This is a genomic window from Dryocola sp. LX212 (assembly GCA_041504365.1).
Classification (GTDB): Bacteria; Pseudomonadota; Gammaproteobacteria; order Enterobacterales; family Enterobacteriaceae; genus Dryocola.
This window is the reverse complement of sequence record CP167917.1, coordinates 2,478,047-2,534,613: the sequence shown is the minus strand read 5'-3', so window position 1 is coordinate 2,534,613 and position 56,567 is coordinate 2,478,047. Positions and strand designations below refer to the sequence as shown.

At 56.3% G+C, this 56,567-nt stretch carries 54 protein-coding genes and 2 tRNA genes (1 of these 56 cut by a window edge); 20 read left to right on the top strand and 36 right to left on the bottom strand.

Annotated elements, in window-relative coordinates; all coding sequences use genetic code 11:
- Positions 1 to 46: 46 nt before the first annotated feature.
- Positions 47 to 1,546: an MFS transporter gene (locus ACA108_12095; GenBank protein XEX94155.1), complete on the bottom strand. Its 1,500-nt coding sequence runs from the start codon at positions 1,544 to 1,546 to the stop codon at positions 47 to 49.
- Positions 1,547 to 1,773: 227 nt separating this feature from the next.
- Here ACA108_12095 and ACA108_12090 point away from each other — a divergent pair, with 227 nt between their 5' ends.
- Complete coding sequence (locus tag ACA108_12090; GenBank protein ID XEX94154.1) at positions 1,774 to 2,586, top strand: PhnD/SsuA/transferrin family substrate-binding protein; 813 nt, start codon at positions 1,774 to 1,776, stop codon at positions 2,584 to 2,586.
- A 17-nt stretch (positions 2,587 to 2,603) separates the two neighbouring features.
- Here the strand turns inward: ACA108_12090 and ACA108_12085 are convergent, their stop codons facing one another.
- Positions 2,604 to 3,485, bottom strand: coding sequence for a LysR family transcriptional regulator (locus ACA108_12085; GenBank protein XEX94153.1), 882 nt, complete (start codon positions 3,483 to 3,485; stop codon positions 2,604 to 2,606).
- Positions 3,486 to 3,596: 111 nt separating this feature from the next.
- On the opposite strand from ACA108_12085, the gene ACA108_12080 reads away from it, so the two are divergent.
- Entirely contained in the window at positions 3,597 to 4,838 is a 1,242-nt protein-coding gene (locus tag ACA108_12080; protein XEX94152.1) for an MFS transporter, read from the top strand.
- On the opposite strand, the gene ACA108_12075 is transcribed toward ACA108_12080, so the two are convergent.
- A complete protein-coding gene (locus ACA108_12075; protein ID XEX94151.1) occupies positions 4,765 to 5,292 on the bottom strand; it encodes an SRPBCC domain-containing protein in 528 nt (175 codons plus the stop codon). The genes ACA108_12080 and ACA108_12075 overlap by 74 nt on opposite strands.
- A gap of 114 nt (positions 5,293 to 5,406) precedes the next feature.
- Positions 5,407 to 6,303, bottom strand: a complete 897-nt coding sequence (locus ACA108_12070) for a LysR family transcriptional regulator (protein ID XEX94150.1) — start codon at positions 6,301 to 6,303, stop codon at positions 5,407 to 5,409.
- Between the two features lie 136 nt (positions 6,304 to 6,439).
- Here ACA108_12070 and treZ point away from each other — a divergent pair, with 136 nt between their 5' ends.
- The 3 genes from treZ to glgX are packed head-to-tail and all read left to right on the top strand — an operon-like array spanning position 6,440 to position 12,879.
- Positions 6,440 to 8,230 carry a malto-oligosyltrehalose trehalohydrolase gene (treZ, locus tag ACA108_12065; GenBank protein XEX94149.1) on the top strand — a complete coding sequence of 597 codons (1,791 nt, stop codon included), beginning with the start codon at positions 6,440 to 6,442 and terminating at the stop codon, positions 8,228 to 8,230.
- The gene (gene treY, locus ACA108_12060) at positions 8,227 to 10,758 is read left to right on the top strand and encodes a malto-oligosyltrehalose synthase (GenBank protein XEX94148.1); all 2,532 of its coding nucleotides are present in this window, start codon (positions 8,227 to 8,229) and stop codon (positions 10,756 to 10,758) included. The genes treZ and treY overlap by 4 nt, the downstream gene beginning before the upstream one ends.
- A gap of 45 nt (positions 10,759 to 10,803) precedes the next feature.
- The gene (gene glgX, locus ACA108_12055; protein ID XEX94147.1) at positions 10,804 to 12,879 is read left to right on the top strand and encodes a glycogen debranching protein GlgX; all 2,076 of its coding nucleotides are present in this window, start codon (positions 10,804 to 10,806) and stop codon (positions 12,877 to 12,879) included.
- 69 nt (positions 12,880 to 12,948) lie between these two features.
- On the opposite strand, the gene ACA108_12050 is transcribed toward glgX, so the two are convergent.
- The 4 genes from ACA108_12050 to mdtK all read right to left on the bottom strand — a co-directional run bounded on the left by ACA108_12050 (position 12,949) and on the right by mdtK (position 15,947).
- A complete protein-coding gene (locus ACA108_12050; protein ID XEX94146.1) occupies positions 12,949 to 13,902 on the bottom strand; it encodes a hypothetical protein in 954 nt (317 codons plus the stop codon).
- A 198-nt stretch (positions 13,903 to 14,100) separates the two neighbouring features.
- A tRNA-Val gene (locus ACA108_12045) sits at positions 14,101 to 14,177 on the bottom strand.
- An 18-nt stretch (positions 14,178 to 14,195) separates the two neighbouring features.
- A tRNA-Val gene (locus tag ACA108_12040) sits at positions 14,196 to 14,272 on the bottom strand.
- Between the two features lie 301 nt (positions 14,273 to 14,573).
- The gene (mdtK, locus tag ACA108_12035) at positions 14,574 to 15,947 is read right to left on the bottom strand and encodes an MdtK family multidrug efflux MATE transporter (protein ID XEX94145.1); all 1,374 of its coding nucleotides are present in this window, start codon (positions 15,945 to 15,947) and stop codon (positions 14,574 to 14,576) included.
- A gap of 246 nt (positions 15,948 to 16,193) precedes the next feature.
- Between mdtK and ACA108_12030 the strand changes: the two genes are divergently transcribed.
- Entirely contained in the window at positions 16,194 to 16,835 is a 642-nt protein-coding gene (locus ACA108_12030) for a riboflavin synthase subunit alpha (protein ID XEX94144.1), read from the top strand.
- Between the two features lie 34 nt (positions 16,836 to 16,869).
- Here ACA108_12030 and ACA108_12025 read toward each other — a convergent pair whose 3' ends face one another.
- The 5 genes from ACA108_12025 to punC all read right to left on the bottom strand — a co-directional run bounded on the left by ACA108_12025 (position 16,870) and on the right by punC (position 23,462).
- Positions 16,870 to 17,793, bottom strand: a complete 924-nt coding sequence (locus ACA108_12025) for a LacI family DNA-binding transcriptional regulator (protein ID XEX94143.1) — start codon at positions 17,791 to 17,793, stop codon at positions 16,870 to 16,872.
- 50 nt (positions 17,794 to 17,843) lie between these two features.
- Complete coding sequence (locus ACA108_12020) at positions 17,844 to 19,235, bottom strand: glycoside hydrolase family 1 protein (protein XEX94142.1); 1,392 nt, start codon at positions 19,233 to 19,235, stop codon at positions 17,844 to 17,846.
- A gap of 49 nt (positions 19,236 to 19,284) precedes the next feature.
- Complete coding sequence (locus ACA108_12015; protein ID XEX94141.1) at positions 19,285 to 20,604, bottom strand: PTS sugar transporter subunit IIC; 1,320 nt, start codon at positions 20,602 to 20,604, stop codon at positions 19,285 to 19,287.
- A 207-nt stretch (positions 20,605 to 20,811) separates the two neighbouring features.
- The gene (gene cfa, locus ACA108_12010; protein ID XEX94140.1) at positions 20,812 to 21,960 is read right to left on the bottom strand and encodes a cyclopropane fatty acyl phospholipid synthase; all 1,149 of its coding nucleotides are present in this window, start codon (positions 21,958 to 21,960) and stop codon (positions 20,812 to 20,814) included.
- 305 nt (positions 21,961 to 22,265) lie between these two features.
- Entirely contained in the window at positions 22,266 to 23,462 is a 1,197-nt protein-coding gene (punC, locus tag ACA108_12005; GenBank protein ID XEX94139.1) for a purine nucleoside transporter PunC, read from the bottom strand.
- A gap of 115 nt (positions 23,463 to 23,577) precedes the next feature.
- Between punC and punR the strand changes: the two genes are divergently transcribed.
- A complete protein-coding gene (punR, locus tag ACA108_12000) occupies positions 23,578 to 24,516 on the top strand; it encodes a DNA-binding transcriptional activator PunR (protein ID XEX94138.1) in 939 nt (312 codons plus the stop codon).
- Here punR and purR read toward each other — a convergent pair.
- Complete coding sequence (gene purR, locus ACA108_11995; GenBank protein XEX94137.1) at positions 24,513 to 25,538, bottom strand: HTH-type transcriptional repressor PurR; 1,026 nt, start codon at positions 25,536 to 25,538, stop codon at positions 24,513 to 24,515. The genes punR and purR overlap by 4 nt on opposite strands.
- 296 nt (positions 25,539 to 25,834) lie before the next feature.
- On the opposite strand from purR, the gene ACA108_11990 reads away from it, so the two are divergent.
- The gene (locus tag ACA108_11990) at positions 25,835 to 25,924 is read left to right on the top strand and encodes a YnhF family membrane protein (GenBank protein ID XEX94136.1); all 90 of its coding nucleotides are present in this window, start codon (positions 25,835 to 25,837) and stop codon (positions 25,922 to 25,924) included.
- Between the two features lie 121 nt (positions 25,925 to 26,045).
- On the opposite strand, the gene sodB is transcribed toward ACA108_11990, so the two are convergent.
- Both sodB and ACA108_11980 read right to left on the bottom strand, forming a co-directional pair.
- Positions 26,046 to 26,624 carry a superoxide dismutase [Fe] gene (gene sodB, locus ACA108_11985; GenBank protein ID XEX94135.1) on the bottom strand — a complete coding sequence of 193 codons (579 nt, stop codon included), beginning with the start codon at positions 26,622 to 26,624 and terminating at the stop codon, positions 26,046 to 26,048.
- 121 nt (positions 26,625 to 26,745) lie between these two features.
- Positions 26,746 to 27,576, bottom strand: a complete 831-nt coding sequence (locus tag ACA108_11980; protein XEX94134.1) for a C40 family peptidase — start codon at positions 27,574 to 27,576, stop codon at positions 26,746 to 26,748.
- A gap of 358 nt (positions 27,577 to 27,934) precedes the next feature.
- Between ACA108_11980 and grxD the strand changes: the two genes are divergently transcribed.
- The 3 genes from grxD (at position 27,935) to ACA108_11965 (ending at position 30,737) form a co-directional block, all read left to right on the top strand.
- Positions 27,935 to 28,279: a monothiol glutaredoxin 4 gene (gene grxD / locus ACA108_11975; GenBank protein ID XEX94133.1), complete on the top strand. Its 345-nt coding sequence runs from the start codon at positions 27,935 to 27,937 to the stop codon at positions 28,277 to 28,279.
- A gap of 159 nt (positions 28,280 to 28,438) precedes the next feature.
- Positions 28,439 to 29,821, top strand: coding sequence for a phenylalanine transporter (gene pheP / locus ACA108_11970; GenBank protein XEX98091.1), 1,383 nt, complete (start codon positions 28,439 to 28,441; stop codon positions 29,819 to 29,821).
- Between the two features lie 16 nt (positions 29,822 to 29,837).
- Complete coding sequence (locus tag ACA108_11965; GenBank protein XEX94132.1) at positions 29,838 to 30,737, top strand: EamA family transporter; 900 nt, start codon at positions 29,838 to 29,840, stop codon at positions 30,735 to 30,737.
- A 101-nt stretch (positions 30,738 to 30,838) separates the two neighbouring features.
- Here the strand turns inward: ACA108_11965 and rnt are convergent, their stop codons facing one another.
- From rnt to eptA, 5 genes are all read right to left on the bottom strand, one after another.
- Positions 30,839 to 31,498 carry a ribonuclease T gene (gene rnt, locus ACA108_11960; protein XEX94131.1) on the bottom strand — a complete coding sequence of 220 codons (660 nt, stop codon included), beginning with the start codon at positions 31,496 to 31,498 and terminating at the stop codon, positions 30,839 to 30,841.
- Positions 31,499 to 31,594: 96 nt separating this feature from the next.
- A complete protein-coding gene (gene gloA, locus ACA108_11955; GenBank protein XEX94130.1) occupies positions 31,595 to 32,002 on the bottom strand; it encodes a lactoylglutathione lyase in 408 nt (135 codons plus the stop codon).
- Between the two features lie 94 nt (positions 32,003 to 32,096).
- On the bottom strand, positions 32,097 to 33,194 hold the full coding sequence (locus tag ACA108_11950) for an alkene reductase (protein XEX94129.1): 1,098 nt from the start codon (positions 33,192 to 33,194) through the stop codon (positions 32,097 to 32,099).
- A 55-nt stretch (positions 33,195 to 33,249) separates the two neighbouring features.
- The gene (locus ACA108_11945) at positions 33,250 to 33,849 is read right to left on the bottom strand and encodes a TetR/AcrR family transcriptional regulator (protein ID XEX94128.1); all 600 of its coding nucleotides are present in this window, start codon (positions 33,847 to 33,849) and stop codon (positions 33,250 to 33,252) included.
- Positions 33,850 to 33,920: 71 nt separating this feature from the next.
- Positions 33,921 to 35,549: a phosphoethanolamine transferase EptA gene (gene eptA, locus ACA108_11940; GenBank protein ID XEX98090.1), complete on the bottom strand. Its 1,629-nt coding sequence runs from the start codon at positions 35,547 to 35,549 to the stop codon at positions 33,921 to 33,923.
- Positions 35,550 to 35,733: 184 nt separating this feature from the next.
- Between eptA and ACA108_11935 the strand changes: the two genes are divergently transcribed.
- From ACA108_11935 to sodC, 3 genes are all read left to right on the top strand, one after another.
- Positions 35,734 to 35,973 (top strand): DUF1289 domain-containing protein, encoded by a 240-nt coding sequence (locus ACA108_11935; GenBank protein ID XEX98089.1) that lies wholly within the window; start codon positions 35,734 to 35,736, stop codon positions 35,971 to 35,973.
- A 57-nt stretch (positions 35,974 to 36,030) separates the two neighbouring features.
- The gene (locus ACA108_11930) at positions 36,031 to 36,927 is read left to right on the top strand and encodes an aldo/keto reductase family oxidoreductase (protein XEX94127.1); all 897 of its coding nucleotides are present in this window, start codon (positions 36,031 to 36,033) and stop codon (positions 36,925 to 36,927) included.
- A gap of 70 nt (positions 36,928 to 36,997) precedes the next feature.
- Positions 36,998 to 37,519 (top strand): superoxide dismutase [Cu-Zn] SodC, encoded by a 522-nt coding sequence (gene sodC, locus ACA108_11925; GenBank protein XEX98088.1) that lies wholly within the window; start codon positions 36,998 to 37,000, stop codon positions 37,517 to 37,519.
- 1 nt (position 37,520) lies between these two features.
- Here the strand turns inward: sodC and ACA108_11920 are convergent, their stop codons facing one another.
- From ACA108_11920 to ACA108_11910, 3 genes are read right to left on the bottom strand one after another with little or no spacing between them, the layout of a single operon-like run.
- On the bottom strand, positions 37,521 to 39,542 hold the full coding sequence (locus ACA108_11920) for an FUSC family protein (protein ID XEX94126.1): 2,022 nt from the start codon (positions 39,540 to 39,542) through the stop codon (positions 37,521 to 37,523).
- 7 nt (positions 39,543 to 39,549) lie between these two features.
- Positions 39,550 to 40,407, bottom strand: a complete 858-nt coding sequence (locus ACA108_11915) for an efflux RND transporter periplasmic adaptor subunit (protein ID XEX94125.1) — start codon at positions 40,405 to 40,407, stop codon at positions 39,550 to 39,552.
- Positions 40,408 to 40,411: 4 nt separating this feature from the next.
- The gene (locus tag ACA108_11910; GenBank protein ID XEX94124.1) at positions 40,412 to 40,648 is read right to left on the bottom strand and encodes a DUF1656 domain-containing protein; all 237 of its coding nucleotides are present in this window, start codon (positions 40,646 to 40,648) and stop codon (positions 40,412 to 40,414) included.
- A 175-nt stretch (positions 40,649 to 40,823) separates the two neighbouring features.
- On the opposite strand from ACA108_11910, the gene slyA reads away from it, so the two are divergent.
- Positions 40,824 to 41,264, top strand: a complete 441-nt coding sequence (gene slyA, locus ACA108_11905; protein XEX94123.1) for a transcriptional regulator SlyA — start codon at positions 40,824 to 40,826, stop codon at positions 41,262 to 41,264.
- A gap of 61 nt (positions 41,265 to 41,325) precedes the next feature.
- Here the strand turns inward: slyA and slyB are convergent, their stop codons facing one another.
- On the bottom strand, positions 41,326 to 41,793 hold the full coding sequence (gene slyB / locus ACA108_11900) for an outer membrane lipoprotein SlyB (GenBank protein XEX94122.1): 468 nt from the start codon (positions 41,791 to 41,793) through the stop codon (positions 41,326 to 41,328).
- Positions 41,794 to 42,074: 281 nt separating this feature from the next.
- Between slyB and anmK the strand changes: the two genes are divergently transcribed.
- From anmK to tyrS, 4 genes are all read left to right on the top strand, one after another.
- Positions 42,075 to 43,199, top strand: a complete 1,125-nt coding sequence (anmK, locus tag ACA108_11895; protein XEX94121.1) for an anhydro-N-acetylmuramic acid kinase — start codon at positions 42,075 to 42,077, stop codon at positions 43,197 to 43,199.
- Between the two features lie 93 nt (positions 43,200 to 43,292).
- Positions 43,293 to 43,616, top strand: a complete 324-nt coding sequence (gene mliC / locus ACA108_11890; GenBank protein ID XEX94120.1) for a C-type lysozyme inhibitor — start codon at positions 43,293 to 43,295, stop codon at positions 43,614 to 43,616.
- A 57-nt stretch (positions 43,617 to 43,673) separates the two neighbouring features.
- Positions 43,674 to 44,330 (top strand): pyridoxamine 5'-phosphate oxidase, encoded by a 657-nt coding sequence (pdxH, locus tag ACA108_11885; protein XEX94119.1) that lies wholly within the window; start codon positions 43,674 to 43,676, stop codon positions 44,328 to 44,330.
- A 141-nt stretch (positions 44,331 to 44,471) separates the two neighbouring features.
- Entirely contained in the window at positions 44,472 to 45,746 is a 1,275-nt protein-coding gene (gene tyrS, locus ACA108_11880; GenBank protein XEX94118.1) for a tyrosine--tRNA ligase, read from the top strand.
- Between the two features lie 76 nt (positions 45,747 to 45,822).
- Here the strand turns inward: tyrS and gstA are convergent, their stop codons facing one another.
- The 11 genes from gstA to ydgT all read right to left on the bottom strand — a co-directional run bounded on the left by gstA (position 45,823) and on the right by ydgT (position 55,716).
- Positions 45,823 to 46,425, bottom strand: a complete 603-nt coding sequence (gene gstA / locus ACA108_11875) for a glutathione transferase GstA (protein XEX94117.1) — start codon at positions 46,423 to 46,425, stop codon at positions 45,823 to 45,825.
- A 109-nt stretch (positions 46,426 to 46,534) separates the two neighbouring features.
- On the bottom strand, positions 46,535 to 48,037 hold the full coding sequence (gene dtpA / locus ACA108_11870) for a dipeptide/tripeptide permease DtpA (GenBank protein XEX94116.1): 1,503 nt from the start codon (positions 48,035 to 48,037) through the stop codon (positions 46,535 to 46,537).
- A 613-nt stretch (positions 48,038 to 48,650) separates the two neighbouring features.
- Positions 48,651 to 49,286 carry an endonuclease III gene (gene nth, locus ACA108_11865; protein XEX94115.1) on the bottom strand — a complete coding sequence of 212 codons (636 nt, stop codon included), beginning with the start codon at positions 49,284 to 49,286 and terminating at the stop codon, positions 48,651 to 48,653.
- Positions 49,286 to 49,972 (bottom strand): electron transport complex subunit E, encoded by a 687-nt coding sequence (locus tag ACA108_11860; GenBank protein XEX94114.1) that lies wholly within the window; start codon positions 49,970 to 49,972, stop codon positions 49,286 to 49,288. The genes nth and ACA108_11860 overlap by 1 nt, the downstream gene beginning before the upstream one ends.
- Positions 49,969 to 50,595 (bottom strand): electron transport complex subunit RsxG, encoded by a 627-nt coding sequence (gene rsxG, locus ACA108_11855; protein XEX94113.1) that lies wholly within the window; start codon positions 50,593 to 50,595, stop codon positions 49,969 to 49,971. Before rsxG ends, ACA108_11860 begins: the two co-directional genes overlap by 4 nt.
- 9 nt (positions 50,596 to 50,604) lie before the next feature.
- Entirely contained in the window at positions 50,605 to 51,657 is a 1,053-nt protein-coding gene (gene rsxD, locus ACA108_11850) for an electron transport complex subunit RsxD (protein ID XEX94112.1), read from the bottom strand.
- Positions 51,658 to 53,730 carry an electron transport complex subunit RsxC gene (gene rsxC / locus ACA108_11845; protein XEX94111.1) on the bottom strand — a complete coding sequence of 691 codons (2,073 nt, stop codon included), beginning with the start codon at positions 53,728 to 53,730 and terminating at the stop codon, positions 51,658 to 51,660.
- Complete coding sequence (rsxB, locus tag ACA108_11840; protein XEX94110.1) at positions 53,723 to 54,301, bottom strand: electron transport complex subunit RsxB; 579 nt, start codon at positions 54,299 to 54,301, stop codon at positions 53,723 to 53,725. Before rsxB ends, rsxC begins: the two co-directional genes overlap by 8 nt.
- Positions 54,301 to 54,882: an electron transport complex subunit RsxA gene (gene rsxA, locus ACA108_11835; GenBank protein ID XEX94109.1), complete on the bottom strand. Its 582-nt coding sequence runs from the start codon at positions 54,880 to 54,882 to the stop codon at positions 54,301 to 54,303. Before rsxA ends, rsxB begins: the two co-directional genes overlap by 1 nt.
- A gap of 77 nt (positions 54,883 to 54,959) precedes the next feature.
- On the bottom strand, positions 54,960 to 55,400 hold the full coding sequence (locus tag ACA108_11830; protein ID XEX94108.1) for a DUF2569 domain-containing protein: 441 nt from the start codon (positions 55,398 to 55,400) through the stop codon (positions 54,960 to 54,962).
- A gap of 100 nt (positions 55,401 to 55,500) precedes the next feature.
- Positions 55,501 to 55,716: a transcription modulator YdgT gene (gene ydgT, locus ACA108_11825; protein XEX94107.1), complete on the bottom strand. Its 216-nt coding sequence runs from the start codon at positions 55,714 to 55,716 to the stop codon at positions 55,501 to 55,503.
- A 707-nt stretch (positions 55,717 to 56,423) separates the two neighbouring features.
- On the opposite strand from ydgT, the gene ACA108_11820 reads away from it, so the two are divergent.
- On the top strand, positions 56,424 to 56,567 hold the start of the coding sequence (locus ACA108_11820) for an oxidoreductase (GenBank protein ID XEX94106.1). 900 nt of this gene lie beyond the right edge of the window; the window shows 144 of its 1,044 coding nt (coding positions 1–144); its start codon is at positions 56,424 to 56,426; its stop codon lies beyond the right edge, outside the window.

The window sequence follows — 56,567 nt, the reverse complement described above, 5'->3', positions numbered from 1 at the left end:
CCAATTACCCGCGCCCGCCGTTGGCGGCGGCGACCGTTTGGTCGCCTTACTGGTGCCTGAGCATTCCCCGCAGGCCCTTGCCGGACAACAGCTTTACCAGCACAAATCCCGCCGCCATGAATGCCGCTGCGCAAACCATCACCACGAAATACGCGTGTTCAAACGCCCCACGAGCAAGTTCAGCCAGCTGTGCTGCTTTCGGCTGGCTAAGATTTGCGGCAATGCGCAAGGCTTCATCAAGGCTGTCGTAGGCTGTACTGTCGCTCACCAGCCCGACGGGCAGGGTCAGCGACGCGCTGTAGACCGCGGTCATGATGCCACCGAGCAGCGTTACGCCCAGCACGCCGCCCATCTCCCAGGCGACATCCTCAATGGCGGCAACCATGCCTGCCTTTCCTTCAGGTGCATTGAGCATGATGGAGGTGGAGGCTGCGGTGACGGTCGCGCCCAGGCCAAAGCCGATAATAAACAATGCGATAAGCTGTACGGCATACCCGTTCTCAGCCAGCAGAATCAGACTCAGCATCCCTGCCGCCGTGAGCAATAATCCGCCCCGCATCAGGGCTGAGCCGCCGGTACGGGGCAGCAGCAGACCGGCCAGCGGAGAGGCCAGGGCGCTGGCAATGGAGATCGGCAAAATCGTCAGGCCCGCCATCAGCGGCGTCAGGCCAAGCACCAGCTGCAACCGCTGGGTCAGCACCAGCTCAACGCCGGTCAGAGCGATCATCGAGACGACGGCCACGCACACGCCGCTGGTAAACTGGCGATTGCGGAACAGCGAAAAATCAATCATCGGCTGGGCAGACCGTTGCTGTCGCCGGACAAACAGCCCAAGGAATATCACGCCCGCAATGGCGGAGCCTGCCATGGTCGGCAGGGAAGCATCGAGCTTGCTCAGCTCTTTCAGCGCGTAAATTACGCCAACCAGCCCGGCCATGATAAGTAGCGAGCCCACAACGTCCAGCGGGCGTTCTGCGTTTCCCCTGCTGCGGGGAATGAGTAGCCAGGCAAATGGCATGACCGTCAGAACGATGGGAACGTTGATAAGAAATACAGATCCCCACCAGAAATACTCAAGCAGAACGCCGCCAATGACGGGGCCGAGCGCCGCGGCTGCGGAGGCAACCGCCGCCCAGATACCGATGGCCAGCGCTCTCTCACGCTCATCAGTAAAGACCTGGCGCACAATCGCCAGCGTGGCGGGCATCATCATGGTTGCCCCAAGAGCCAGAAAGACCCGCGAGGCGATCAGCAGTTCTGCCGTCGGGGACCAGGCGGCGCAAAGCGATGCCAGCGCGAATACGGGCAGACCGGACATAAACATCCGCTTATGGCCGAAGCGGTCGCTCAGCATACCCGCTCCCGGCAGCAGCCCGGCAACGACCAGCGGATAGGCATTCACGATCCACAGTTTTTCAGACGAGGTGGCGTCCAGCGCCTGGGTGAGGCGCGGCAGAGCCGTATACAGGACGGTCATGTCGATGATGATCAAAAAAAGCGTGCTGGTAACGATCGCCAGGATTAGCCAGCGATTTTGGACGAACATAAAAAAGCCTCGGTAAGCAAAAGGGGAAATTATTGTTTGAGCAACCGCTCAAGTCTGGCAGGGTACTTGAGCGGTTGCTCAAAATCAAGATCGGTAAGGGCGGCCTTTTACGCAGCGGATAGCTAATTTTCGGCAATGGTTAGCCGATCTTATTCGTTGTCTCCGCGGCATTTATCTCACATCTTCAACAACATAAAGCGTTTGGAAAGCGGCGGAGAAACAGAATTATGGGCGGACATAAGGCAGCCTGGCTGGACGGGCAGCAGAGGGAGGTCGTACATACGCTTGCATGCGGCTGGCTATGGCGCAGCGAACTGCCGACCTGGCTGTTAATCGCCACGGTTTACGGCGGCTGGTTCCTGACGCTGGCGAACTGGCAGGCGCTCGGGCTGCTGCCGGCAACGCTGCTGCCGGCAACGCTGCTGCTGATCTGGTTTACGACCTGGTACTTGTCCGTGCAGCATGAGCTCATTCACGGGCACCCGACGCGCTGGCCTGCGGTTAACCATCTGTTGGGGTGCGATGAATACCGCTACAGCAGCTTCATGGTGGCCCGGCTTGAAGATGCGCAAAACACGCTCGAAGATTTCTTGGGCCGCCGAGCCGTCTGCAACTCTGCTGACTCCCAGTCCGGGTTCAACGCCCTGCAAAACACGGTTGCACCTCTTGCACGCCGGGGCCGTTTCTTTTCAGACGTTATCCTCAGCGGCAGCCACCGACAGTCGCTGGTGGCGTTGCAGCAGGATTCAGTGGATCTCGCCGCTATCGACTGCGTCAGCTGGGCACTGTTCATGCGTCATGAGCCCGATGAGCTGGAAAATCTTATCGTCATTGGGCAAACGCCGCTGACGCCGGGACTGCCGTTAATCACCTCTTCCCGAACGACGCCAGAAGTTCTTGCTGCCCTGAGAAGTGCGCTGCACAGGCTGGTTACGGACCCGGCCTGTCAGGCGGTGCGCGAGGCGTTATTTATCGCAGGCTTCAGCCAGCCTGAACGCAGGGAGTATGCGGAGGTTGTGGCGCGACAGCCTGCACCCTGAGCGGCTGTTTTCCCGGCTTATTTACCTTTATATCTGACCGCCTCAACAAACGCCGCAAAGGCCGGGGTGGTATTACGCCTGTTGGGGTAATAAAGATGAAATCCATCAAAGTAGGGGCTCCAGTCGGCCAGCACCTCTACCAGCCTTCCGTCTTCGATATACGGCTGCGCCATAAAGTCCGGGAGGTAAGCCAGCCCGATCCCGTCCAGCGCGCCGTTAAGAATAGGGATATTGCTGTTGGCGGTTAGCTGCCCGCTGACCCGCACGTTGACCTTGCGTCCTTTCTTTTCAAACTCCCACACGTAAACGCCGCCGTTGATTGAGTGGCGGATATTGATGCAGTTATGGTCCGTTGATTCTCGCGGATCCACGGGTATCGGGCGGCTCGCGAAATAAGCGGGAGAACCGACTACGCAAAGGCGCCAGTCTGGCCCCAGCCGCACGGCAATCATATCCTGGCTGACCGACTCCCCCAGCCGGATCCCCGCGTCAAAACGCTCCTGCACGATATTGGTAAAACCGTAGTCGATACAGATTTCAACGTTGATGTCGGGATAGGTTTTAAAGAAATCCGCAAGGACGGGACGCAGGTGCTGCTCTGCTGCGTCGTCGGAGCAGGTGATCCTGATGGTGCCAGCCGGCTTATCCCGCAGCTCGCCAATCTTCTCTATTTCGCTGGCAATCTGCTCGAAAAGAGGGCCAACCGAGCGCATCAGCTGCTCGCCCGCTTCGGTTGGCGCCACGTTCCTGGTCGTGCGGGTCAGCAAACGTATCCCCAGGCGTGCCTCAAGGTTGCGCAGCGTATGGCTCAGCGCCGAAGGGCTGACGCCCAGCTGGGCCGCGGCTTTGGTAAAGCTCTGGGCCCGGGCCACGGCCAGGAAGGCCAGGATATCGTTCATAGCGCCTCTTTATTGCTGAAATAAATTCACAAGTACATCCAAATTACCTCGGCTAATCAAAATACTCCAGCTGCTTTAGGATACTTCCTCGCTTCGGCACAGGAAATAACAATGAATGCAGTAAAAACTTCAGCTTTGAAAGTTCGCGACGGGCAGCCGCTATGGGGGGCCGTTTTCTCAATGGCGCTGGGCGTAGTGGTGCTGATTGCCTCCGAATTTATGCCCGTCAGCCTGCTTACCCCCGTCGCGCAGGATCTTGGCATCAGCCAGGGCCATGCCGGGCAGGCGATCTCCGTTTCCGGGCTGTTTGCCGTGATTACCAGCCTGCTCAACGCGCCCCTGACGGGCCGGCTGGACCGCAAGAAAGTGCTGTTGGGGTTTACGCTGCTACTCACCTTTTCAGGGCTGATGGTGACCTTTGCCGCCAACGGAACGATGTTCATGGGCGGGCGGGCGCTGCTGGGCGTAGCTATCGGCGGATTCTGGTCGATGTCTACCGCCACGGTGATGCGGCTGGTGCCGTCCAGTGCGGTAGCGAAAGGGCTGGCGCTGATTAATGGCGGCAACGCGCTCGCGGCGACGGTGGCAGCGCCGCTCGGCAGCTATCTCGGGCAGTATATCGGCTGGCGCGGCGCGTTTTTCGTGGTCGTGCCGCTGGCGGTCATCGCCTTTGTCTGGCAGTGGCGCAGCATTCCCTCTCTGTGCTCTGACGGAGTCAGGCGCGCTACAGCTAATCCTTTTGGCCTGCTGCGCATTCCCCAGGTTGCGCTGGGCATGACGGGGATTCTGTTTTTGTTTATGGGGCAGTTTGCGGTTTTCACCTACCTGCGCCCGTTTCTGGAGGAGATGACCCGTCTTAGCGTCACGCAGCTGTCAATGGTTTTGCTGCTGCTGGGCGCCGCCGGGCTGGTGGGAACCTGGCTTATCGGCCATTTATTACAGCGCAGGCTCTATGCTTACCTGATTGCCATTCCGCTGCTGATGGCCGCCATCGCCGGGCTGCTGATTGAGTGGGGGACCGCACCCCTGGCTGCGGGCGCGCTGCTGGCTATCTGGGGGCTGGTTGCTACTCCGGCCCCGGTGGCGTGGGGGCTGTGGCTCAGCAAAGCGCTGCCCGACGACGCGGAGGCGGGCGGCGGCCTGATGGTGGCGACAATCCAGCTGGCTATTACGCTTGGCGCGGGCCTCGGCGGTTTGCTGTTCGACGCCGCTGGCTGGTGGAGCCCCTTTGCCCTCGGGCTGGGGCTGCTTGTCTGCTCGGCGTTTGCCGCCTGGGCCGCTATGCGCAAAAGCGAGGATCTTTTTTTATCGCCGCTTCGACCAGGCCATCAAGCCACTCCTGATGGCCGTTGAGCATTGGGTCAGGGCGCGTCGCCGCCAGCTCACGTGCCGGAGCACCGTTCTGGGTTTCCTGCGTCAGGATGCGAACGCGACCGCCGGGAAGATCCTCCAGCAGCCAGGCGTGGTGCACGTCCAGCCGTGAAGCCGTGTTTTCCTCGCCGGACCAGCCGTGCCACGCCAGACGGGCAGGCTGGTCCTTTGCAGGCGGCACAAACTCCACCACCCGGGATTCAACCGGGAAGCCAAAGGTGGTGAAGTAAAACCGCACGCCGTCCACAAGCTCCGGCCCTTTGTGGTCGTAAAAGCGCACGTCGGCAGAGTTTCGGTAATACTCTGGCCACAGCAACGGGTGGCTTAGCAAAGGCCAGACATCGTTGACGCTCAGGCCGGAAATAATCATTTCGTTCGAGACAAAGTTATCGGTAAAACCCGGAACAAAGCCCTCAGGCCAGCTAATAGCGTTCATTTTTTTCTCCCGTTTTTAAAAGGCGTTAAGGGTAACGCGGCGGGAGTCATTCTCGGGGTTCGCCAGTTATAAGGCGAATCGCCATTATTTATAATGTGGATAAGTTAACTTATATCAGCCGCAGATTTCGACGCACAGCGCCCGGATCCAGCGGTGGGCGGGATCAAGATGGGTGCGCTCATGCCAGGCCATACTTTTCGTAAAGCCCGGCACGCGGAGCGGTAAGGCGAGTTTCACAAGGCTATCGTCAGCCGGGACCATGCGCCCGGGTACCACGGCAAGCATATCGGTAACGCGCAGCACGTCGGGCACCACCAGGAAGCTGTTCACGGCCATACCAACCCGCCGGGACAGCCCCACAGCGGCCAGGGCCTCGTCCGTCACGCCCGTGAAGCGGCCTTCGGAAGAGACCAGCACATGCTCCTGCTGGCAAAACTGCTCAAGGCTTATTTTGCCTGCCTCTGCCAGCGGGTGACCTCTGCGTGCGACGCAAACATACTCTTCCTCGTAAAGCGCTCTGCCGTGTAAATCCTCTGGCGTTGTTTGCGGCGTGAGCAGCGCAAGATCGACGTCGCCTCTGGACAGCTGCTCAGACAGTCGCTCGCTGTCAACGGCGCGTACGGCAATTCTGACAAGCGGCGCGCGCCGTTTCAGCGACTGCATCAGCGGCACGATGACGGCCCTCAGCGCATAGTCGGTTGTGGCCAGGGTGTATGTCAGCTCCGCCTTCTGCGGGTCGAACGTTGACGGCTTAAGCAGAATGGCGATATCGGTGAGAATTTGCTTTACCGGCGCGGCCAGCGCGTTGGCCCGCAGCGTTGGCACCATGCCGTGGCTGGTGCGAACAAAAAGCGGATCGCCAAAGTAGTCCCGCAGGCGGGTCAGCATGCCGCTGACGGCGGGCTGCGTCAGGGAGAGGCGACCCGCTGCCCGGGTGACGCTGCGCTCGTCCAGCAGCGCGTCCAGGGCCTTCAGCAGGTTGAGGTCCAGCGACCTGATATCATTTTTCACTATGAGTTTCGCACTAAGCCATAAATATAATGATTAAGGCTAACCCTCCGCTGCGGACAAGTCTACTCTGCAGTCCTCAGGTCGACTCTGAGAAAAAATGTGCCAGGCTTTATAGCGATAAAAGCGAGGCACACACATGGACTCTGGAAAATTTCTCAGAAGCTGGGGCAGTGAATATTCAGACGACGGTAAAGTACGCTTTCGCCTGTGGGCGCCCGGACAGGAGAGCATTACGCTAAGGCTTGCGGGAGAAGAGCGGGTAATGAATGACGACGGTGGGGGCTGGTTTGAACTGGAGGCTACCGGCGTATCGCCGGGGGCCGGCTACCAGTTCGTGCTCGCAGACGGAATGGCGGTGCCGGACCCCGCCTCACGCGCACAAAAAGAAGGCGTTAACGGGCCTTCTCTGGTTGTCGATCCCGAAGGCTTCGCGTGGAAAAACGTTCATTGGCAGGGGCGTCCCTGGGAGGAAACCGTCGTTTATGAAATGCATTTCGGGACATTCACCCCCGAAGGCACTTTCCGCGCGGCCATGGCAAAACTGCCTTATCTTGCCGGGCTGGGTATCACTATGCTTGAGGTGATGCCCGTTTCGCAGTTTGGCGGCAGCCGGGGCTGGGGCTACGACGGCGTGCTGCTCTACGCGCCGCATTCCGCCTATGGCACGCCGGATGATTTCAAAGCGTTTATCGATGCTGCCCACGGCCATGGGCTGTCGGTGGTGCTGGACATCGTGCTTAACCACTTCGGCCCCGAAGGTAACTATTTGCCTCTGCTCGCTCCGGCATTTTTCCATAAAGACCGCATGACGCCCTGGGGGCCGGGCATCGCCTATGAGGTTGATGCCGTTCGCCGCTACATCATCGAAGCGCCGCTCTACTGGCTGACGGAATACCGGCTCGACGGCCTGCGGTTTGACGCGATTGACCAGATTAATGACCCGTCCGCCAGGCACGTGCTGACGGAGATAGCCGAACGTATCCGCACCGAAATTCAGCACCGGCCCGTCCATCTGACCACCGAGGACAGCCGCAATGTGATCTTCCTGCATCCCCGTGAAGAAGACGGCTCCGCTCCTTTGTTTACCGCCGAATGGAACGATGACTTCCACAATGCGGTTCACGTTTTTGCTACCGGTGAGAAGCACGCCTATTACGAAGATTTTGCCGACCGCCCGGAGCGCCACGTCGCCCGGACGCTGGCGGAAGGTTTCGCCTATCAGGGCGAGCTGTCGAAGCATGCGGGCGAACCGCGAGGCGTAAAAAGTACCGCTCAGCCCCCGGTGGCCTTCGTCGATTTTATTCAGAATCACGATCAGACCGGCAACCGCGCCCATGGCGAAAGGCTGATTGAGCTGGCCGGAGCCGACCGCACCCGGGTGCTGCTTGCCGCGCTGCTGTGTTCGCCGCATATCCCGCTGCTGTTTATGGGCGAAGAGTATGGCGAAACCAATCCGTTCCTGTTCTTTACCGATTTCCATGGCGAGCTGGCTAAAGCCGTGCGCGAAGGGCGCAGGAAGGAATTTGCTGGGCACCATGGTCATGATGGCGAAGATATCCCCGATCCGAACGACGAAAAAACTTTTGCCGCCTCGAAGCTCGACTGGAGCAAATCGCAAAGCGAGCAGGGCAAACGCTGGCTGGCTCTGACCCAGCAGCTGCTGGCCCTGCGGCAAAAACATATCGTGCCCCTGCTGGCGACGGCGGGGGGCGAAGCGGGAAGGGTTCTGAAGACCGTTGAGGGGTTTATCGTGGTCAGCTGGACATTCCCCGACGGCACGCTGTCGCTGGCCCTGAATATTGGTGATACCCCGCAGCCGCTGCCTGATATGCCCGGCGAGACGCTCTTCGCCTGGCCCCGGGCGTCTGACGATCTTCCGCAAAATTCTTTCGTTGTCCGTCTTGCTCAGGGAGTGACAAAACGATGATCCCCACCGCTACCTACCGGCTTCAGTTTCGCAACGGCATGACCTTCTGGCGGGCCGCGGCGCTGGTTCCCTACCTGAAACGGCTCGGCATCAGCCATCTTTACGCCTCGCCGATCTTTACCGCCACTGCCGGGTCAACCCACGGCTACGACGTGACCGACGTCAATGAGATTGAGCCGTCCATCGGCGGGCGCGAAGGCTTTGACCGTCTGGCGAAAACCCTCAAAGAGGCCGGAATTGGCCTGATCCTCGATATCGTGCCGAACCATATGGCCTCCTCGCTGGAAAACACCTGGTGGCGCGAGGTGGTTGAGCTTGGCGAAAGCAGCCGCTACGCGCGCCACTTTGACATCGACTGGACGCAGCGTTTAACGCTGCCGTTCCTGGGTGACACGTTCGAAGCGGTGCTGCAGAACGGCGAGCTGACCGTCCGGCCCGATCCGAAAACCGGCAAGCCCGCCTTCTGCTACTTCGAAAACTACTTCCCGCTGACGCCCGCGAGCTGGCAAGGCCGCGAGTCGGAAATTTTAACGCTGACGGACAGGGCGGCCATCACCGAACTGCACGCGCGGCAGCCTTACCGCCTGATGTCCTGGCGTGACGCACCCCGTGAACTGTCGTATCGCCGCTTCTTTGAAGTCACCGGGCTGGTGGGGATGCGCGTGGAGGATAAAACGGTGTTCGACGATAGCCACCGGCTGATCCTCGACCTGGTTCATTCCGGGGTGGTAGACGGGCTGAGGGTGGACCACGTGGACGGGCTGGCCGACCCGAAAGGGTATCTGGAGAGGCTGCGTCAGGAGGCGGGCCCGGACTGTTATATCACCGTGGAAAAAATTCTCGGCAAGGGCGAGCACCTGCCGCCGAATTGGCCTGTTTCCGGCACCACGGGCTATGAATTTATCGCCTCACTGTCCGAAGTGCTGGTCGATAACGAACAGATCGACGGGCTGCGCAAAGTCTATGAAACGGTGGTAGGGCAGCCGGTGGATATGCGGGACGAGCTGAGGGATGCCAAACTGCTGATGGTGGAGCGTAACTTTGAAGGCGAGTTCACCCGGCTGCTGAATCTGGCGCAGGGTATGGCGCAAACTGAAGGCGTTGCGCTGGATGAGCCAGCCTTGCGGGATGCGCTGCGTGAGCTGCTCATCGCGTTCCCCGTTTATCGAACCTATGGCACCTCGCGGGGGCTGCCGGGGGAAGATTTGAAGCTGTTAATCAGCATCGTTAACAAAGTGCAGGCTAGCGAACATGCCGTCGAGCGTGGGGCCCTTGCGTTCCTGGCCCGTATTCTGACGGGCGAGGCCGCAAACGCTGGGGAGTTTGTGACCCGCTTCCAGCAGCTGACCGGCCCGCTGATGGCGAAATCTGTTGAGGACACGCTGTTTTTCCGCCAGCACCTGGATCTGGCGCTTAACGAGGTGGGGGCAGAGCCGCTGAAGCATGCCTTCTCCCTCGACCGCTTTCACAAAGAGATGCAAACCCGGCTCGAAAGGCAGCCGGATGCGATCACCAGCACCTCCACGCACGACACAAAACGCGGGGAAGATGCCCGCGCCCGCCTGTATACGCTGACCGAAGCGCCAGAACAGTGGGCCGAATGCGTGGACCGCTGGCGTCAGCTGAACCAGACCAAAGTCGTCTTTCTAAATGACGGCACAGCACCGCGCGGCGTGGTGACCTGGATGCTGTACCAGGCGCTGGCGGGCGTCTGGCCGACGACCCTCGATGTTCAGGACGAAGCGGCCCTCGGAGCTCTTGAAGCGCGCTTTGTGGGGTTTGTCGAAAAAGCGCTGCGGGAGGCGAAGCTGCGTACCGACTGGGTCGACAGTAACGAAGCCTATGAGAACGCCGTGCTGGACTATGCCCGTTATCTACTCAGCCCCGCTAACCGAGCTTTTTTACAGGCGTTCAGCGAAGGGCTGCAGCCGTTTATTCGTGCGGGACTGATAAACAGCCTCACCCAGGCAGTGATTAAGCTGGCGGCGCCGGGCGTACCCGATATCTATCAGGGCAGCGAGGGACTGAACTTCAGCCTGGTCGACCCTGACAACCGGCTTGAACCCAACTTCGCCACGCTGGAGCGTATGCTTGACGACGATCCCCTGCCGGATTTCAGCTGCGAAGAAAAATGGCTGAGCGGTGAGGTAAAACTGCGGGTCACCGCCCGCCTGCTGCACCTGCGCCAGCAAAAGCCCGCGCTGTTCCGCCGGGGTGATTATCTGCCGCTCCCGGCTGGCGGCAAACGGGCGGATAACGTCATTGCTTTTGCACGGGCAGACGGCAGCGATGCGCTTATTGTCGTTGCGCCCCGGTTGGCGTTTACCCTGGTCGGCAACGGTCAGCCGTTACCTCCGCCGCAGTTCTGGGCAGAGACGCAAATCCCGCTGCCTGCATCGCTGGCTAACCGCCGCTACCGTGACGTTCTTAGCGGAAAAGAAACCACACTAGCCGATCGCATCAACCTTAACGCTATTCATGGCGGTTCGCCTTTGCTGCTGCAGCTGGTTGAACCTTCAGAAAGTTGATAACAGTCACCACATAAAATGTTTTTTTTTTGATAGGGAAGACTCATGTCAAAAGGTAAACCGTTTGAAATTCTCACGGGGGATAGCTCTCGGCTCGGGGCAAACTTCGATGGTGAGGGCGTTAACTTTGCGCTTTTTTCGGCGCACGCGGAGCGGGTAGAGCTCTGTCTGTACGATCAGGATGGCAGGACAGAGATCGTAAGGCTTGAACTGCCGGAATTTACCCATCAGGTCTGGCATGGCTATGTCCCTGGCCTCAGGCCGGGGGCGCTGTACGGCTATCGCGTCTATGGCCCCTACGATCCGCAAAACGGCCACCGGTTTAATCCAAATAAACTGCTGATCGACCCGTACGCGCGGGATCTGGTGGGCAAGCTCGAATGGAATGACGCCCATTTCGGCTACGAGCTGGGTCACGGCGATAAAGATTTATCCTACGACAGCCGCGACAGCGCGCCTTTTACCCCTAAGTGTCGGGTTATCGATCCCGACGAATTTATCTGGCACGACGAAAATCGCCCGGTTGTGCCCTGGCCGAAAACCATTATTTACGAAACCCACGTCAAAGGCTTTACCCAGCTTAATTCAGCGCTGCCTGAAGCCCTGCGCGGCACCTACGACGGCATGAGTCACAAAGCCACCGTGCAGTACATCAAGAGCCTGGGGGTGACCTCCGTAGAGCTGCTGCCGGTTCACTGGTTCCCGGACGATCAGCATCTGCTGGAGAGGGGGCTGAAGAATTTCTGGGGCTACAATTCCCTCGCTTTCTTTGCGCCCGCCTCGCGCTACTTTGGGCCGCGGGGTATCCAGGGCTTCCGCGATATGGTGCGAGCGTTCCACGACGAGGGCATTGAGGTGATCCTGGACGTGGTCTACAACCACACGGCGGAGGGCAATGAGCTTGGTCCGACGCTGTCGTTTAAAGGCATCGACAATTATTCCTACTACCGCACCATGCCCGAGCAGCACCGCTATTACATTAACGATACCGGCACCGGCAACACGGTGAACACTTCCCATCCGCGGGTGCTGCAGATGGTGATGGATTCCCTGCGCTACTGGCGGGATGCGATGCACATCGACGGCTTCCGCTTCGACCTGGGCACTATTCTTGGCCGCGAGCCGGAGGGCTTTGACCAGCGCGGCGGGTTCTTCGATGCCATCATGCAGGATCCGGCGTTATCCCGTATGAAACTGATCGGCGAGCCCTGGGATATCGGTCCCGGCGGCTATCAGGTAGGCGGTTTCCCACCCGGCTGGGCAGAGTGGAACGATCAGTACCGTGACACGGTGCGCGAGTACTGGAAGGGGGACAATGTTTCTAATGATTTTGCCGCCCGCCTGTTGGGATCAGGGGATCTGTACGACCAGCGCGGGCGACGCCCCTGGGCCAGCGTTAACTTTATAACCGCCCATGACGGCTTTACCCTGAACGACCTGGTGTCCTGGAACGGGAAGCATAATGAGGCCAACGGCGAAGAGAATGCCGATGGCCACAACGACAACCGCTCCTGCAACTATGGAGGCGAAGGGCCAACGGACGACGAGGCCATCAACAAAGTGCGCGAACGCCAGCAGCGCAACTTCCTCGCCACCTTGTTGTTCTCCCACGGCACGCCGATGCTGCTGGCGGGGGATGAATTTGGACGCAGCCAAAAGGGCAACAATAACGGCTACTGTCAGGACAGCGAAATCTCCTGGGTTCACTGGGATAATCTGCCGCCGTCCAGCGAGGCGCTGCGGGAGTTCACGCGTCGTCTCATCAGGCTGCGCAACGAGCAGCCGCTGCTGCGCCGCGACAGCTGGCGCGATGGCTTAATCATCAGATGGTTTAACGCAGGCGGCGGGTTGCAGCAGCCGGAACAGTGGGATGAAGGCTCCACGCTGGGGGTGTACATAGGCCGCAAAGATCTGATAGCGGAAAAAGGCATCTGGCACGACGTGCTGATGCTGTTCAACCCGTATGCTGGAAATGTGCCGTTCCGCATCCCGCAGTTCGGGGAGGGTGGCTGGGTGCTGGAAATCAGCACGTCTGCGCTGGCTGAGCCGGGCATCGTCATAACCCAGGAGAAAGATTTTGAGCTGGAGGGGCGCAGCATGGTGCTGTTCCGGAGGCCTTAATAAACCTTTCTTCCCTTTTGGGTAAGTTCACGCGGCACGGCGTAAGCCCCGCCTTAAGGTATGAACTGGCTAAAAGCTCATTGCCAGGCCGATGCCGTAGCCGCTGGTATCATCACCAAACATATAGCGCGCCACCAGCCGCGTTCTGGTGATAAAAACAGGATACTTACTGCTGTCTATCTCCAGACCTAATCCCACCGAACTCAGGCTGTTAAATCCTAGTGCGCCGCGCTGCTGACCAAGGTACTCGGTATGCGCCCCTTCAATAACGTAGCGCAGGGGGCTTTTTAACAGCGTCCAGTCAGAGACCGGCGCTCTGCGGCGCAGGTATAATCCCAGATTTTCTGCCTCCGCATGCCCCTCAACGGCGCGGGAGGTATTGGCAAAGGTTTGCAGCTGCATGCCGGAGTAACGCAGCTCGATATCGATATCCTGCGGTTTTGAGAAAAGCTCGTAATCGAGCATCAGCGAGCCGCCCAGGCCATAGGCGTTCAGCCTGCCGCCGTCCAGAAAATCATAGTCTGCATTGCTTCGGCGTTCTATTACCCATGAGCCAATCCGGACATCGCTGGCCATCGTGCCCAGCATCACATTAGCGATAGGGCGCAGGACCAGGTTCCCTCCCCAGCGGTCACGGTAGAGAGGAAAATCCCAGCCAATGCCACCCGTCGCGGAAAGACTGTTCCACTTAGTGGGGATGCGCCGTGTTTCTGCCCCATTACTGACAACAAACTGGGGGTCGTAGCGGCTATAGCCTAGCGCACCCTCAAGGTAAAGCGGGAAGGACTCGCTCAGGGTGGCCCCGCCGCCAAACTGAGTAATAGTGAGCTCGTTAGTTTCGCCGGTGCCGGTACCGATATTCAGATCGCTGGCGGTAATATCCGGAAAAACCATGTAGCTCATCAGCGTCAGCACGGCATCGGCCCGGTGTTTTATCCGCTCGCCGTCTGCCGCAAAGCTCGGCGGGCTCAGGGCAAGTGCCGCCACCAACAGCATGAAAGATAATGGAAAGGCTGCAATCATAGATTGTCACTGCTCCTGCAAAGGCAGTTTGTGTATTAACTATAGGGGAGGATGCGAATAGAGCATGATTTCGCAGGAAAAGTGACATAACGAACAGCAAAAGGGTGAAAACACGCGAACACGGACTTAGTGCATGAAAGGGGCATCGCAATGATTCAGGGGATTAATAGAAAATGCGGGAAGGATAATTGTTCATCATGGTGCGTCCGAGTGGACTCGAACCACCGACCCCCACCATGTCAAGGTGGTGCTCTAACCAACTGAGCTACGGACGCACTGTATGAAATTTTAAATGGTGCGTCCGAGTGGACTCGAACCACCGACCCCCACCATGTCAAGGTGGTGCTCTAACCAACTGAGCTACGGACGCATCATGTTGTCTGGCGACAACGGGGACGAATATTAGCGGCAGCCCCCGCTGCATGCAAGCTGAAATCCTTCATTTTCTGCAAGATTACATCCGATTGCTGAGCAACTGCGCAGTCCGTCGAAAAAATAGCCGCCCGGCGACTTGTATCCGGGGGATGAGTATAAACATCATCCATCGTTCTCGCCTGCTGTGTCGGATGACGCTGCGCTTATCCGACCTACGAATACCAGAATGTAGGGTGGAGTAGCGTTAGCGCCAGCCACCCTAATTCAAAAGCTACAACAAAGCTGGCTGATGGGCTTTATCGCGCCGCGCGCTGCAAAATTGTGATGGACGGCTGACGTTGTAGCCAGCGCATGCGCAGCATCATCATGATTGCCGCCGAGGTCAGGCCGATAATAAAGCCCATCCAGAAGCCTGCAGGCCCCATTCTGTCCACCACCAGGTCGGTCAGCCCCAGAATATAGCCGCTCGGCAGCCCCAGCACCCAGTAGGCAATAAAGGTGATGAAGAAGATCGAGCGGGTGTCTTTGTAGCCGCGCAACACGCCGCTGCCGACGACCTGAATGGAGTCGGAAATCTGATAGACCGCCGCCAGCAGCATCAGCTGGGCTGCCAGAGCCACGACCTCCGGGTTGTCGTTATAGAGCAGGGCGATATGTTCGCGCAGCGTGACGGTAAACAGCGCCGTGCAGACGGCCATGCACACCCCAACGCCAATGCCGGTGCGGGCAGCCGTTTGCGCATCCAGCGTTGAACCCTGGCCAAGGCGGAAGCCGACGCGGATAGTTACCGCCGCCGCCAGCGACATTGGCAGAACGAACATCAGCGAGCTGAAGTTCAGGGCTATCTGGTGTCCGGCCACGTCCACAATCCCCAGCGGGGAAACCAGCAGGGCCACTACGGCAAACAGCGTCACCTCAAAGAACAGCGCCAGCGCAATCGGCAGGCCAAGCTGGGTCAGACGTTTCAATACCTGCCAGTCTGGCGTGCTGAATCCGACAGGGTTGCGGATATCACGCATGGAGCGCGCACGGCGCACATAAGAAATCATGCTGAAGAACATGACCCAATAAACTGCCGCCGTCGCCACGCCGCAGCCTACGCCGCCCAGTTCAGGCATACCGAAGTGGCCGTAAATAAAAATGTAGTTAACCGGAATATTGACCAGCAGGCCAATAAAACCCATCACCATGCTCGGCTTGGTTTTTGCCAGGCCTTCACACTGGTTGCGCGCCACCTGGAAGAACAGATAGCCAGGCGCACCCCACAGCAGCGCGCGCAGGTAGCCTACAGCTTTTTCTGCCAGCAGAGGATCCATGTTTTTCATTGAACCGATAATGTAGCCCGCGTTCCACAGGACAACCATGATCAGCACGGAGACGATCCCTGCCAGCCAGAACCCCTGGCGAACCTGGTGCGCGATGCGTTCGCGTCGGCCCGAGCCGTTTAGCTGGGCCACGACCGGCGTTAACGCCAGCAGCAAACCATGGCCAAAGAGGATGGCAGGCAGCCAGATGGAGGTGCCGATGGCCACCGCGGCCATATCGGTGGCGCTGTAGCCCCCGGCCATCACGGTATCGACGAAACCCATTGCCGTCTGGGCGACCGAGGCGAGGATCACGGGTATCGCCAGCGCTAAAAGCTGACGGGCCTCAACGAAATACTTATCCATTAATACACCTGATTATTATTAGTTATTGGACACTAAGACGCCGCCGTAAATGGCAGCAAAAAGAAAGATGCAGGGGGAAGAACCAGACTATTGTAGCGACAGATAATTAAATCGCCAGACAAATAATGGCAGGGCAGTGATGATGACTGGCAAGCTTTTTTTCCAACTGTTATTGTGCTGTTCACGGATGCAGGCCTCCCTGAACAGGGCGGACACTGCCATTTATTGACTTGCCGGAGTTTAAGGATGTTTACAGGAATTGTGCAGGGCACCGCGGCCCTGGTCTCCATCGAAGAAAAGCCCAATTTCCGCACCCACGTTATCGAGATGCCAGAAGAGATGCTGCCTGGCCTTGAGACGGGCGCGTCCGTAGCCCACAACGGCTGCTGTCTGACGGTCACGGAAATTAACGGCAACCGCGTGAGTTTTGATTTGATGAAAGAGACGCTGCGCATCACCAATCTGGGTGAGCTGGCGGTTGGCGACTTCGTCAACGTCGAGCGCGCGGCGAAATTCAACGATGAAATCGGCGGCCATTTGATGTCCGGCCATATTATGACCACGGCCGAGGTGGCGAAGATTTTAACGTCGGAAAATAATCGGCAAATCTGGTTCAAAATTCAGGACAAGAGCCTGATGAAATACATCCTTCACAAAGGGTATATCGGCATTGACGGTATAAGCCTGACGGTTGGCGAGGTAACGGCCACCCGCTTCTGCGTGCATTTAATCCCCGAGACGCTGCAGCGCACGACCCTGGGCAGCAAAAAGCTGGGCAACCGTATTAATATTGAAATTGACCCGCAGACACAGGCGATTGTGGATACGGTGGAGCGCGTGCTGGCGCAGCGAGAGGCAACGCTTGCAGCAGTATTAACGAAAGAATAAAACGTGCGGCGGGTTCGCAGCGACCCGCCGTCGCTTATGCAATCAGCAGGCTTCCGCGCACCAAATCGCTGCTATGGCGATCCCCAAGCAGTAATTCCACCGCCCGACGGGCAATGTTTTCCAGCGGGTACTCGATGGCAGGAATGGCGTTTGTGCCGGGCAGGCGGGTTGACCCATCCAGACTGAATACCATCACTTTTTCCGGCACGTGCAGCTGATACTGGTTGAGCATCATCACGGCTTCCTGCGCCTGGCTGTCGTCGGTGACCAGCAGGGCGGAGAACTTCACACTGCTGTTGATAAGCTTTTGCAGGGCAATGCGCAAAGAAGGCTCATTTTCGATAACCAGCTGGCGGTTAAACGGCACCACGTAGTTATGCAGCGCCTGACGGTAGCCTTCAATCGTCTGCGTCGCCGCATCGCCGCCGGCAAAGTTGATTAGCGCAATATGCCGACGCTGCTGGGAACAGAGATAGTGCACGGCGGTTTCGACGGCGAAAACCCGGTCGCACTGGACGCTGCTGGCGGTGGAAGGGCTGAGGCAGTCGATCAGCACGATATCATCCGCAAGATCGGGCAGAGGGAAGCGTGCGCCCACCACCACCAGGGCATCGCACATGCCGTGGGACAGCTCCGCCACCGCGTGTAGCAGGCTGTCCGCATCGCTAGCGAAGCGCAGTAGCAGGTGCTTGCGGTGGGCTTTTAGCTGCTTTTCCAGCGCCTGCAAATAGCCGGTAGACTGCTGGATATGTTCGGTGGCGCAAATCACCCCGATACAGTTTGTTGACTGGCTGCTCAGGGACTGGGCAATGGCGTTTGGCGTGTAGTTGAGGATTTCCGCTGCGCGCAGCACCGCCTGGCGGCTCTCTTCCTTCACGCCGCGGCTGCCGCTCAGCACCCGGGAAACGGTGGCTTTGGATACCTGCGCGAGGCGCGCTACATCATTGATATTCGACATGCTTGTTTCCTGCCCAGCTAAAGGCGGGCCATCGTGGCCCGCATGATTTTTTAACCCCGGTCGTCAAAACCGTTTTTTGCTGCCGTTTCCCTGAACCACTCGCCGCTCTTCTTGATGGTGCGCTTCTGGGTTACCAGATCCAGCGACACGAAGCCATAGCGGTTTTTGTAGGCGTTACACCATGACCAGTTATCGATAAACGTCCACATATGGTATCCGAGGCAGTTGCTGCCTTCGCTGATGCCTTTGTGCAGCCACTTCAGGTGGTCGCTGACGAAATCGATGCGGTAATCATCCTGAATCTGCCCGTTTTCGTCAAAGCGTTGTTCATGCTCAACGCCCATGCCGTTCTCGGAGATATAGCAGCGTGGGTTGCTATAGTTTTCACGCAGGTTAGTCAGAATGTCGTAGATGCCCTGCTCATAGATTTCCCAGCCGCGGTACGGGTTCATTTTGCGGCCCGGCATTTCATAGGACTCGAAGAACCACTCCGGCATAAACGGGCTGTCGGGATTGACCAGCGAGTCGCGGCACTTGATACGGCGCGGCTGATAGTAGTTGATACCGAGCAGGTCGACAACGCCCGCAGCAAGTAATGCTTTATCCTCCGGCTCGCAGGCCGGAAGCTGGCCATGCTCTTTCAGCAGGGCAACCAGCTCCTGCGGATATTCACCGCGCAGCGCCGGGTCAAGGAAGCTGCGGTTGAACATCAGATCCGCAATATTCGCAGCCTTTATGTCCGCCGGATTTTGCGAACGAGGGTAGGACGGCGTCAGGTTCAGAATGATGCCGATTTCGCCGCCGTCGTTGCGCTCGTGGTACGCCTTCACCGCCAGGGAGTGTGCCAGCATGGTGTGATAGGCAACGGTAGCCGCACGTTTGAAATCGACCACGTTAGGATAGTGGAAGTCATACAGGTAACCGCCTTCCACGGGCACAACCGGCTCGTTGAAGGTGAACCAGTGCTTCACCCGGTCGCCAAACAGTTCGAAGCAGGTTTTCGCGTATTCGCCATACGCCGTGACAACGTCACGATTTTCCCAGCCGCCCAGCTCCTGCATCACCATTGGCATATCAAAATGGAAGAGGTTAATAAACGGCGTGATGCCCTGGGCATGCAGCTCGTCGAAAATCTGGTTGTAAAACTTCACGGCCTCCTGGTTTATCTCGCCGCGACCCTGCGGGATCAGGCGCGCCCAGGAAATAGAAGTGCGGAAGGTATTGTGGTTCAGCTCTTTGAGCAACGCGATATCCTGCTTCCAGTTCTGGTAAAACGTGGAGGTATCCGCCGGGCCTACGCCGTTGTGGAAGCGCGTTGGCTGCTCCGCAAACCATCGATCCCAGATGGTTTCCGATTTGCCAAAGTTAAGCGTTTCGCCTTCGGTCTGCGGCGCGGAGCTGGCGCTGCCCCACCAGAAATTATCAGGAAATGCATATTTCATTACTTCTTCCTCTTTGGACGTGCCTGCCAGACCGGCAGGCAATAAATGTTCAGTTGACGGTAACCGGGCTTTCTTCTTCCTGTGCGCCACGCTCTTCGTCCTGCTTCAGCAGGGTGCGCTCGTAGGCCTTCAGGAAGGGGTAATACATCACAGCCGACATCACCATACAAATCAGGCACATGATTACGGGACTTACCGCCCAGTTTGCGGCCCATGAAGCCCCAATTGGCGCGGGCGTCGTCCACGGCGTCAGTGAAACGACCTGTGCAATCCAGCCTAGTTTGGTAGCGATGTACGCAAGCGTGGCGTTAATCATCGGCACCAGGGTGAACGGCAGGAAAAACACCGGGTTCATGATGATGGGCGTCCCGAACAGAATAGGCTCGTTGATGTTAAAAAAGCTTGGCACGACGCCCATTTTGCCGATGGTGCGCAGATGCACGGCGCGGCTGCGGAGCAGCAGGAAGGCCAGCGGCAGCGTCGACCCCACGCCGCCAATCAGCAGATAGTGGTCCCAGAAGCCCTGCAGATAGATATGCGGCAGCGCTTCGCCCGCGGCCAGCGCGGTCTGGTTAGCCGAAAGGTTGGCCATCCAGAACGGGTTCATTATGCCGGTGACAATCAATGCGCCGTGTATTCCGGCAAACCACAGGATTTGGCAGATAAATACCGAGATAAGGATCGCGGGCAGCGAGTCGGAGGCCGAAACCAGCGGGGCGAGCAGGTGCATGATTGCCTCGGGCAGAATCATGCCCGTTGTGGCTTCAATCAGCAGGTTGAGCGGATGCAGCGTAAAGACAATCACCACTACGGGGATGAGGATTTCAAAGGAGCGTGCAACGCCGGTGGGCACCTCTTTTGGCAGCCGAATCGTAATGTTGTGGCGCTTGAGGAACGAATACATTTCGCTGGCGTAAATCGCGGTGATCAGGGCGGTGAAAATGCCCTGGCCGGAGAAATATTGCGTCGAGATATGCCCGTCTTTATACGGAGCCGCAACCAGCAGAAACGCCATAAAAGCTAGCAGCCCGGTCATGATCGGGTCGAGCTGGTAATGCTTGCCCAGGCTTGCGCCAATGCCGACGGAGATGAAGAACGTCATCACCCCCATGCTGAGGTTGAACGGCAGCATCAGCTGATCGCGGTACTTTAGCGAAAAATTAAGCCAGCCGCGGGCAAAACGCCAGCTGCTGTCGGGTGAAAAGGGGGGGAAGATAAAAACTAACAGGAATGAACCGATTATCATAAACGGCAGCGCGGCAATAAAGCCGTCGCGGATGGCGATGACGTGGCGCTGAGAGCCCATGGTCCCCGCCAGCGGGGTCACTTTTTGCTCAATCACATTGACCATTTTTTGGTACATGCTCATGGCGGTATCCTTGCTTGTGTCACGGTAAGTTCGCCTATTGTGAAACACAATGGAAACCGGTTTCCACTCGGGAGGTTCATAATTGTTAACGGGATCAAACTGACAGAATTTTACGGCGATAAAACGTGATGGCGATCACGAATTGTTAAGAAGTTGCTGCAAAACAGGGGAAAGTATTAACCCCGGCGAGTGCCGGGGTTAACGTCATTAGTGCGGCACCCGCAGACCGTTCTCAACGCCGCGGCTGAAGACGACCTGCCACAGCTGGATATCCCTTGCCCGGAAGGCTCCGGCGCAGGCGTTAAGGTAGTAACTGAACATGCGTTTGAAACGTTCAGAATAGTTATCAGCTATTTCCGGCCAGCTTGCGTGGAAGCGTTCGTCCCACGCCATCAGCGTTTTATCGTAGTCGGCGCCGAAGTTGTGCCAGTCTTCCATCACGAAATGGCCTTCGCTCGCTTCGGCAATTTGGCGCACGGAGGGCAGGCAGCCGTTCGGGAAGATGTATTTATCAATCCACGGATCCACATTGTTATCGGTTTTATTCGAGCCGATGGTGTGGAGCAGGAAAATACCGTCCGGCTTCAGGTTGCGGTCCACCACCTTGAAATAAGTGGCGTAGTTTTTTGGCCCGACGTGTTCAAACATGCCCACCGAGACGATTCGGTCGAACTGCTCGTTCAGGTCACGGTAGTCCTGAAGCAGAATAGTCACGTCCAGCCCGGCGCAGCGGTCCTGAGCCATTTTCTGCTGCTCGGCCGAAATGGTGACGCCGTGTACTTTTACGCCGTAATGACGCGCGGCGTACTCCGCAAGCCCACCCCAGCCGCAGCCGATATCAAGCAGGGTCATCCCCGGCTCCATATGCAGCTTGTCACAGATCATTTTGAGCTTGGCATCCTGCGCTTCGCTAAGGGTGGCGGCTTCTTTCCAGTAGCCGCAGGAGTATTGCATATGCTCGTCAAGCATGCGGCTGAACAGGTCGTTGCCAAGATCGTAATGTTCTTTGCCGACTATCCAGGCGCGTTTTTTACTTTGCAGATTGACGAGGCGGGCGGCAGCAATGCGAAGGGTGTCTTTAATATGGTGCGGGAGCTGATGCTCCAGACCGGCACGAATGACCTTGCTGAAAAAGGCATCCAGGCGTTCGCAGTCCCACCAGCCGTCCATAAAGCTTTCACCCAGGCCGAGTGAACCTTCCTGCAGGACGCGTTTAAAAAAATCGGGATGTTTTACCTGAATATCAAAGGGATGGGGGCCATTAACGGTGATCCCTGCCCGGGTGAGCATTTCGTTCGCGATACGATACCATTCGTTATCTCGTATGCTGACTTCTTCTATACACGATGAACTCATAGCTTCTCCAACACCTTCTGTGCGAGGAACCTTCAAACAGCGTAGACGCTATTTTGGGTATGTGAGAAATCTCACGGAAAAATCCGCGTGCCTGATATCCGACGTAGGAAAGAGAAAGGGGCAAGAGCCCGCAAAAACTAAAGAGAAAACAAATAAAAAAAACGGGAGCACAAGGGCTCCCGTTACACATTCTTTATAGTGGTACTCATCGAGCCGTTTTGAGTATAAGCCTGAAAATCAGATGATTCAACGCTTTATCGTTAGCAAGCTAATAACCTGATTTCAACATTATCGCTCAGGTTACCTTACGAGTGGTGATGCGCTTCTTTGGCCTCCCAGGCCTCGGCACCTTTGCTACGCTGCATCAGGTAGCCCAGCATCGCCAGTACGACGGTCGTCAGCATGACGCTTGTCGTGGTCAGCAGCGCGCTGGAAACCAGCCAGGAAACCATCAGGCTTGCAAAGAAGCACAGGCCAAGCTGCAGGGTGTTCTGCAGCGCGGCAGCTTTACCGGTCGCCTGCGGGAACGGCAGCAGGGCAGAAGCAACCACAATCGGGTAAATCGCGCCGTTAGCCATCGCCATGATGCAAAACGGAATAAGCAGCAGCGTCAGGTTTGCATGGCCGCTGGCCGCTACGCCCCAGGTGCCGAAAATGCTCAGAGTATAAAGGACCAGCAGCCACGGCAGCATCTGCTTACCGCTCCACTTCTGCAGCGCGCTGCGGCAGCCGTAGCCGCCCACCAGAAACGCAATGGTCTGCGGCATATAGCTCAGGCCGATAGCTGAAGGGCTGTAGCCCATGTCGTTAAGAATAAACGGTGAGCCGGTCAGCCATGCGAAGAAGCTTGCGGAGCAGGCCGCGTAAATCAGTACGTTGCCGCTGTAAACGCGCGAGCGCAGCAGCGACATAAAGCTCACTTTGTTTTCTTCAGTCTGCGGATGGTGCTGGGTGCGAGGCTTGAGGCGCAGCGTGGGGATCATCAGGAGCAGCGTAATGGCAAACAGCGTGGCGAAGATAGCCTGCCATTCGAAATGGTTAAGGATCCAGCTGCCCAGCAGCGGAGCCAGCGCCGGAGAAAGGCCCACCAGCGGCATAATAGTGGCGAAAATACGGTTTGCGCGGCTGGCGGGATAGTAGTCCGTCACCAGCGCCTGCCAGCTTACCGCCGCAGAACAGACGCCCACCGCCTGAATAAAGCGCAGCACCAGCAGCGTCGTTGCGCTCTCCACCCACAGCATGCCCAGGCAGCTGACGGCGAAAATGCTTAAGCCCGCCAGCAGGATGGGTTTACGTCCGAAGAGGTCCGACATGGGTCCCCACATCAGCTGCGCGAAGGCAAAGCCGGCTAAAAACAGGCTAAGGCTCGCGCTGACCGCTGAGGCCTCGGTGTTGAGATCCTGCTGGATAGCGGCAAAAGCCGGTAAATACATGTCGGTGGCAAGGAAACCCAGCACGCTCAGACCGGCGAGCCAGATTAGAAATCCTTTTGATGGTTGCATAGTTATCTCTTGAATGATTTGCAGGTAATCAGCGCCCGGAGTGTACGGAGTGCAAACTGGCTTGTGAAACGCTAATATTTGTAGATTGCATTCAAATATTTTGCAGGCAGAAATTATGTGGTCTGAATATTCCCTCGAGGTGATTGATGCGGTCGCGCGCAACGGCAGTTTCAGCGGAGCCGCACAGGAGCTGCACCGCGTTCCGTCTGCCATCAGCTACACGGTCCGGCAGCTTGAGGAATGGCTGGCGGTTCCCCTGTTCGAGCGCCGCCATCGGGATGTAGAATTGACCCCCGCTGGCGCCTTCTTTTTGAAGGAAGGGCGATCTGTTATCAAAAAAATGATGGCGACGCGGCAGCAGTGCCAGCAAATTGCCAACGGATGGCGCGGGCACCTGGCTATTGCGGTGGATAACATCGTGAAGCCTGAAAGAACGCGGCAGCTGGTGCTCGATTTTTATCGCCACTTTCCGGATATCGAACTGCGCATTTTCCAGGAGGTCTTCAACGGCGTGTGGGACGCGCTGGCCGATGGGCGCGTGGAAGTGGCTATTGGCGCCACGCAGGCTATTCCCGTTGGGGGACGCTACGCGTTCAGGGATATGGGCACGCTCAACTGGCGCTGCGTGGTGGCCGCCAGCCATCCGTTAGCACAGCGGGAGGGGGCGCTGAGCGATGAAGATCTACGCGCATGGCCGTCGCTGGTGCTGGAAGATACGTCCCGTTCGCTTCCCAAACGCATAACGTGGCTGCTGGATAACCAGCATCGCGTGGTGGTGCCGGACTGGCAGTCTGGATCCGATTGCCTTAGCGCCGGATTGTGCATCGGCATGGTGCCATCGCATATTGCAAAACCGTGGCTGGAGACGGGCAGCTGGCAAGAGCTGGAGCTGGAGAATCCTTTCCCGGACGCGGCATGCTGCCTGACCTGGCGGCAAAATGATGCCTCACCGGCGCTAGGCTGGCTGCTGGATTATCTGGGAGACAGTGAAACGATGAACCAGGAGTGGTTAAAAGAGCCTGAAACGAACGTCCAGGCTCCAGATGAGGCTTAGCGGCGATAGTCGCGGAACGGGCCGTCCGCGACGGAGCGGCGCTCAATAAGGCGCGGATGCACCTCGATGGTCTGCGACTCTTCGCGTTTGTTGACGATACGGTCCAGCAGCATGCCGAACGCCGTTTCACCCAGCGAGTCTTTTGGCTGGTGGATGGTGGTCAGCGCCGGTGAGAAGTAGCGGGCGTTGCGGACGTTATCATAGCCGATAATGGAGATATCCTGCGGGACTCGCAGGCCCATTTCATCCGCCGCGCAGATCGCGCCCATTGCCATGATGTCACCGCCGCAGAACACGGCGGTAGGGCGATGGGACTGGTTGAGGATCTGCTGCATAGCCCGGTAGCCGGATTCAGGTTCGAAATCGCCCTGCACGATCCAGTTTTCAGGAATGGCAATGTTTGCCTCCTGTAAAGCCTGCATAAAGCCCGCGTGGCGACCACCGCCGGTGTTACGTTCCATCTGCCCTGGAATGGCGCCTATCTCACGGTGACCGCGCTCAATCAGGTAGCGTCCGGCCAGATAACCGCCGCGGAAGGCGTTATCAATCACCGAGTCGGTAAAGTCCGCGCGCGCCTCACCCCAGTCCATCACCACCATCGGGATATGGCGATACTCTTCAAGCATGGTCAGCAGCGTATCCGGGTATTCCGAGCACATCACCAGCAGGCCGTCTACGCGCTTCTGCGCCATCATCGACAGGTAGGCGCGCTGCTTTTCAAAGTTGTTGTGCGCGTTACCCAGAATCAGGGTGTAGCCTTTCTCGAAGCAGCTGTTTTCTACGGCCTCAATGATTTCGGCGAAATAGGGCGCTTCGCTGGAGGTGGCAAGCAGGCCAATCGTTTTAGTGTGATTAACTTTCAGGCTGCGCGCAACGGCGCTTGGCGAATAGTGTAATTCTTTAATTGCCGCCCATACCGCGTTGCGCGTCTCTTCTGCGACGAAACGGGTTTTGTTAATAACATGTGATACGGTTGTAGTGGAAACGTTTGCGCGCTTCGCCACGTCCTTGATTGTCGCCATTAGATATCACTCCAGGCCATATCGTAAACTCCTGATAATTCTTGTGTTAAACGTTTGCGTTCGCTAACTCCAGGGCAACCTTTTGGGTTGCGGGCATGTCGGGAAGGCGACATAAAGCGGGAGGAGGGCGTTGAATTGATAGCACGCAGTAAATTAGCGGAGGATTTTGGCGCATCTTTTCGCAAAGTGGAAGAGGGAAAACTAATATCATTATAAATCCAGGAGGATTTTTGTTGCTGGTTGTGGGAAAATCCCTCCGAACGCACTCTTTACAGGGTTATAAAAGGAGATTATCCATGAGCACCGATCTGAAATTTTCCGTTATCACAACGGTTGTCGTACTGAGCCTGATTGTAGCAGGTGCTTTAACCGCCGTTCTGCACTGATTAAAATGGGCCGCTTTTGCGGCCCATCGCTTTATGGTTAGGTCACTTCCGGTGGATGGCGCTGGCGCTTATCCACCTTACGCGTAGCGCTACAAAAAGCGTAGCCGCATTTCAGACTGGCTTAAGCCAGGTTCTTCGCCACGAAATCCCAGTTCACCAGCGCCCAGAAATGCTCCAGATAATTTGGACGAGCGTTGCGGTAGTCGATGTAATAAGCGTGTTCCCATACATCAACGGTCAACAACGGCTTCGCGTCGGTGGTCAGCGGCGTGCCTGCGTTAGACGTAGAGACGATGGCCAGGCTGCCGTCTGCATTCTTAACCAGCCAGGTCCAGCCCGCGCCAAAGTTTTTCACCGCGGCATCGGTAAACTGCTGCTTAAAGTCGGCAAAGCTGCCAAAAGCTTTATTGATAGTGTTCAGCAGATCGCCTTCTGGTTCGCCGCCCGCGTTTGGTGCCAGGCAGTGCCAGTAAAATGTGTGGTTCCATACCTGGGCGGCGTTGTTGAAAACGCCACCTTCGGAAGAACGAACGATTTCTTCGAGAGATTTCCCTTCAAAAGCCGTGCCCTTCACCAGGTTGTTCAGGTTAGTGACATAGGTTTGATGGTGTTTGCCATAGTGGTATTCCAGGGTTTCGGCTGAGATATGCGGTGCCAGGGCATCCTTCGCATAGGGTAATGCAGGTAGTTCGAACGACATTGCTTAACTCCTTATTATTGTTAATGCTAAATAACCACGTTTAGTGTGGGTTTAGGGTAACAAATTGAAAGGATGAGCAAAAGGGGGATGTCACCTCCTCCGCTAAGAGAAGGTGACAGGATTAACGAATGGTTTTGGAGGTCATCACACGGCGCGCGCCAACATAGTGACGCTGCCAGTAATCTTCGCTCAGGGAGGTGATCTGTATGTCCCGCCCGGTGCGAGGAGATTGAATAAATTTGCCGTTGCCGACGTAAACGCCAACGTGGTCCGCCGTGCCGCGCCCACGGGTGCGGAAGAAGACCAGGTCGCCGCTTTGCAGCTCGCCGCGGTCAACCGAAGCGGCATCACGCAGGTGATACATCTCGTTGGCCGTACGGGGGATGCGAAACTTGACCAGATCTTTATACGCGTAATAAACCAGACCGCTGCAGTCGAAGCCGGTGCGGGGAGATGTGCCACCCCAATGGTACGGTTTGCCAATCTGGTTCATCAATTTGTTCATCGCCGTTTTCCGCGCTTTCTGCACGCGGACCTTATGGGCCTGGGCAATGGTTAGATTACTATCTGTTTTTACCGTAGTGCATTTAGCCTTATGGCCCTTGCGTGCTTTCGTGCAGTGCTGGGTTGCGGCGAGTGACTGGGTTTTGATAGCCGGAGCGGTTTTTTTAAGCGATTTTTTGCTGCTGGATTTTGCGAGGGTTTTACTTTTACTTTTTACGTCGATCTTTTTCTTTTTCACCGCAGCAACTGATTTACTGCTGGACTTCTTCGTGGTGGAGCTCGCTTTCACTTTACTCTTGCTGGTTTTCTTTTTGGCCGTGCTCTTTGTCGCATGTGTTTTTTGAGCAGTGGCAGTGGACGCATGCTCTGAAGCATGCGCCAATGGGGTCAACGGCAAGGTAAATAGCAGAGCACAGAGCGTGATTGATCTTTTTGTTATCCGCGCCACTCAACAATCCCCTGATTATGCGGACACGACGAATACCATCATGCCCACGTATGATTTTAGAAACCTGCCGATTCTAATCGATAAGACGTCAGAAAGTTAACAGTCTTTTCCCTCTGGAAGGGCATTTCGGTACCGGTCGCAAAAAAATTAACCGATTACGCACTCATTAAGCAATTTATTGATCGAGATTGGGGTATTTTGCCGATTGGCGCGATTCGGAAAAGTGTTATTCTTAATCCATGTTTGGCGTTCGTCGCGCGCTGCGGAATAACCTTATGCAATTTGGTGTTTTCGGGCGGGGGCGCTACTCGTTACAATGGCAGACTACTGCCGTAAAAAGGTTTGAGGAAGCAAGACAATGAGCACAATCGAAAAAATCCAACGCCAGATCGCTGAGAACCCAATTCTTCTGTATATGAAAGGTTCCCCGAAGCTGCCAAGCTGCGGTTTCTCCGCCCAGGCCGTGCAGGCGCTTTCCGCCTGCGGCGAGCGCTTCGCCTATGTGGATATTCTGCAGAACCCGGACATTCGCGCAGAGCTGCCAAAATACGCCAACTGGCCAACCTTCCCGCAGCTGTGGGTCGACGGCGAGCTGGTCGGCGGCTGTGACATCATCATCGAGATGTACCAGCGTGGCGAACTGCAGCCGCTGATCAAAGAGACTGCGGAAAAGCATAAGTCTGAAGAGCCTGACGCGGAATAATCCACCCGGCTGTACAAGAACCCGCCGCTTATCCGGCGGGTTTTTTTATGCCGCCTTTCTCGCACCTTGCCACTCTCGTCCTCAGGTGTTAAAAGGTGCCCCCTTGAATGAAAGAGACAGGAGAGTGACGTGAAAGACACGTCAGAGACATCAGGGCGGATGGGTCAGGATGTTACGCACGCAGATGAGCCGGTGCTTAAGCGCGGCCTGAAGAATCGCCATATACAGCTTATTGCCCTCGGGGGGGCCATCGGCACCGGCCTGTTCCTCGGCATTGGGCCTGCTATCCAGATGGCGGGGCCTGCCGTGCTGCTGGGCTACGGGGTGGCGGGAATTATCGCTTTTTTGATCATGCGCCAGCTTGGTGAAATGGTGGTTGAAGAGCCGGTGTCCGGTTCGTTTTCCCACTTTGCCTATAAATACTGGGGGCCGTTTGCAGGCTTTCTTTCGGGCTGGAACTACTGGGTGATGTTCGTGCTCGTGGGCATGGCGGAGCTCACCGCCGCCGGTATCTACATGCAGTACTGGTTTCCGGACGTGCCGACGTGGATTTGGGTGGCGGGGTTCTTTGTCATCATCAACGCGGTCAACCTGGTCAACGTTAAGCTTTACGGCGAAATGGAGTTCTGGTTTGCGCTCATTAAGGTGCTGGCGATAGTCGGGATGATCGGCTTCGGCATCTGGCTGCTTGCCTCGGGCCAAGGCGGGGAAAAGGCGACAATCGCTAACCTCTGGCAGCACGGTGGTTTCATGGCAACCGGCTGGCACGGACTAATCCTGTCGCTGGCGGTAATTATGTTCTCCTTCGGCGGGCTTGAGCTGATTGGGATCACCGCCGCAGAGGCTCAAAATCCGCAAACGACGATCCCGAAGGCCATTAATCAGGTGGTCTACCGTATTCTGCTGTTTTACATCGGCTCGCTGGTGGTGCTGCTGTCGCTCTATCCGTGGCTGGACATCAAGTCCAGCAGCAGCCCTTTCGTGATGATTTTCCACGAGCTGGACAGCAACATCGTGGCGTCGTCGCTGAACTTTGTCATTCTGGTTGCCTCGCTGTCGGTCTATAACAGCGGCGTCTACTCCAACAGCCGCATGCTGTTTGGCCTTTCGCTCCAGCGCAACGCGCCTGCCTTCCTGGCGAAGGTCAATCGCGGCGGCGTACCGGTTAATTCGCTGATGCTGTCCGGCGCGATAACCTCGCTGGTGGTGGTGCTGAACTATGTACTGCCTCACGATGCGTTTGGCCTGCTGATGGCGCTGGTGGTTGCCACATTATTGCTCAACTGGATCATGATCTCGCTGGCCCACCTCAGGTTCCGCTGCGCCATGCGCCGTAAGGGACGGGAGACACGTTTCAGGGCGCTTCTATACCCGTTCGGCAACTATCTGTGCATCGCCTTTATGATGATGATTCTGGTGCTGATGTGTACCATTGACGAGATGCGGCTTTCGGCCATGCTGTTGCCGGTATGGATTGTCTTCCTGTTTGGCGCGTTTAAGCTTTCTCGCCGCAGGCAGGTTAAATGGGTTCAGGGACATTAATTAAAGGGCAGGGGAAATGAGCGTTAGTCGGAAAGGGATGCTGTACGTGCTGTTTGCTGCCGTACTGTGGGGTAGCTCCGGGGTTTGCGCCCAGTTCATTATGGAGCAAAGTCATATCTCGTCGGAATCACTGACCATGCTGCGTCTGCTGTTTTCCGGTTTAATCCTCCTGACGCTGTCGTTTATGCACGGAGATAAGATCTTCGCGGTATTTAAACACCGTCAGGATCTTATCTCGCTGCTGATTTTCACTGTGTTCGGCGCGCTGATAGTCCAGCTTACGTTTCTGGTGACGATTGAAAAGTCCAATGCGGCCACCGCCACCATACTGCAGTTTCTCTCGCCAACGATAATCGTGGCCTGGTTTGCGCTGGTGAAGAAAAAGCGTTCCGGCAGGCTGGTATTTGCTGCTATCGCCACGTCGCTGGTGGGCACATTTTTGCTGGTGACGCACGGCGACCCAAGGTCGCTGACTATTTCTACGGCTGCGCTGTTCTGGGGCATTGCCTCGGCGTTCTCTGCCGCATTCTATACAACTTTTCCCTCAGCGCTGATAGCGCGCTACGGCACTTTGCCGGTAGTGGGCTGGAGCATGCTGCTTGGCGGGATCGCGCTGTTGCCTTTTTACGCCAGCCAGATCGGCAGCTTTAACGCCAGCGGCGGCGTGCTGCTTGCCTTCTTCTATCTGGTGGTGGTGGGGACGGCGATCACCTTCAGCCTGTACCTGACCGGCGCGCAGATGATTGGCGGGCCAAAGGCCAGCATTCTGAGCTGCGCGGAGCCGCTGAGCAGCGCATTTTTATCGGTGCTGCTATTGGGAGTCTCGTTTGCGGTGCCGGACTGGATTGGCTCGCTGCTGATTATCTCTTCGGTGCTGCTGATCTCGCTGGATACGCGGGGAAAACTTCACGGCTGAGGATTGTATCGGATGGAGCATTTGCTTCACCGACCTGCATGTCCATGATTTTGTTGGTTTGTAGGGTGGAGACGCGAATGTGTCATCCACCCTTTCTGCTATTAAGACTCAGGCGCTTCCTGCTCGGGCAGCGGCAGCGGCCAGCCACCTAAACGCTTCCAGCGGTTCACAATCTCACAGAACAGCAGGGCGGTCTGCTCGGTGTCATAGAGCGCCGAGTGCGCCTGGCTGCTGTCGAACGGCATACCTGCCGCTATACATGCTTTTGCCAGCACGGTCTGACCGAGGGCCAGGCCGCTCAGCGCTGCGGTATCAAAGGTCACGAACGGATGGAACGGGTTACGCTTAAGCGAGGCGCGCTCTGCCGCCGCCATCGTGAAGCTATGGTCGAAGGTCGCGTTGTGCGCCACCATAATTGCCCGGTTACAGCCGCTGTCTTTGATGCCCTTGCGGATCATTTTGAAAATGGCGTGCAGCGCTTCATATTCGCTGACGGCTCCACGCAGTGGGTTATGCGGGTCGATGCCGTTGAAGGCCAGCGCTTCAGGCTGGAGAATGGATCCCTCAAAAGGCTCGACGTGGAAATGCAGAGTTTCGTCAGGCATTAACCAGCCGTTCTCATCCATTTTCAGGGTGATGGCGGCAATCTCCAGCAGGGCATCGGTTTTGGCGTTAAAACCGGCGGTTTCAACGTCGATGACGACTGGGTAAAAGCCACGAAAACGGTCGCACAGGCCATGCAGTTGCGTGTTGTCAGACATCAGGATCTCTTAATACGGGGAAAATGCAGCGCGCATTATGGCAAATTTTGCGGAGTGTTGCAGTAACGGGTGCAGGGAGCACCCGTCAACAGGAGATTAGTTGCCCAGACCCAGACCTGCGTCTTTGCTTTCGATAAGTTCGATTTTGTAACCGTCCGGATCTTCGACGAAAGCGATCACGGTGCTGCCGCCTTTAACCGGCCCTGCCTCACGCGTCACGTTACCGCCGTTATTGCGGATACGCTCGCAGGCTTCGGCTGCGTTATCCACGCTAAGCGCGATGTGGCCGTAGGCGTTGCCCAGGTCGTAGCTGTCCACGCCCCAATTGTAGGTCAGTTCGATAACCGCCTCTTCGGTCTCCGGGCCGTAGCCCACAAAGGCCAGAGAGTATTTGTATTCGGTGTTTTCGCTGGTGCGCAGCAGGGTCATGCCCAGCACGTTAGTGTAAAATTCGATGGAGCGTTGCAGGTCGCCAACACGCAGCATGGTGTGAAGTAAGCGCATAAAATCCTCTTAGAATTAGACGGTTAACATCCGAAAACGTTTTGAAATCTGCGGTAAGTATAGCGGCGTTAATACGCCGCTATCAATCACCGACTTATAAAGTTGGGTAATCGGTGTAGCCTTCCGCGCCGCCGCCATAGAAGGATTCAGGGCGCTGCTCGTTGAGTTCGGCGTTGCGATGCAGGCGCTCGACCAGATCCGGGTTGGCAATGTAATCGCGGCCAAACGCAACGGCGTCGATTAATCCTTTCTCAATCAGGGATTCTGCTTTTTCCGGAGTATAAGCCCCGGCACCGATGATCACGCCGCTGAAGCGGTCGCGCACTTTCTGACGGAATTCGTCGCTGTAAGGTGCACCGCCCGCCCAGTCCGGCTCGGACATGTGCAGATAGGCTATGCCGCGTTTGTTCAGCTCTTCAATCAGGTACAGCGCATCCGCTTCTTCGTCCGGACCATTATCGACGTTCTGGAACGAGCCGATTGGTGAAACGCGGATGCCAATACGGTCAGCGCTCCACTCTTTGCTTACCGCATCCACAACTTCCAGCACCAGACGAGCGCGGTTTTCGCGGCTGCCGCCGTAGGCGTCGGTACGGTGGTTGGAAGACGGGGAAAGGAACTGGTGCAGCAGATAACCGTGAGCGGAGTGCAGCTCAATCAGGTCAAAACCTGCATCGCGGGCGTTGCCCACGGCCTGACGGAAATCGTTGACAATGCCCGGGATCTCATCGGTTTCCAGCGCGCGGGGCATGGAGGTATCGACGCGGATCGCCTTGCCATTTTCGTCACGCAGCGAGGTGCGTGTGCCGGCAGAAAGGGCAGAAGGCGCGACGGGTGCCTGCTGGTTCGGCTGGATGCTGGAGTGGGAGATGCGCCCGGTGTGCCACAGCTGAACGGCAATGCGGCCTTTTTCAGCGTGAACGCCCGCGGTGATTTTCTTCCATGCTTCGATTTGCTCTTCGCTGTGCAGGCCAGGCGCGCCTTCATAACCCTTAGCCTGAGCGGAAATCTGCGTGGCTTCGGTGATGATCAGGCCGGAGCTTGCGCGCTGGCGATAGTATTCACCCATCAGCGGAGTAGGGATGTCGCCCGGTACGATGCTGCGCAGACGCGTCAGCGGAGCCATGAAAATGCGGTTTGGAGCGGTAACGGGACCCACCTTCAGTGGGGTAAACAATTTATCTGCTGACATAGTTAATCCTTAGAATAGACCGGTCGTCTAGTAATGAAATAAATAAAAAAGCCCGTCAGGAGACGGGCTCCGCAATTAAGCGATCCACATAAATAAATGCGCTTTCCAGCGGCATTGCGCTGCGTGAAATCTTCGCCTGCAGGCTGGCGCCCAGCCACAGAGCGTAAATCGTTTGTGCCAGATCCATCGCGCTGCCGTTAATCAGCAGACTTTTTTCTGCCTGACCTTTCTGCAGCGCGTTTGCCAGCTGGGTAATAATCTGCGCGGCGCCTTTATCGAGCGCCCCGCGCATATCTTCCGAAAGGTCGCAGACTTCCGCCGAGAGCTTCACCGTCAGGCAGCTGATAAGGCGGCTGTGCTGGTTAAAATAAGTCAGGGATTCCTGATACCAGCCGAGCAGTTTTTCACGATAGTTTCCGGAGCCCTGACAAAAATGCTGCTGCAGCCGCTGGTTATAGGATTCGTAATAGCGCTCGAGCATCACCACGCCAAACGCCTCTTTTGAGCGGAAGTAGTGATAGAAAGAGCCTTTCGGCACGTCAGCGGTGCGTAACAGTTCGCTTAATCCCATACCGGTGAAGCCGCGCTGCAGGCAAAGCTGCTCGCCGGTAGCAAGAAGATGTTCACGAGTATCATGTGCAGGGTTTCTGTTCATGGGGTTTACTGTAATAGACCGGTCAGTCTAGCGCAAGAGCCGGGCGGATTTTTTTCGAATCGCCCGGTCAGTCAGCCCCTACGACAGCTGGCGAGAATATCCATATCTGATTGATACTCAGAGGTTTTAATGTCCATCATGCCCAGCATCGTTGAGAACAGATTGTCCTGAGAAACATCGCTGCTGGCCGCCTTTTCCGCCAGGCAGTCGGGGTTGACCGCGTAGTTCTGCTCATAATCTTTCGACAGCCAGAACAGGAAAGGAATATGCGTCTGCTGGGAGGGGGCAAACATATAAGGTGTGCCGTGCAGATAAATCCCGCTTTCGCCCAGTGATTCACCGTGGTCAGAAAGGTAGACTAGCGCGGTGTTAAATTTATCCTGCCGCGCCCTCAGCATATCAATAGTCCGGCTGAGCACGTCGTCGGTATAGAGGATCGTATTGTCATAGGTGTTGATAAGCGCCTGACGGTCACAGTCCTGGATCTGGTTGCTGTCGCAGGTTGGCGTGAATCTACGGAACCTGTCCGGATAGCGCTGGTAGTACGCCGGGCCGTGGCTGCCCATCAGGTGCAGCACAATTACCGAATCCTGCTGCACCCCGTCGAGCACGTTGTCCAGGCGGTGCAGTACCGCATTGTCAAGGCACGACTTGCTTATACAAAGGTTTTCAAGCTGCCACTGGGGCATAGTAGTGTGCGGGATACGGTCGCAGGCACCCTTGCAGCCCCCGTCGTTATCTCGCCACAGCATGTTCACCCCGGCATGCCCCATCACGTCCAGCAGGCCTTCCTGATGACGCGCCAGGTCCGCATCGTATTTACTGCGCGGCATATCAGAAAACATGCAGGGTACGGAAACGGCCGTTTCGGTCCCGCAGGAAGTCGCTTTCGGGAAATATACGACACCCTGTTTTTTCAGCTCCGGGTTTGTTTCACGGGCATAGCCGTTCAGGGAGTAGTTTTCGGCTCGCGAGGCTTCACCCACTACCAGAATGACAACGGTTTTCTTTTTTTGCTGGCTAATCACCGGGCCTTTTTTCGCATCTTCGCCGATGCGAATCAGCGTCTGATCTCCGGCAAACCAGCGCTCTTTGCTGTAGCGGCCAATGGCGCTGATATAGTTGGCGGGCGTCACCATTTTTACCACGCCTTTATTATTTCGGAACAGCGAGGCGTAATCTTTATAAAAAACGGAGGCCACAAGAATAATGACCAGCAGCCCTGCCAGAATTCCTACCAGGCGAGTGAGGGCAATATGCCACCAGCGTGCAGGTTTAATTTTAATCGCGCCCAGAATAACAGCGGGGATCATACCCGCCAGCGCAAGCCACATTATAAGCTGCGGCGTGATGAGCGCTGTGGCTTCCTGGGAGTCGGTCTCAAAGACGTTAACCATCATGCTCTTATCGATGACGGCACCGTAGGTGTACATAAAGTAATTGCTGCTCGCGCAGCCCAGCACCAGTATTACCAGCATCGGCTTGCGCAGCCATGGAATATTGATCGCGCTGAATATTGTCAGCCAGGCGCAAAAAAGCACAACAGGAACAGTCGCTGCAAATAGCCAGCTGTGCAGGGAGTCGGGCGCAATGATTTGCCAGCTGCGACGAATAAACAGGGTGTTAATGGCGGTAAAGAAGAATGCGCAGCAGAGGTTAAACTTCGCATCGTTACATTGTAACTTTTTAATGAATTCCATAACGGCCATAATAATTTCTGAAGATTGTGGCAAGAATAAAGAGGGAAGATTAGGTGAACATTAACGTCACCCTGAACCCTGGCCCTGTTGATGGAACGTTTAAGTTGGCTTTATTCCGGTGCCGCGCTTGCATCCTTGCTGATGTCGGGCTTCAATTGAAGGAAGTCAGAGCGTGGGGGTAAAAGTGGCCGAGCAGCTTGAGTTTTTCCCGATACAAAGCCCTTGTCGTGGGATCTGCCAGTCGGATGAACGCGGGTATTGCCGCGGCTGTATGCGCAGCCGGGACGAACGATTTAACTGGCAAAAGCTCAGCGATCCCCAGAAGCAGGAAGTGCTGCGCCTGTGCCGCCAGCGCTTTTTGCGCAAGTTACGAACAAACGCCAGCAATGCATCCGAAGAACCGCAGCAATCCTCACTTTTTTAATCGTTTATCCCCGCTATACTTCGGCGCAGAATTCTTCCAAAACTGAGGTCATGCTTTATGGTACAGCGCATTACAATTTCCCCGCAGGGACCCGAGTTTTCACGCCTGGTGGTGGGGTACTGGCGTCTGATGGAGTGGAATATGTCTCCGCGCCAGCTGGCCAGTTTTATTGAAGAGCATGTTGAACTGGGGATCACCACCGCCGACCACGCCGATATTTACGGCGGCTACGCCTGTGAAGCAGCCTTCGGCGACGCAATGCGCCTGGTGCCGCATCTGCGCGAAAAAATGGAGATTGTCACGAAATGCGGTATCGCCACTACCGCGAATCCCGACCACGCGCTTGGCCATTACATTACCGATCGCAGCCACATCATCAGCAGCGCCGAAGCCTCGCTGCAGAAGCTTGCCACCGACTATCTCGATCTGCTGCTGATCCATCGCCCGGATCCGCTGATGGACGCGGATGAAGTCGCTGAAGCTTTCACCGACCTGCATAAGAGCGGCAAAGTCCGCCACTTCGGCGTGTCGAACTTCACTCCGGCCCAGTTTGCGCTCCTGCAGTCGCGCCTGCCGTTTACGCTGGCAACTAACCAGGTAGAGATTTCACCGGTCCATCAGCCTGCCATTCTGGATGGCACCCTCGATCAGTGCCAGCAGCTGCGTATCCGCCCGATGGCGTGGTCCTGCCTCGGTGGCGGCAGCCTGTTTAATGATGAAGCCTTTCAGCCCCTGCGTGATGAGCTGCAGGCGGTGGCCGACGAAATCGGCGCGCAGACGATTGAACAGGTTGTTTATGCGTGGGTGATGCGCCTGCCGTCCAGGCCGCTGCCAATAATCGGCTCGGGTAAAATTGAGCGCGTCCGCTCCGCCATCCACTCCCTGTCGCTGGACATGAACCGTCAGCAGTGGTTCCGCATTCGCAAAGCCGCGCTGGGTTACGACGTGCCATAAGCCGTATTAATTGCCTCCTGGCGATATTCTGCCTAACCTTTACTGGGCAAAATAGATACAGGAGGTAATGATGAAGCGTTTGAGTCTCGCATTATTCGCAATGTTGACCTGCGGTGCAGCCCAGGCGGCAAGCGAAAAAGTTGAAATGAATCTCGTCACGCCGCAGGGCATCGGCCACTCTCTTGGCGCTGTCACCATCAACGAAACAGATAAGGGGCTCGAGTTCGCCCCTGACTTGCGTACGCTCCCGCCCGGTGAACATGGTTTCCATGTTCACGCCAAAGGCACCTGCGAGCCAGCCATGAAAGAGGGCAAACCTTCAGCCGCCGAGGCGGCGGGCGGCCACCTTGATCCGGACAACACAGGCAAGCATAGGGGGCCGGAAGGCGTGGGGCACCTCGGGGATTTACCCGTGCTGGTGGTGAACAATGACGGCAAGGCAACAGAGCCCGTCACGGCACCGCGCCTGAAAAAGCTTGATGACGTGAAAGGCAAAGCCCTGATGATCCACGTGGACGGCGATAATATGTCCGATCAGCCCAAACCGTTAGGCGGTGGCGGCGCACGTTACGCCTGCGGCGTGATTAAGTAGCTCAGCTGCTGCCTGTCAGCGTACCGACAGGCGGCGCTTGTTCCAGCTGTGAGAGGGAGCAGTTCAGCCGCCAGATGATCCCCGCCAAATCCCGCGCCGCAGGAGTGTGGTGGTGGGCAAGCGTATCGCAAATCCTTTGTAGTTCCCTCAGCGCCTCGCCCAGCGGACGCTGCTGCACGCCACGTTCACTCATGACATCCCGTAGCGTATGAATGCAGACGTCCCGCACGTTAGACAGCGGATCTGACCGCGTTTCCCAGCCGCGAAGCTGCCAAACAACGTGCGAACAGTTCAGCAGCACTACCCCCCAGCGCAGCAGCCAACGCCTTGCCGTTTCATCTTTGCTGTTGCTTAACTGGCTGATGTGGTGATAAACGAGGGATTCAAACTGATTTTCATTACGCTGCGGCCTGCGGCTCAGCTGATCGATGAACCCGCGGCGTAGCGAACGAATATGACGGCGGCTTTTGCGCGTGTCAGAGCTTGGTCGCAGAACGGAGAATGCAACCCACGACAGCCCCACGCCGATGACCTTGGCGAGGTTATCGTTCAGGAAACCGCCAAAGTCGTAAACCGGCGGATTGGTAACGGCGATAAACGATCCCATAAACACGATTAGCTGGCCCCAGAGACCCGCGAGCTTAGGCTGCTGAAGTTTGAGCAGCTGCATCGTTGCCAGCAGCGGGAACAGGAAAATCAGGAACTGCCAGAGGTCGGTTATCTGTACCATCAGCCCGAACTTCACCAGGAAGCTGAACAGCGACAGCCAGAGCAGGGTGCGCATCAGCAGCGTCAGCGAGCCCAGCGGGGAGGCGACCGAGGAATAAAGCACGCAGCTGATGGCCGCGAGGGATAACGCTCCGCTTGCGGCATCCCACTGTGTTCCGATGCTCCACGCCCCCGTCACTATGATGACGCAGAAAGTACGCAGTGCGCTCCAGCTTGCTTCTGCGCTGTCCGTATGGCGGGCAAGGGAGGGCGTTTTGGGAGGGGTTATGACCGACACGGGCGTGGCGTTCTCCAGCTCGCGCAGCCAGCGGCTGCTGTCGAGGTACAGCCAGCAGAAATAGCGCAGGCGGTGCCAGAATGCATGGTGGCGATAGTCGTCGTCTGCCCCCGGCGCAAGCTGTTGGAGAAGGCGCGCAACCTGGTACTTATGGGTTTCCGGGCGGGCGAGCTCCTTCAGTAGCGCATCCAGCAGCGGCCACAAACGTTCGGGCGGGTTTGACCAGTTCACCAGCATGCGGCGCAGGCCGGAAATTACGCTGGTCAGGCGCAGCTGCTGGTGCAGCAAATAGTTGAGCAGGTTGTTCTGGCGCCGGAAGCGGTAATGGCTCCAGAAGGCCTGAATGCGCAGCAGGTTCATGGTCAGGATCTGGCCGATCACCCCTTCGTGGGCGGTGCGGATTTCATCGGTAGTTTCCGGCTTCCACAGCAGGCTTGCGTGTTCAAGCAGGCGGGCGTGCATCGTTTTCAGGGCCGTTATGAGCGTGGTGCCGTCCGATGTGCTGGGCAGCACCATCATCATAAAGCCGCCGCATAAAATCCCGACGATAACTTCGCAGACGCGGGCCTGAGCGATATCCCACAGCTGGGTGGTTTCCACGGTATCAATCATCGGAAAGGCGATAATGGCCGCCGTGTAGCCCGCCAGCATAAACGCGTAGGCCGCATTGTTCTGGAAATGGCTGGAGACCCAGGTGCAGAGCGCAAGCCAGGCGGCCATTGAAAACGTAAACAGCCACGGATCGTTAAGGGTATTACCGGCAATAATCAGTGCTGCCGTCGCGCCTATCAGGCTTCCGGCGATGCGCCCCAGGCTTTTACTGACCACGCCGCCAACGGTAGGGAAACTGACTACCGCCGCAGAGGTCATTGCCCAGTACGGTTCGTCTAAATCAAGGCAGTAGGCAATGGTGAGTGCGAGACACATCGCAATAGCGTTGCGCAGGGCGTAGCGCCACTGCCCGCCGGATGCTTTGCCCCACGGGGTGTTATGCCACTCAAGCCGGCTTAATTTCATCTCCGGCTCATTGCGTAATAGTGACGGTACAGGTGGTACCGGAAACCAGCGTCACGCCCTGCGGCACAGCATCCAGCCTGATACGGACGGGCACTCGCTGCGCCAGCCGTACCCACGGCACGTTGGGTTTGATATCCGGCACGAGATCGCTCTCGCTCTCTATGCTCTGGTCGTAAATCGCCCGCCCGATGCTTTCAACTTTGCCCGACAGCGGCTGGTGGCCGCTGTATAAAACGATATTTGCCGGGTTGCCGGGCCGGATATGCCTGAGCTTCGTCTCTTCGAAATAGCCCACCACGTAGAAAGAGTGGCTGTCCACGAGGGCGAAGACCGGCTGGCCCGTGGACGCGTAGTTGCCCGTCCGAGTAGAGAGATTGGTGACCCAGCCGTCAACCGGGGCGGTTACCGTGGTCTGGCTAAGCTGCCATTGCGCCTGCTTAAGCGTGGCCTGCGCGGCTTTAACGGCGGCCTCGGCGGCCTTCACATTGATGTTCGCCGTGTCCATATCCTCGGCGGAAATGTAATTTTTTGGCAGATGGCGGCGGCGATTGGCTTCGTTATTCGCTTTGGAGAGCGTGGACTGCGACTGGGCAAGCTGCGCTTCGGCGTTAAGTTCGGCAATCTGATAGGGCGTGACGTCCAGCGTGAACAGCACCGAACCCGCTTTGACAAACTGGTTATCGACAACGTTCAGGTGCGTAATGGTTCCGGAAACCTGGGGTGTGATGCTGACCTGCTCGGCGCGCACCTTGCCGTCCCGCGTCCACGGAGACTGCATGTAATAATTCCAGAGCAGCCATCCGGCCACAACGGCTGCCGCGAAAACAACGAGGGTTGAGAAGTACTTCAATGTTTTTAAATTCATCTGCTTACCACATAGCCAGGATGACAAACGCCGCGCTTACCGACAGGGAAAATAGCGACAAATCCATCAGGGTCGGATGCCAGATTTCGCCGGAATACATCCAGTCGCGTAACAAACGGTGAAGGATAAGCCAGAAGAAAAAGCCCAGCAGCACAGGTTTAAACAGGGGAGGAAAGTAGATGGACGCGCCAACAATTAAGTCCTGAAGCGCCAGGCCTGATGCGGAAAAAGTGAAGCTCACGTCGAATAATCCTTTAATATATCGGGGACTGCTGCCGTTTTCCCGGACTTCGCTGTAATATTAAAGTGTAGATGGTTACCTAACATCAGCGGAAGTAAGGAATTTGTTTTTTAATTCAAAGCCTGCACAATAGTCTAAAATCAGTATAATAACTTAGCAAGCTAATTATAAGGAGATGAAATTGGAATCGCCACTAGGATCAGATCTGGCCCGCTTGGTGCGTATTTGGCGTGCTCTGATTGACCATCGCCTGAAACCTCTGGAATTGACACAGACACACTGGGTGACGCTGCATAACATTCATCAGCTTCCGCCCGAGCAGTCACAGATTCAGCTGGCCAAAGCGATTGGCATCGAGCAACCCTCACTGGTCCGCACGCTGGATCAGCTGGAGGAGAAGGGATTAATCTCCCGTCAAACTTGCGCAAGCGACCGACGTGCAAAGCGTATTAAACTGACCGACCGTGCCACGCCGATTATCACCGAAATGGAAGCGGTGATTAACCATACGCGCGGCGAAATTTTATCGGGGATCAGCGACGAGGAGCTAACCCTGCTGATCAAACTGGTTGCCCGTCTTGAACAAAATATTATTGAGCTCCAGGCGCAGGATTGAACCGGCGTTTGCTGCCCAATAAAAAAGAGGCCTGAATCATTCAGGCCTCTTTTTTTGCTAACTAGCGTGGGGAGACGGTCGTCTGGCTGCCGTTGCTGGCAATCATTACGCGCTGCCCCGGGGAGTATTGAGTGCTGCCCTGTTTCTGGACCACCAGAATGGTGTTGCCGTCATCTTTACGAATTTCCAGCTCTACGCCCTGCGTCTTATTCATTGCACCCTGAACGCCCTGGCCCGCTACGCCACCGGCAACGGCACCCGCTGCGGTTGCAAGGGAACGACCGGTGCCGCCGCCAACGGTATTACCCAGGAAGCCACCCAGCACGGCCCCGCCGATTGCACCCATCACGTTTTTGTCATCGCCACCCTGAATCTGTACCGGACGAACCGAGACGAGCGTGCCGTAAGTGACGCTCTGGACCTGCTTCGCTTCTGAGGCGCTGTAAACGTCCCCGGAAAGTGAACTGTCATTAACACAGCCTGCCAGCGTAAGTCCGACCAACGAAACAACCAGTACACGTGAAATCATTTGAGAATCTCCTGTTTCAACAACGCCCATGTGAGCATCCATAATGGGTAAATTATAAGGTATTTAGATGCTGAATTTTAGATTAGTTCAAAACGCTGAAGGCAAAAATAATAAATGAGTCGTCATCAACCGGGAATAAACGGCGTCAAGCTTAGGGTTAAGGCGTGGGCAGAGGATGCGCCGCTCGCGAACTTGTTAAAAAGTATTAATAATTGATCGTACTGTCCCGGCGTTTGTGGTGGAGTACTCGGATAATCCGTAAGTTTTTACAGGAGTAAGAGATGAAATCTGGTCGTTATATCGGCGTGATGTCGGGCACCAGCCTCGACGGCATAGATGTTGTATTAGCGGCTATTGATGAAAATCTTGTCGTTCAGCTTGCTAACCATAGTCATCCCATCCCCCTTGAACTAAAAAATGCGATTCTGGCTGTTTGCCAGGGGCAGCAGCTGACGCTCTCACAGCTGGGCCAGCTTGACCATCGTCTGGGAAAGCTTTTCGCCGAGGCGGTACAAGCTTTGATGAACGAGCAGGGCCTGACGCACGCCGACGTGGTGGCCATCGGCTGTCATGGTCAGACAGTCTGGCACGAGCCGCACGGAGAGGCGCCCCACACGATGCAAATCGGCGATAACAACCATATTGTTGCGCGAACGGGCATCACCGTGGTGGGAGATTTTCGCCGTCGGGATATGGCCCTGGGCGGTCAGGGTGCGCCTTTAGTTCCTGCTTTTCACCACGCGTTGCTGGCACACCCCACTGAACGTCGGATGGTGCTGAACATTGGCGGGATTGCGAATCTTTCTTTGCTTATCCCTGACCAGCCGGTTAAAGGATATGACACAGGCCCAGGCAACATGCTGATGGATGCCTGGATCTGGCGACAGAAAGGTAAGCCCTACGATAAAGACGCCGCATGGGCGAGCAGCGGCAAAGTAATTTTACCGCTGCTTCAGCAGATGCTCAGCGACCCTTATTTTGCCGCCCCGGCGCCGAAAAGTACGGGACGTGAATACTTCAACTATAGCTGGTTAGAGCGCCAGCTGGCCGCTTTCCCGGGCATTGCGCCGGAAGACGTGCAGGCGACGATCACCGAACTGACTGCGGTAACTATTGCCGAACAGGTGTTGTTGAGCGGTGGGGGTGAAAGAGTAATGGTTTGCGGCGGCGGTAGCCGCAACCCGCTGCTAATGGCGCGTCTGGCAGGGTTACTGCCGGGAATCGAAGTGGGTACCACTGACGAAGCAGGGATCAGCGGTGACGATATGGAAGCGCTGGCGTTCGCGTGGCTTGCCTGTCGTACCGTCTCCGGCCTGCCGGGTAACCTCCCGTCGGTGACCGGCGCCTCAGAGGCCAGCATTATCGGTGCCATATTCCCTGCAAATCCGTTGCATAATCAGAGTTAACTGAAATTAACTTCTGTCCCGACTCTTTACACTTAAGACGATAATGGAGGGTGGCCTGCCCTCCAGGGATAAGAAGATCGCCAGGATACGCTGATGAAAAAACTACTTATTGCCGCTGTTCCTATGCTGCTTGCCGGCTGTAGCTACTACAACTCCTTCGTTGAACGGATGCAAACCGACACGCTGCAGTACCAGTGCGATGAAAAGCCGCTGACCGTGAAGCTCAATAACCAGAAGCAAATGGTTAACTTCGTCTATGAGAATGATTATCTTTCATTGACCCAGGGCCTGTCGGCTTCGGGCACCCGTTATACCGACGGTGTCTATGTTTTCTGGTCTAAGGGCGACTCTGCCACGGTCTACCGCAAAGACAGTATCGTGCTGAATAACTGCCAGCTGCAAAATCCGAAAAGTTGAGATTTCTGAGGGTGGGGCGCACAATAGCCCCACCTGATGATAACCTGACCTAACGCCATGTCTGATAACGACTCTCTGCAACAGATTGCCCATCTGCGCCGTGAATACACTAAAGGTGGCCTGCGCCGCAGCGATCTTACCGATAATCCCCTCGACCTGTTTGAACGCTGGCTTGCCCAGGCCTGCGATGCGAAACTGGCCGACCCAACTGCGATGGTTGTGGCGACGGTGGATGAAAACGGTCAGCCGTATCAACGCATTGTCCTGCTTAAACATTTCGACGAGTGCGGCATGGTGTTCTACACCAATCTCGGCTCGCGTAAAGCACACCATCTGGAGCAGAACCCGCGTATCAGCCTCCACTTCCCATGGCATATGCTGGACCGCCAGGTGATGGTGCAGGGGACGGCAGAACGCCTGTCCACGCTCGAAGTGATGAAATACTTCCACAGCCGCCCGCGTGACAGCCAGATTGGCGCCTGGGTCTCTAAGCAGTCCAGCCGTATTTCCGCGCGCGGCATCCTCGAAAGTAAGTTCCTTGAGCTGAAGCAAAAATTCCAGCAGGGCGAAGTGCCGCTGCCGAGTTTCTGGGGCGGCTATCGCGTCACATTTGACCAGATGGAATTCTGGCAGGGTGGCGAACACCGCCTGCACGATCGCTTTTTGTACCAGCGCGAAGGCGATGCCTGGAAAATTGACCGCCTGGCCCCGTAACACCGGCGATTTATTACGTTAAGCGCTGGCACTCCGTGGGCTGGCGTTTTATTCTATGCCCCCTAAGAAATGAACCCATTCGCCACGAGGCGAAGAGCTGTGTACCAGCAAAGGTGCAGTCGTATATACATGGAGAATTTGATGGCAAGCATCAATTTGATAAAACAATTGCAAGAGCGGGGCCTGGTGGCTCAGGTCACGGACGAGGAAGCGTTAGCGCAGCGCCTGGCGCAGGGGCCAATCGCGCTCTATTGCGGCTTCGATCCTACCGCCGACAGCTTGCATTTGGGCCATCTGGTTCCGCTGCTGTGTCTGAAACGTTTCCAGGAAGCCGGCCATAAGCCCGTAGCTCTGGTTGGCGGCGCGACGGGTCTGATTGGCGACCCGAGCTTTAAGGCCGTTGAGCGTAAGCTGAACACAGAAGATACCGTTCACGAGTGGGTGGAAAAAATTCGCCGTCAGGTTGCACCTTTCCTCGATTTTGACTGCGGTGAAAATTCAGCGATTGCGGCTAACAACTACGACTGGTTTGGCGGCATGAACGTGCTGACCTTCCTGCGCGACATCGGTAAACACTTCTCTGTTAACCAGATGATTAACAAAGAAGCGGTAAAACAGCGTCTGAACCGTGACGACGTGGGCATCTCCTTTACTGAGTTCTCCTACAACCTGCTGCAGGGCTATGACTTCGCCTGTCTGAACAAGCTGCACGGCGTTGTGCTGCAAATCGGCGGTTCGGATCAGTGGGGCAATATCACCTCCGGTATCGATCTGACCCGTCGTCTGCACCAGCAGCAGGCCTTCGGTCTGACCGTGCCGCTCATCACCAAGTCTGACGGGACTAAATTCGGTAAAACTGAAGGCGGCGCGGTATGGCTGGATCCGAAGAAAACCAGCCCATACAAGTTCTACCAGTTCTGGATCAACACCGCAGACTCGGACGTTTACCGCTTCCTGAAGTTCTTCACCTTTATGAGCCTCGAAGAGATCGATGCGCTGGAAGAAGAAGACAAGAACAGCGGTGCGGCACCTCGTGCCCAGTACGTGCTTGCAGAGCAGGTGACCCGTCTGGTGCACGGTGAAGAGGGGCTGGTGGCCGCTAAGCGCATCACAAGCAGCCTGTTCAACGGTAACCTGAGCGATCTGACGGAAGCAGACTTCGCGCAGCTGGCGCAGGACGGTGTTCCCATGGTAGAAATGGAGCGCGGTGCAGATCTGCAGCAGGCGCTGGTGGACTCTGAGCTACAGCCATCCCGCGGCCAGGCGCGCAAGACCATCGCGCAGAACGCCATCACCATTAACGGTGAGAAGCAGTCCGACCCGGAATACACCTTTGCTGAAGGCGATATTCTGTTCAATCGCTACACCCTGCTGCGTCGCGGTAAGAAGAATTACTGCCTCGTCTGCTGGAAGTAAGCCATAAAAAAGGCGAGAGACTGAGCGTCCTCGCCTCTGCTGTGAAACGTCCTCTGCGCTGAGGGCGTTTTTGTTTTTAAATCCCTTCTGCCGTCATTGCCGCTTCGACGGCCGGACGCGCCTTCATGCGCTCCATAAACGCTTCGATATTGCTCAGACCGTTCAGATCCAGCTTCAGTGCCTGCGCCCAGCGCAGCACGGTAAACAGATAGGCGTCCGCCACGGTAAAGCGCAGGCCCATCAGCCACTGCTTGTCGTTCAGCTCTTCGTTAACGTATTTAAACTTCTTCTCCAGCGCCTGGCGGGTGACGGTTTTGAACTCATCAGGAGTAGCCGGATTGAACAGCGGGCTGAAGCCCTTGTGCAACTCGGTGGCAATGTAGTTCAGCCACTCAAGCGTGTGGTAGCGCGTCATGCTGCCCGCAGGGGCCAGAAGCTGGCGGTCCGGCACTTTGTCTGCCAGATACTGCACGATGGCCACGCCCTCGGTGAGCAGCGAGCCGTCGTCCATCAGCAGCGCAGGGACCTGGCCTTTTGGGTTCACCTCAAAGTAGTCGTCACCGGCTTCGGTGCGCTTGGTGGCTAAATCAACTTTGATAAGGGAGAAATCCAGCCCGGTTTCACGCAGGATGATGTGGGGAGAGAAGGAACAGGCACCTGGCTTATAATACAGTTTCATTACTGAACTCCTTTAGGGCGCTAAGATTCCTTATGGTAGTGCTCCTGCAGGCAAAAAAAAAGCCGTTAGCGAAAAGCTAACGGCTGAAAATTCAGTGTTTCCCGCTATATTACGCGGTGGCTTTCTCGGATGCCGCGTCAGTAGCATCTGACTGGGTCATACGGTTCAGTTTTGGCGCGATAACGATCATCAGCAGGGCGATAACGCCGGTGGCGATACCAATCTGCATGAACACGTGACCGTAGACATGCAGGGACTGCAGCGGATCGGTCACGTCGTCCGGTACGGCCATCAGATTAGCAACTTTACCGGCGATAAGTGCCGCACCCGCGGTAGTCAGGAACCAGCTACCCATGATGAAGCCCATCAGGCGCTGTGGCACCAGCTGTGCAACCATTGCGAGGCCCAGACCAGAAATCATCAGTTCACCGGTACTCTGCAGCGCGTAGCTCAGAATCAGCCAGTTAACGGACACGATACCCGCATCAGTTGCGAACTTCGCACCCAGCGGCAGCACAAGGAAGGCGAAGGAGCACAGCACCATACCAATAGCGAACTTGTGCGGCATCGGCAGGCGGTCGCCCATCTTGTTATAAATAGCGGCCAGAATCGGGCTACCAATCATGATCCAGAACGGGTTCAGCGCCTGGAACTGCTCTGGCTGGAACGTGATGCCTAAAATAGCGTGCTCAACGTTACGAATCGCAAAGAAGTTCAGGGATGTTGGCATCTGGCTGTAGAGCACGAAGAAGACAATCGCTTCGAGCATCAGAATGAAGGCAACGATCATCTTACGACGCGCTGCGCCTTTCATGGCAATCGCTTCTTTGGCGAAGATAATCACAATACCCAGGGCGACCAGGCCCAGAACGCCTCGAGCAACGCTCTGGTTGTGCAACAGCCAGGTTGCGATAACGATCAGCACGACAACGCCGATGATGGTGGCAAACAGTTTACCGAAGTGAACCGGTAAGAAGTCAGGCTTAGATCCGTAATCTTTAACCCAGCGCTTGCAGAACATGAAGTTCACCAGGGTGATCAGCATGCCGACGAAGCTCAGCGAGAAAGCAACGCTCCAGCCAAACTTCGCGGCCAGCCACGGGGTGGCGAGCATGGAGAAGAAGGAGCCGATATTGATGGCCATGTAATACATAGTGAAGGCGCCATCAAGACGCGGATCATCTTTATCATAACAGGTAGAGAGCAGTGCGGACGGGTTAGCCTTAAACAGGCCGTTACCGACGGCGATAGTCGCCATACCCATAAAGACGATTGCAGCGTCATGGCCGGAATAGGCGACGAGTCCATAGCCGAGAGCCAGAACGATGGTCCCCAGCATAATGACGCGTTTGGTGCCGAGCACTTTATCACCCAGCCAGCCGCCGACGGCAACGAGGCCAAAAACCAGTGCGCTGAAAGAGGAGAACAGTGTAATAGAATCCGCTTCTGACATACCCAGTTGTTTAACCAGGTAGACGGCCATGATCCCTTGCAGGCCGTAGTAACCAAAACGTTCCCATAGCTCAATAGAAAAGATCAGGTAGAACGATTTAGGTTGTTTGAAAGCGTTCAGACTAACGCTTTCTGCTGGTTTATTGTTTGCAGTCGACACATATACCTCTTTTTTTACATCCCACTTTAACAGGAGTCTTATAAGCGTGAAGGCCTGTGGCAGTCACTTTATTGTTATTATGGAAGGGGAAACGGCGGGTAATGTTCACTATCCTGCGCCTTCAGGCAAGTGTTTTGTAATATTCAGTTACATATAACTGCGGTGGAATAATGCTACTGAGAATGAAATGTTATTCAGCGTTAAATTTTAATAAATGTCACTTTACCCATTTAAAATCTCTCCCGTTACGTTTTGCGGGGCATTTCAGGGATATGTTCTGCTAAAAAAGCGATTAAGCAGCGATAAAGGCCAGCTCAGAAGTTTTAGCCAGCGTAATGTATTGATTCAGATCGCACGCCAATAACGATTGCCGGGCTTTGGTGACAAAAAAATGACCTAAATTTAACGTTGTGTTATCAAAGTGATCTGTGTCACATATTTATAGAAAATTCTCATCGAAAAAAAACGATTAACCTGCTCAGGCGATTATCATCAATATGTTGTAAAGCTGTTAAAGGAAAATAATGGTGTGAAAAGCTGAAGATTCGGCTTTTGTCGGTGGGCACAATGTTAAGAAAGGCAGCCCCGCAGAGAAATCCACAGGGCGGGGGAGCTAAATATCTACTTTGTCTTTATATTCACAAAGGTCTTCGATGATGCACGAGCCACAGCGCGGCTTGCGGGCAACGCAGGTATAGCGTCCGTGCAGAATCAGCCAATGGTGGCAGTCAACTTTAAACTCTGACGGAACAACCTTAAGCAGCTTTTCCTCCACCAGCTCAACGTTTTTGCCGGGCGCAAACTGGGTGCGGTTACAGACGCGGAAGATATGGGTGTCCACGGCGATGGTCGGCCAGCCGAACGCGGTATTGAGCACGACGTTAGCTGTTTTGCGGCCTACGCCAGGCAGCGCTTCCAGCGCGGCACGGTCTTCAGGTACTTTGCCACTGTGCAGTTCAATGAGCATGCGGCAGGTCTTAATGACGTTTTCCGCCTTGCTGTTAAACAAGCCAATGGTTTTGATGTACGACTTTACCCCGTCCACGCCGAGCTCAAGCATCGCCCGTGGTGTATTGGCGACCGGGTAGAGCTTAGCGGTCGCTTTGTTGACGCTGACATCAGTAGCCTGCGCGGAAAGCAATACCGCAATCAGCAGTTCGAAAGGGGAGCTGAACTGGAGTTCGGTTGTCGGATTTGGGTTGTGATCACGCAGTCGCGTCAGGATCTCATGACGCTTTATCTTATTCATTACGCTTCCCTGGTTTCGGCATCCACCGCCACGCTTTTCGCCGCGCGGCGCGCCTTCATTTTCTCATCAATGAGATATTTTACCGCCAGCATCAGCCCGAGGCCAATAAAAGCGCCCGGCGGCAGCATGGCGAGCAGGAACGGGGTGTCGGTGTGGAATATCTCAATGCGCAGCACCTTCGCCCAGCTGCCGAGCAGGCCGTCAGCGCCGTCAAACAGCGTGCCGTTGCCGATGATCTCCCGCAGCGAGCCGAGCACGAACATTGCGCTGGTCGCCCCTAAACCAATAGCGAAGCCATCAAGCGCTGCCAGCGGCACCGAGCTTTTTGCGGCAAAGGCTTCTGCGCGACCAATCACAATACAGTTGGTGACGATCAGCGGAATGAAAATGCCCAGCGACTGGTACAGCCCGAACGCGTAGGCATTGATCAGCATCTGTACGGTGCTGACCACCGAGGCAATGATCATCACATAGATCGGAATACGAATTTCCGACGGCACCCAGCGGCGCAGGGCAGAGACGGCGGCATTGGTCAGCGTCAGGACCAGCGTGGTCGCCAGGCCCAGCCCCAGGGCGTTAGTTGCCGTGGAGGTGACCGCGAGCAGCGGGCAAAGGCCCAGCAGCTGCACAAGGGCGGAGTTATTTTTCCACAGCCCCTGAACCAGAATATCTTTTACTTCACTCATGGTTGTACTCCGCATGAAGGTAGCTGTTCAAGCGTCGGCGGCAGCGTTTGCGCGTAAAGCCCCGCACGTTTCACTGCGTTAACCACCGCGCGCGGCGTGATGGTCGCACCGGTAAACTGATCGAACTGGCCGCCATCTTTTTTGACGGCAAAGCTCGCATCGTTCGGGCCGTGAATAATGACATCCGCAAAATGGGTGATCCAATTGCTCAGGCGCAGTTCGATTTTATCCCCCAGGCCCGGCGTTTCATGATGCTGGGTGACTCGCGTCCCCAGCACCTTGCCGTGAAAATCCGAACCAACCAGTAGCTGAATGGCGCCAGAATAGCCGTCAGGCGCAGTGGCTTCCATCACTACGGCGACGGGCTGCTCTCCTTTGCGAGCTACGTAGATACGATGCTCACCCGCGCCGAGCTGGGGCTCATTAACCACAAGGCAGCTGTTCTGAATGTCGTTATCGTACAAATCTGACGGCAATACCTGATCGAACAGCAGCTTCTGCTGGATCGCCGCCTGGCGATCGATCGTGGGTTTGGTCAACTCGTTGACCACGGCGGTCAGGCCGGTAGCCAGCGCGGCAAAGATCGCCAGCGTTACGCCATGTTTTTGCATAGTTTTCAGCATGACGACTCCTTAACGATGGCCGTAAACGCGTGGGCGGGTGTAGTAATCAATCAGCGGTACGGTGATGTTCGCCAGCAGTACGGCGAAAGCCACGCCATCAGGATAACCACCGTAGGTACGAATCAGCCAGACTAGCAGGCCAGCCAGCGCGCCAAATAGCAGACGGCCACGGTTTGTTGTTGATGCGGTTACCGGGTCGGTGAGGATAAAGAACGCGCCAAACATGGTTGCGCCGGAGAACAGGTGAATAACCGGGGAAACGCACTTCTCGGGGGAAATCAGCCAGCCCAGCGTGGCGCACAGCGCCAGCACAAGCAGGAAACTGACCGGGATATGCCAGCGAATCGTGCCGCGCGCCAGCAGGAACAGGCCGCCAGCCAGAAACGCCACGTTTACCCACTGCCAGCCCAGCCCGGCAAGTACGCCGCCGTAAATCGGCTCCTGGAGAAGATCGCCTGCGGCGTGACCTGCGCGGATACCGGTCTTAAACGTGTCCAGCGGCGTGGCCTGGCTGATGCCGTCAATGCCCAGCCGCAGCTGCGTCATGGTGTCGCCCGCGGCTGTCGTACCGGTGAAAATCACGTGCAGGATATCCGTAATGCTCGGCACGTTCGCAGCGATAGACTGCGGCGGTAGCCAGGACGTCATCAGCACAGGGAAAGCTATCAGCAGTACGACATAGCCAACCATCGCCGGGTTAAACGGGTTATGCCCCAGGCCGCCGTAAAGCTGTTTGGCGATGATGATGGCAAACACGGTGCCGACGATAATCAGCCACCACGGGGTGAGCGGGGGGATACTGGCCCCGAGCAGCAGACCCGTAAGCGCGGCCGAGTTGTCCCCCAGCGTTTGTTTGTAAGACTGTTTGCGTAGCTTAACAACCAGCGCTTCCGCCAGCACCGCGCTGACGATCCCTAAGGCAATCTGAATCAGGCTACCCCAGCCAAACCAGAAGCACAGCGCGGCGATGCCCGGCAGCGCGGCCAGGGTAACCAGCAGCATGATTCGCGACGTGCTGCGCTGGTTGTGGGTATAGGGAGAGCTTGCGATTTTAAAAACCATTTAATCCTCTGGCGCCATCTGCTGAGCGGCCTTACGTGCCTGCACGCGGGCGATGGCCGCGGCAACAGCTGCTTTTCTTGGGTCTTGTTCTTCTGTGGATTCTGCTGGCGCTGCTTCTTCAGCTTCGGCCTGCTGCGCAGCTTTGCGCGCCTTAGCACGAGCGATAGCCGCTTCAACCGCCGCTTTGCGCGGATCGATGGCCTGAGCTGGCTGCGCTTCAGTTACGGATTCGCTGGTCGCCTGTGCCGCTTTACGTGCTTTCGCACGGGCAATGGCAGCTTCGACGGCCGCTTTACGCGGGTCGACAGCTTCAGCAGGCTGCGCTTCCGTTACGGGTTCGCTGGTCGCCTGTGCCGCTTTACGTGCTTTCGCACGGGCAATAGCTGCTTCAACGGCGGCCTTACGCGGGTCCGCTACGCTCGCTTCCGGCGAATCAACCTGCTGCGCTTTTTCAGCCTGTTTTGCTCGCGCCTGCGCCTTACGGGCCTCGCGGGCAGCAATCATTTCGCTGTTGTCCGGTTTGCTACCGGCTTTAACGATAATCGGCTCGTTGCCGGCTGCCTTTTTACTCTTCACCCGGTCGAGGGCGGCCTGAATAGCGTCGCTGTCCTTCGCAGAGGGCTGGGCGGCAGACTTTTTATGGCGCTCCTGGCGTGCGGCTTTCTCACGCGCCAGACGGGCCTGGCGGGCTTCAAATCTCGCCTTCGCTTCCGCGGTACGTCTGGCTTCCAGCTCAATTTCGCGTATTTCCGCCTTTTCCTGACGGAAATACTGCACCAACGGAATGCTGCTGGGACAGACATAAGCGCACGCGCCGCACTCGATACAATCTTTAAGATTATGCGCGGTGGCCTTGTCGTGCTGCTGGCCTTTGCTAAACCAGTACAGCTGCTGCGGCAGCAGGTCGGCAGGGCAGGAGTCAGCGCAGGCGCTGCAGCGGATGCAGCTTTGCTCCGGCTCCGGTTCACCCATTTCGCCGGCGGACGGGGCCAGCAGGCAGTTGGTGATTTTTACCACCGGCACGTCCAGCCACGGCAGGCTGAAGCCCATCAGCGGGCCGCCCATAATGACCTGCTGGTCGTGGGTAGGCCGGAACCCCGCGAATTCCAGCAGGTGACGAACTGGCGTACCAAGACGCGCCCAGACGTTACCCGGCTGCGCGACAGATACCCCGGTCAGCGTGACGACTCGCTCGGTGAGCGGCTCCCCGTCGATGACGGCGCGCTTAACCGCAAAGGCGGTGCCGACGTTCTGCATCAGTACGCCGATGTCAGAGGAGCGACCGCCGTGCGGAACCTGCTTGCCCGTCAGGATCTGCGTCAGCTGCTTTGCCCCGCCGGAAGGATATTTCGTTGGGATCACCCGCAGTTCGATATCGTCAGAACCGACCAGCACGGCACGCATCATCGAGATGGCCTGCGGCTTGTTATCTTCGATGCCAATCAGCACGCGCTGCGGCTGCAGAATGTGGGCCAGGATGCGAATGCCTTCGACGATTTGTGCCGCGCAGTCCTGCATCAGGCGATCGTCCGCCGTAATATACGGCTCGCACTCGGCGGCATTGATAATTAACGTTTCAATTTTATTGCCGCCACCCTGCAGTTTGTTACCTGTCGGGAAGCCTGCGCCGCCCAGACCGGCCACGCCGTACTGGTGGATGCGGTCAATCAGTTCTTCATGACTGCGGCTACGGTAGTCCGCCCAGCCGTCGTGCTCAAACCAGATATCATCGCCGTCCGCTTCAATAATCACGCTCATTTCTGCCAGCGCAGAAGGGTGCGCCGTTGAGTGCGGAGCAATTGCGATCACGGTGCCGGAGGTTGGGGCGTGAACCGGCAGCATTCTGCCGCGTCCTTTGGTCAGCGGCTGTCCGCGTAACACATGGTCACCGGCTTTTACACACAGTTCACCCTCAGCACCAATGTGCTGCTTCAGGGGGAGGATAAGCCGTTCAGGCAGCGGCACCTGGCGCAGCGGCGTACCGTTAGACTGGGACTTCATTTCTGGCGGATGGATGCCGCCGTCGAAATCCCAGATTTTGTCTTTTTTGAACCGACTAAAAAAATTAAGCATGTTGCTCCACCGGAATATTACGTACCGGGATGGTCTGGAGATCCCATTTCCAGCTCTCCGTTGTGGTGGTGACAGGGATCAAATCAATACAGCTTGTCGGGCAAGGGTCCACGCAGAGATTGCAGCCGGTGCAGAGGTCGATCAGCACGGTGTGCATCGCGCGCGTTGCGCCAACAATGGCATCTACCGGGCAGGCCTGGATGCATTTGGTACAGCCGATACAGTTAGCTTCGTCGATAACGGCCAGCATGCGCACGGGGGCGAGAGCTGACTCGTCGCCTTCAATGGGCTGCGGCTCGACGTTAAGCAGGGTGGCAATTTTTTGCATCACCGCTTCGCCGCCTGGTGCACAAAGATTTATTTTTGCGCCGTTGTTGCCCACGGCCTCGGCATACGGGCGGCATCCGGGGTAGCCGCACTGTCCACACTGGCTCTGCGGCAGCAGTTCCTCGATTTTCTCGACGATGGGATCTTCTTCCACCGCGAAGCGGCGGGAGGCGTAGCCCAGAATAAGGCCGAAAAGCAGCCCCATCAGGGTCAGCGCTATAACAGCAATCCAGACGGTGCTCATCAGAACTTCACCAACCCGCTAAAGCCCATAAAGGCCAGAGACATAAGCCCGGCGGTAATCAGCGCGATGGCGTTGCCTTTAAAGGGGGCAGGAACGTCGGCAACGACAAGGCGTTCACGAATTGCGGCGAACAGCACCATCACCAGCGAGAAGCCAACCGCCGCAGAGAAACCGTACAGGGCGGACTGCAGAAAGTTGTGGTCAAGGTTCACGTTTAGCAGCGCAACGCCTAATACCGCACAGTTAGTGGTGATGAGCGGCAGAAAGATCCCCAGCAGACGATAGAGAGCCGGGCTGGTTTTACGCACCACCATTTCGGTAAACTGCACCACTACGGCGATAACCAGAATAAAGGAAAGGGTACGCAAATAGACCAGGTCGAGGGGAATAAGGATTAGGGCGTTAATAATCCAGGCGCAGACAGAGGCCAGCGTCAATACAAAAGTGGTCGCAAGGCCCATGCCAATGGCCGTCTCCAGCTTTTTGGAAACGCCCATAAACGGACACAGGCCGAGAAACTTCACCAGAACGAAGTTATTGACCAGTACCGTACCAACAAAGAGCAGCAAATAATCTGTCATGATGAGACCTGAAACAAAAAAAGCCGTCCATTATCGTCCATGCGGCGCCGGACGACAACGGAGTATTAATAAGGTTATTACGGATTAATAAAGGTTTGCTTCACGCGTTCTGAGCGTTTGAAGTAGGGCACCAGCAGTGAAGCCGCAAGCAGCGGGAACAGGAGCTGACGCAACGCCAGCTCGTCGCTGACCGGAGAGAAGGCAAACGCTTTGATCGCCAGCAGTATGGAAATCAATAACCACAGGATGTAATGACGCACCACATTCTGACGTTTTTTAAAAAACGCGATGGTCAGCCAGACGGTATAACCCCACATGGCAATGGCGCAGGCCACGGAGAAATACCAGAACAGCACCATATGCTGCCCCTGTGCGCTCATCAGACGATGGCTTTCCGGCGAAATCAGCATCATCAGATAAATCGCCAGCGCAACAGTACTGCTGAGTAAGGTCAGCAGCAGCCAGGCGAGAGGGGCGAGAAGCCAGCCTGCAATACGCGGCGCCTGCGTGGTAGTCATTTTGCCTCCCGGGATGCAAAGAATAGAATGCGGTCCTTATGTCCGACATAAGGCGGGGGCGATTATAAGGCTTTTTGAGCTTAATGCTACTCGCACGCGGTTACACCACGTAACGCCAGACCGTTTTTGGCACGCAGCCGAGGTCAAACAGTCGGCCACCTGAGACCAGCTCCGCACGGCGATGATCGGCTGCGCGATACATATTCATAATTTCATTGTTATCGGTAAGGCTATAATTGAGGTGATCGAACAATTTTTCCAGGCTTTCCAGGGTACTAATTTTTCTGAACTTCATTAAATAATCTTGCGCTGTCATAGGGGATATCCGTAGAGGAGGTTTTATAAGTGTTAAAGAAGAAATTGAATCCCAGCATAATAAACGCAACCCGTGCGAAATTATCAGCGTAATTTCATACGGCTGGTTATTTCGGACTTTTCCTTGAAACGCGGTGCAGGCGTTAATCAGTGCTGCTGTAATAGTTTAATGGAGGCCTGCTTTTCGCTGTAATCCACAGTCGGCAGTCAACCTCTTATCGGGGAAGGCCTGGCGGCTGGTGACAGGGGAAACCTGCGGGTTTACGGATAAGGGGGCTTTAGCGTTACGCCCTTTTCAACGAGATAAATCGGAATAGTTTAAAACCGTTTAATTAGCTGGCCGGCAAAGCGTAAACAGATTAAGGATGATGACGGAATATAAACTTTATCTTAAAAAATCATTCATGGGGGCTATTCATTTCTTTTCACAAGCTGGCACGGAAATGGGGGGCGTACCATTTATTACCACCATTTTTGACAGTTAAAGTATACCGGTATAATTTAACTGTCAGCTATGCACAAGCGTATTTATATCAGCTGCGTTAAACCCTGGCGCGGGCGCGGGTATAATATGTCAGGCGATACCGATAGGGGAATACATGAAAACGCCTGGCAAGTATGCAACCGACACGTAACAATTAAAGTACCAGTTGTTACACCGTGGTGGATGGTGTCAAATGAGCTGGTCCATAAACGTGAGGAATACAAATGAGTGATAAGATTCGTGTCGGACTAATCGGCTACGGCTACGCCAGTAAGACATTCCATGCGCCGCTCATTGTGGGCACGCCGGGAATGGAGCTTGCTGCGGTATCCAGCAGCGATGCGGCAAAAGTGCACGCAGACTGGCCA

Excerpts from the sequence above, each read along its gene's own strand:
- rsxC (XEX94111.1), bottom strand. The coding sequence starts at position 53,730 with ATGCTTAATTTTTTTAGTCGGTTCAAAAAAGACAAAATCTGGGATTTC.
- ACA108_12085 (XEX94153.1), bottom strand. The coding sequence starts at position 3,485 with ATGAACGATATCCTGGCCTTCCTGGCCGTGGCCCGGGCCCAGAGCTTT.
- mliC (XEX94120.1), top strand. The coding sequence starts at position 43,293 with ATGAAAAAACTACTTATTGCCGCTGTTCCTATGCTGCTTGCCGGCTGT.
- pdxH (XEX94119.1), top strand. The coding sequence starts at position 43,674 with ATGTCTGATAACGACTCTCTGCAACAGATTGCCCATCTGCGCCGTGAA.
- ACA108_12080 (XEX94152.1), top strand. The coding sequence starts at position 3,597 with ATGAATGCAGTAAAAACTTCAGCTTTGAAAGTTCGCGACGGGCAGCCG.
- mdtK (XEX94145.1), bottom strand. The coding sequence starts at position 15,947 with ATGGATAAGTATTTCGTTGAGGCCCGTCAGCTTTTAGCGCTGGCGATA.
- gstA (XEX94117.1), bottom strand. The coding sequence starts at position 46,425 with ATGAAACTGTATTATAAGCCAGGTGCCTGTTCCTTCTCTCCCCACATC.
- ydgT (XEX94107.1), bottom strand. The coding sequence starts at position 55,716 with ATGACAGCGCAAGATTATTTAATGAAGTTCAGAAAAATTAGTACCCTG.
- ACA108_12025 (XEX94143.1), bottom strand. The coding sequence starts at position 17,793 with ATGTCGAATATCAATGATGTAGCGCGCCTCGCGCAGGTATCCAAAGCC.
- rsxD (XEX94112.1), bottom strand. The coding sequence starts at position 51,657 with ATGGTTTTTAAAATCGCAAGCTCTCCCTATACCCACAACCAGCGCAGC.
- ACA108_11945 (XEX94128.1), bottom strand. The coding sequence starts at position 33,849 with ATGAACAGAAACCCTGCACATGATACTCGTGAACATCTTCTTGCTACC.
- rsxG (XEX94113.1), bottom strand. The coding sequence starts at position 50,595 with ATGCTGAAAACTATGCAAAAACATGGCGTAACGCTGGCGATCTTTGCC.
- rsxB (XEX94110.1), bottom strand. The coding sequence starts at position 54,301 with ATGAGCACCGTCTGGATTGCTGTTATAGCGCTGACCCTGATGGGGCTG.
- nth (XEX94115.1), bottom strand. The coding sequence starts at position 49,286 with ATGAATAAGATAAAGCGTCATGAGATCCTGACGCGACTGCGTGATCAC.
- sodB (XEX94135.1), bottom strand. The coding sequence starts at position 26,624 with ATGTCGTTCGAACTACCTGCATTACCCTATGCGAAGGATGCCCTGGCA.
- treZ (XEX94149.1), top strand. The coding sequence starts at position 6,440 with ATGGACTCTGGAAAATTTCTCAGAAGCTGGGGCAGTGAATATTCAGAC.
- eptA (XEX98090.1), bottom strand. The coding sequence starts at position 35,549 with ATGGAATTCATTAAAAAGTTACAATGTAACGATGCGAAGTTTAACCTC.
- rsxA (XEX94109.1), bottom strand. The coding sequence starts at position 54,882 with ATGACAGATTATTTGCTGCTCTTTGTTGGTACGGTACTGGTCAATAAC.
- purR (XEX94137.1), bottom strand. The coding sequence starts at position 25,538 with ATGGCGACAATCAAGGACGTGGCGAAGCGCGCAAACGTTTCCACTACA.
- rnt (XEX94131.1), bottom strand. The coding sequence starts at position 31,498 with ATGTCTGACAACACGCAACTGCATGGCCTGTGCGACCGTTTTCGTGGC.
- ACA108_12095 (XEX94155.1), bottom strand. The coding sequence starts at position 1,546 with ATGTTCGTCCAAAATCGCTGGCTAATCCTGGCGATCGTTACCAGCACG.
- grxD (XEX94133.1), top strand. The coding sequence starts at position 27,935 with ATGAGCACAATCGAAAAAATCCAACGCCAGATCGCTGAGAACCCAATT.
- ACA108_12050 (XEX94146.1), bottom strand. The coding sequence starts at position 13,902 with ATGATTGCAGCCTTTCCATTATCTTTCATGCTGTTGGTGGCGGCACTT.
- glgX (XEX94147.1), top strand. The coding sequence starts at position 10,804 with ATGTCAAAAGGTAAACCGTTTGAAATTCTCACGGGGGATAGCTCTCGG.
- ACA108_11830 (XEX94108.1), bottom strand. The coding sequence starts at position 55,400 with ATGACTACCACGCAGGCGCCGCGTATTGCAGGCTGGCTTCTCGCCCCT.
- ACA108_12020 (XEX94142.1), bottom strand. The coding sequence starts at position 19,235 with ATGAAATATGCATTTCCTGATAATTTCTGGTGGGGCAGCGCCAGCTCC.
- pheP (XEX98091.1), top strand. The coding sequence starts at position 28,439 with ATGGGTCAGGATGTTACGCACGCAGATGAGCCGGTGCTTAAGCGCGGC.
- treY (XEX94148.1), top strand. The coding sequence starts at position 8,227 with ATGATCCCCACCGCTACCTACCGGCTTCAGTTTCGCAACGGCATGACC.
- slyA (XEX94123.1), top strand. The coding sequence starts at position 40,824 with ATGAAATTGGAATCGCCACTAGGATCAGATCTGGCCCGCTTGGTGCGT.
- ACA108_11920 (XEX94126.1), bottom strand. The coding sequence starts at position 39,542 with ATGAAATTAAGCCGGCTTGAGTGGCATAACACCCCGTGGGGCAAAGCA.
- anmK (XEX94121.1), top strand. The coding sequence starts at position 42,075 with ATGAAATCTGGTCGTTATATCGGCGTGATGTCGGGCACCAGCCTCGAC.
- ACA108_11965 (XEX94132.1), top strand. The coding sequence starts at position 29,838 with ATGAGCGTTAGTCGGAAAGGGATGCTGTACGTGCTGTTTGCTGCCGTA.
- ACA108_11990 (XEX94136.1), top strand. The coding sequence starts at position 25,835 with ATGAGCACCGATCTGAAATTTTCCGTTATCACAACGGTTGTCGTACTG.
- ACA108_12090 (XEX94154.1), top strand. The coding sequence starts at position 1,774 with ATGGGCGGACATAAGGCAGCCTGGCTGGACGGGCAGCAGAGGGAGGTC.
- punR (XEX94138.1), top strand. The coding sequence starts at position 23,578 with ATGTGGTCTGAATATTCCCTCGAGGTGATTGATGCGGTCGCGCGCAAC.
- ACA108_11950 (XEX94129.1), bottom strand. The coding sequence starts at position 33,194 with ATGTCAGCAGATAAATTGTTTACCCCACTGAAGGTGGGTCCCGTTACC.
- ACA108_12030 (XEX94144.1), top strand. The coding sequence starts at position 16,194 with ATGTTTACAGGAATTGTGCAGGGCACCGCGGCCCTGGTCTCCATCGAA.
- ACA108_11915 (XEX94125.1), bottom strand. The coding sequence starts at position 40,407 with ATGAATTTAAAAACATTGAAGTACTTCTCAACCCTCGTTGTTTTCGCG.
- ACA108_12075 (XEX94151.1), bottom strand. The coding sequence starts at position 5,292 with ATGAACGCTATTAGCTGGCCTGAGGGCTTTGTTCCGGGTTTTACCGAT.
- punC (XEX94139.1), bottom strand. The coding sequence starts at position 23,462 with ATGCAACCATCAAAAGGATTTCTAATCTGGCTCGCCGGTCTGAGCGTG.
- ACA108_11860 (XEX94114.1), bottom strand. The coding sequence starts at position 49,972 with ATGAGTGAAGTAAAAGATATTCTGGTTCAGGGGCTGTGGAAAAATAAC.
- ACA108_11930 (XEX94127.1), top strand. The coding sequence starts at position 36,031 with ATGGTACAGCGCATTACAATTTCCCCGCAGGGACCCGAGTTTTCACGC.
- gloA (XEX94130.1), bottom strand. The coding sequence starts at position 32,002 with ATGCGCTTACTTCACACCATGCTGCGTGTTGGCGACCTGCAACGCTCC.
- slyB (XEX94122.1), bottom strand. The coding sequence starts at position 41,793 with ATGATTTCACGTGTACTGGTTGTTTCGTTGGTCGGACTTACGCTGGCA.
- ACA108_12015 (XEX94141.1), bottom strand. The coding sequence starts at position 20,604 with ATGAGCATGTACCAAAAAATGGTCAATGTGATTGAGCAAAAAGTGACC.
- tyrS (XEX94118.1), top strand. The coding sequence starts at position 44,472 with ATGGCAAGCATCAATTTGATAAAACAATTGCAAGAGCGGGGCCTGGTG.
- sodC (XEX98088.1), top strand. The coding sequence starts at position 36,998 with ATGAAGCGTTTGAGTCTCGCATTATTCGCAATGTTGACCTGCGGTGCA.
- cfa (XEX94140.1), bottom strand. The coding sequence starts at position 21,960 with ATGAGTTCATCGTGTATAGAAGAAGTCAGCATACGAGATAACGAATGG.